Source organism: Plantibacter sp. ME-Dv--P-122b (genome assembly GCF_030209375.1).
Classification (GTDB): domain Bacteria; phylum Actinomycetota; class Actinomycetes; order Actinomycetales; family Microbacteriaceae; genus Plantibacter.
In genome coordinates, this window is the sequence record NZ_JARVSC010000004.1 from 1 (window position 1) to 57,671 (window position 57,671).

The following is a 57,671-nucleotide window of genomic DNA, read 5'->3' on the forward strand; positions in this document are numbered from 1 at the left end:
GGTCAGGCGGTCGCGGGGGCCTCGGCGGGCGCCGGCGGTACGTAGCCGAGTTCGGCGGAGATCGCGGTCGTGGTGGCGAGGAGCTGCGGCAGGAGGGCGCGGACGCCGCTGTGGGGGAGGACCATCGTCGGGACCGAGATCGACACCGCCGCGGCGACCCGGCCGTCGGGACCGAAGACCGGCGCAGCCACGCAGTTCATGAAGCTCTCGTGCTCCTCGTGGTCCTCGGCCCACCCGCGTTCGGTCGACCACTCGATCTCGGCGAGCAGGGCGTCGGCGTCGGTGATGGTCTTGTCGGTGTACCGCTCGAAGACGATGCCCGTGACGACGCGTCGACGCTCCGCCTCGTCGAGTCCGCCGAGGAGTACCTTCGCGACGCCGGTCGCGTAGAGGGAGGCGGGCAGGCCGACGCGCGAGTACATGCGCAGGGGCTGACGGGACTCGACCTTGTCGATGTAGAAGACGGAGCCGCCCTCGTAGGCGGCGAGGTGCACCGTCTGGCCCGTGGCCGCCCCGAGCGACCGGATGTGCGGAGCGGCGACGCCGCGGACGTCCTGCTCGTCGAGCGCGGTCTGGGTCAGCTCGAACATCGCCCGCCCGAGGTGGTACCGGAACGACGCGTCGCGCGTGACGAAGCCGTGCTCCTCGAGCGTGTTGAGCAGGCGCAGCACCGTGGTCTTGTGCACGCCGGCCGTCGCCGCGAGCGCGTCGAGGGAGTTGGTGCCCGCGACGATCTCGCGGAGGAGGTCGAGGGCCCGGGACAGTGACTGGCTCATGCGCCGGCCGTCCCGTGCGCGCCGACGGTGCTCCACGGCAGCGGGCGGTCGGCGGTGATGCGCCATGACGCCCACTGCTCGTCCGTCGCGTCGACGATGGTGCTGACGCCCTGGGCGTCGGGCACGAGCTCAGGCCGGTCGCCGTGGCAGATGAGCGTCGACGCCGCGACGGCGTGGCCGAGCCGCGTGCAGGCGGTGTCGGAGCGTGCCGCGGCCAGCCCAGCCAGGTAGCCGGCGGCGAACGCGTCGCCGGCGCCGACCGTCTCGACGACCTCGACGGACAACGACCGCACCTCGGTGCCTGCCGCTGGGTCACGGTGGAGGGTGGTCGCGGCGTTCTCCTCGTCCTTCAGCACGATGCGCTGCAGGGTCGGCAGCTCGGCGAAGAGGCGGGCGGCGTCCGTGTGGCCGAAGAACAGCTCTGCTTCGTCGACGCCGAGGAACAGGACGGACGCCTGGTCGAGCAGGCGGTGCAGCGGGGCGGTCGAGCGACGCTCCCAGAGTCGCGGCCGGAAGTTGAGGTCGACGCTCAGGACGGTGTCTCGGGGGAGCGCCTCGCCCAGCTCGCCCACGAGCAGCGCGGTCGAGTCGGAGAGGGCCGGGGTGATGCCGGAGGTGTGCACGATGGCCGAGGCGGTGATGGCCGCCCGGGTCGCCTCGTGCTGCAGGGTGTCGACGCCGAGCTGCGACGCTGCGGATTCGCTGCGGTAGTAGTGCATCCGCGGCCGACGATCACCGTCGGCGCTCACGACCGTCTCCTTGACGTAGAGGCCGGTGGGCCGGTGGTCGTCGCGTTCGACGGCGTCGGTGAGGACACCGTCGTGCCGGGCCGTCTCGAGGATGTAGTCGCCGAAGCCGTCGTCGCCGAGGCGCGAGATCCAGTGAGTGGGAACGCCCAGGCGCGCGAGGCTGGAGGCGACGTTGAACTCGGCACCGCCGACGGCCGTCTGGTATGCGCGCGCCTCGGCGACGGGGAGCTGGCCCTCGGGCAGGAGGACGACCATCGCTTCGCCGATCGTGCTCACGGTGGACGGTGACGTCGTCATCACGGTTCCCCTCGTGTCTCGGCCGGGTCCGGTTGACGGCCTGTGGACGCAATGCTAGAACAGACGTAGCGCCGGATGCAATGTATGTTGCAATATGCGCAACGCTTGATGTTCACGATGTCGGCGGGTGCAGCGCTCGATCGCGAAACGAGGGACCATGACGGACGAGTTCGATGCCGGCGCGCTGGGCGTGCTCGACGGCAGCCTCAAGGGCTTCCCACCGGCGTCCGTCGGGACCGACGCCGCCAGGTTCCTCGCCGGTCGGCCGGCGCTCGCCGATTTCACGACGCCGCTCGTCACGCTCGACCGCTCGGCGGTCACCGACAACGTCGAGACCATGCGGCAGTGGTGCGACCGCTCAGGAGTCGGTCTCGCGCCGCACGGCAAGACCACGATGAACCGAGCCCTGTGGCAGCGTCAGCTCGACGCGGGTGCCTGGGGTATCACCGTCGCGACCCCCTGGCAGCTCTCCGTCGCGCTCGGCTGGTCGATCCCGCGCGTGATGCTCGCCAACGCCCTCGTGCAACTCGAACACCTGCGCGCCGTCGCGCGGGCCCTCGACACCGGCGACGCCGAGATCGTCGTGTGGGCCGACTCCGTCCGCGCGGTGCAGATCATGTCGCGGGTGCTGGCCGAGCAGCCGCCCCGCCGCCCACTCCACGTGCTCGTCGAGCTCGGGGCCCCTGGTGGTCGCACCGGAGCCCGCGACCACGCCACGGCGCTCGAGATCGCCGAGGCGATCATCGCATCGCCCGAACTCGCACTCGCCGGCGTCAGCGGCTACGAGGGGGCGCTCGCGCACCACGGCGACGAGGGTTCACTGCAGATCGTGCGCGACTACCTGACGTCGCTCGCCGAGCTGCACACCGGGCTCCTCGCCGACGGCCGCTACGACGATCGTGTCCGGACCCTCATCGTGACCGCCGGGGGCAGCGCCTACTTCGACGTGGTCGCCGAGGTGCTCGCCGGACTGCGCGACCTCGACGGTGCTCACGGACGCGCCGTCGACGTCCTGCTGCGCTCCGGCGCGTACGTGACCCACGACGACGGCTTCTACCGCGGGATCACCCCGCTCGGCCGCCACGAGGGCACCGGCGACTTCCGATCCGCGATCCACGGCTGGGCGACGATCGTCTCCCGCCCCGAGCCCGGCCTCGCGCTCGTCGACGGCGGCAAGCGCGACTTCCCGTTCGACGAGGGGCTTCCCGAGGTGCAGGGCGTCCGCCGCGCCGGGTCCGCCACCGTCGAACCGCTCCCGGGCGCGACGACCACGGCCATGAACGACCAGCACACCTTCGTCTCCCTGCCGCCGGGTAGCGACGTCGAGGTCGGCGACGTCATCCGCCTGGGCCTCTCCCACCCGTGCACCACCTTCGACAAGTGGCGCGCCCTCGTGGTCATCGACGACGTCCGTCTCGCCGAACCGAGCGCCGTCGACGCCGTCACCACCACCTTCGGCTGAGCCGAACCGAACAGGAGCCCCCATGACGCTCGAGACCCCACCCAGCACGCCACACGCCCTCGACGCCCTGTACGCCGACCGCGCCATCGCCGTCGTCCGCGTGCCCGTCATCCCCGACCCGGTCGAACTCTGCCGGGCGCTCGCCGCGGGCGGGATCCGTAGTGTCGAGTTCACCTTCACCACGCCGGGCGTCGAAGCGCTCATCCGCGCTGCGGCCGACGCGATCGGCGACCACGGGGCCGTGATCGGCGCGGGGACGGTCGTGGACCGCGACACCGCGCAGCGCGCCGTCGACAGTGGCGCGCAGTTCCTCGTCACCCCCGGTCTGAGCGAGGAGGTCGCGGAGGTCGCCACCGCCGCCGGCATCCCGTTCCTGCTCGGTGCGATGACGCCCAGCGAGGTCATGCGCGCCGCGTCGCTCGGTTCCCACGCAGTGAAGATCTTCCCAGCCGCCGCCATGGGGTCCGGCTTCCTCAAGGACCTCAAGGGCCCGTTCCCGGGTCTCCGGCTCGTGCCGTCGGGCGGACTGCACGCCGGGAACGCACGGGAGTACATCCAGGCCGGTGCAGCAGCCGTGACCGCGGGGTCGAGTGTGGTCGGTGCGGCCGACGTCGCCGCGGCCGACTGGGCCGGGGTCACCGAGCGTGCGACCGCCTTCACCACGGCGGCCCTCCTGCCGTGACGCCGCGACCGACGGACGGAGCGAGCGCGGTGGTCATCCGCGGCGCTCGCATCGTCGACGGCACCGGCGGACCGAGCATGCACGGGTCGCTGCTCATCGACGGGGGCCGCATCATCGCGATCGGGGCGTCCGCCGAGGCCGACGCACCCGCCGACGCGCTGATCATCGACGCCGACGGACTCGTCGCATCGCCCGGCTTCATCGACATGCACGCCCACTCCGACCTGGCCGTCCTGCGCGACCGCGACCACCTCGCGAAGGTGTCGCAGGGGGTCACCACCGAGGTCCTCGGACAGGACGGGCTCTCCTACGCCCCGACCGACGACCGCACCATGGCGATCGTCCGACAGCAGATCGCCGGCTGGAACGGGCAGCCCGACGACGTCGACTTCGCTTGGCGGACCGTCAGCGAGTACCTCGACCGGGTCGACCGCGGCGCGGCGCTGAACGTCGCCTACCTCGTGCCGCAGGGCTCCGTCCGGATGCTCGTGGTCGGCACCGAGAACCGCCCGGCGACCCCTGACGAGATCACCCGCATGCAGGAGCTGGTCGCCGCCGGTATGCGGGACGGGGCGGTCGGGATGTCCTCCGGCCTCACCTACGTGCCCGGCATGTTCGCCGACACCGAGGAACTCGTCGCGCTGTGCCGCACCGTCGCCGAGCACGGCGGCTTCTACGCACCGCACCAGCGCTCGTACGGCAAGGGCGCGCTCGAGGCCTACGCGGAGATGATCGACGTCAGTCGTCGTTCCGGCTGCGCGCTGCACCTCACGCACGCGACGATGAACTTCGGCGTCAACGCCGGCCGGGCCGCCGAACTCGTCGCCCTCATCGACGACGCCATCGCGGACGGCGTCGACATCACGCTCGACACGTACCCCTACCTGCCGGGATCGACGACCCTGTCTGCGCTGCTGCCGAGCTGGGCGGCGGTCGGCGGGCCGGACGCGACGATCGAGCGCCTCGGCGACGACGACGTCCGAGCGCGGATCCGGTACGAGCTCGAAGTCGTCGGCACGGACGGCTGCCACGGCGTCGTCACCGACTGGGCCACGATCGAGATCTCCGGTGTCGCGAACCCCGAGCTCGCCGGCTTTGTCGGCCGGACCGTCGCCGACATCGCCGCGGAGGATGCGGGACACGCGTGGTCGGGCGACCCGACGGCCCTGTTCTTCGCGCTGCTCGAAGCCGATCGGCTCGCGACCGGCATCCTCCAGCACGTCGGCGACGAGGCCAACGTGCGCACGATGATGGTGCATCCCGCCCACACCAGTGGGAGCGACGGGATCCTCATCGGTGCGAAGCCCCACCCGCGCGCGTGGGGCACCTTCCCGCGCTACCTCGGCCACTACGTCCGCGAGGAGGGGGTGCTCGAGCTGGAAGACGCCGTCGCGCACCTCACCTCGCGTCCGGCTGCCCGGCTCGGTCTCACCGACCGCGGTGTGCTCCGCGTCGGAGCCGTCGCCGACGTCGTCCTCTTCGACCCGGCGACCATCGCCGACCGCGCGACGTTCGCCGAGCCCCGGCAGCAGGCCGCCGGCATCCCGTGGGTGTTCGTGAACGGCGCCGCCGTCATCGCCGACGGTCGCCGCACCGACGCCGTCCCCGGTCGCTCGATCCGCCGCCGCCCGGCCTGATCGCTCCCTCGTTCCTCCCCACCTCCGCGCCTACAGACACAGAAGGTCCTCCCATGCCCATCACCGCCCTCGCGCGCAGCGTCGTCGCCGCCGCACCAGCCCCGAGCGATCCCATCGGATGGCTGCAGCAGACCACCCCCGGCCTGCTCATCCTCTGCGCCGTCGCCATCGCGGTGCTGCTGTTCCTCATCATCCGGGTGAAGCTCGAACCGTTCATCTCGCTCTTCATCGTCGGCATCGGCCTGGCGCTCGCGACCGGGACGAGCATCTACCAGATCGTCGGCGTGGCCGTGCCGGACCCCTTCGACGACGAGCAGATCAAGCCGGGGGCGTCGCTCCTCGAGACCGGCTTCGGCGGCATCCTCGGGCACATCACGATCATCATCGGTCTCGGCACCGTGCTCGGCGCGATCCTCGAACGTTCCGGTGGTGCCGATGTCCTCATCCGGAAGCTCCTCGGTCGCTTCGGCGAACGCGGCGCTCCGATCGCGATGGGGCTTACCGGCCTCATCTTCGGCATCCCCGTGTTCTTCGACGTCGGCATCTTCGTCCTCGCGCCCCTCGTCTACATCACCGCGCGTCGCGGCGGGAAGTCGCTCGTGCTCTACGCGCTCCCGATGCTCGCCGGCCTCTCGATGACGCACGCGTTCCTGCCGCCGCACCCGGGACCGACGGCGCTCGCCGGCACCTTCGAGGTCGGCCTCGGCTGGCTCATCCTCATGGGCTTCCTGTGTGGCATCCCCGCCTTCATCGCATCGGGCATCGCCTGGCCGCTCTGGATCGGGAAGCGCGTCATGGTCTCCGTTCCCGAGGAGTACGTGCTGGAGCCCGAGGACGACGCCCCCGAGCGCAAGGACGTCTCGCTCTGGAGCGTCGGTCTCATCATCATCACGCCGATCCTGTTGATCCTCGCCGCGACCTTCGGCGCCCTCGCCCTCCCGAACGGACCCGTCCTCGAAGCGTTGACGCTCATCGGCAACCCGGCGGTCGCACTCACGATCGCCGTCTGCCTCGCGTACTACGTGCTCGGGGTGCGGCGTGGCATGACGCTCGCCGAGCTGGGCGAGCTCTCCGGTCAGTCGCTCCGGCCGATCGGCATGATCCTGCTCGTCGTCGGTGCGGGTGCGTTCTTCGGAGCCGTCATCTCGGCGACGGGTGTGGGCGCGGCACTGGCCGAGGTGCTCGGTTCGCTCGGCCTGCCGATCATCGTGTCGGCGTACCTCATCAGCTCGGGCCTCCGCATCGCGCAGGGCTCGGCGACCGCGGCCATCGTCATCACGGCGGGGATCCTGCAGCCGGTCGTACTCGCCGGCGACTACTCGCAGCCGCAGCTGGCGCTCATCGGCATCGCGATCGCCGCGGGGTCGATCACGCTCTCGCACGTCAACGACGGTGGGTTCTGGATCATCGCGAAGTACTTCAACATGTCGGTGAAGCAGACGCTCGCGACCTGGACCGTCCTCGAGACGATCCTCTCGGTCGTCGGCTTCGGGATGGTCGCCCTCATCTGGCTGTTCGTCTAGTTCGCGTCCGCAATTCAGGACGGCTGCCGCGTGTCCGGGTCGGGCGCCGGCGTGTCGTGTCCGACGCGCCGGGGCCGTCCTGAGTTGTGGACGATCAGAAGAGGCGGGAGTCGCTGTCGTCGAGGCCGCGCATCGCGTCGTAGTCGAGGACGACGCAGCGGATCCCGCGGTCCTGGGCGAGGGTGCGCGCCTGCGGCTTGATCTCCTGGGCGGCGAACACGCCCTGCACAGGGGCGAGGAGCGGGTCGCGGTTCATGAGTTCGAGGTAGCGGGTGAGCTGCTCGACGCCGTCGATGTCGCCGCGGCGCTTCAGCTCGACCGCCACGGACGCGCCGGTCGCGTCGGTGGCGAGGATGTCGACCGGGCCGATCGCGGTCATGTACTCGCGGCGGATGAGTCGGTAGCCGTCGCCGAGGAGCTCGATCTGCTCGGCGAGGAGCTTCTGCAGGTGTGCCTCGACGCCGTCCTTCTGGAGGCCGGGATCGACGCCGAGTTCGTGCGCGCTGTCGTGGTGGACCTCGTGGATCGACACGATGAGGGCGTCACCGGTCTTCTTGTGCGTGACCTTCCACAGCTCGGTGATCCCGGCCGCGGCCTGCGTCTCGTCGGGCTCGACCGTCGTGAGCACGCAGGGCGGGCTCATCCAGTTGAGCGGCTTGTAAGAGCCGCCGTCGGAGTGGACGAGCAGGCTGCCGTCGTTCTTCACCATGAGCAGCCGCTTGGCGAGCGGCAAGTGAGCCGACAACCGTCCGGCATAGTCGACCGAGCACTCCGCAATCACCAAACGCACGACGACGAGCCTACCGCGACACCACAGCACGTCCATTCGCCCATCGTCGGGCGACGGAACCCTGAATCGCCCGAACGTGGGCGGACGAACGGGGCTCAGCGCTTGCGGCGGCTGCTCTCGCGGGCTGCCGGAGAGGCCAGACCGGCGAACACGATGAGCACGAGCACGACGAACAGGGCGTTGAGGAGACCGATCGCGTCGCCGAGGATGCCGATGAGCGGCGGCCCGACGAGGAACGCGCAGTAGCCGATCATCGCGACGGCGCTCACCCGAGCCGCGGCGCGCTTGGAGTCGTCGGCCGCGGCGGACATGCCCACCGGGAACCCGAGTGAGGCTCCGAGTCCCCAGAGCACGGTCCCGAGGATCATGAGTGCCGTCACCGGCGTCAGGATGAACAGGACAAGCCCCGCGATCGCGGCTCCAGCCGACACCCGAAGCACCGGCACGCGCCCGAAGCGGTCGATGAGCGGCCCGCCGACGATGCGACCGACGGTCATCGCGGTGACGAACACGCCGTAGACGAGCGCGCCGGTCGTGTTGCTCTGCCCGTGACCGTCGACGACGGCCAGTGCGAGCCAGTCGTTGGCACTGCCTTCGGCGAACGCCATGCCGAGGATGATGACGCCGATGAGGATGAGGCGGCCGTCCGCCCAGACCGAGAGGCTCTCGCGGAGTCGGTCCTGCCACGGTGTCTTCGGTGCGTCGTCGAACTCGTCGGCGACCACCTGCTCGGCCGGGACGAAGCGGACGGCGACGACGGCGACGATCGCGATGACGACCGCCATGACGAGCGCGTGCCAGAAGACCTCGAGGCCGGCGGCGGACGCGAGCGCGCCGAGCCCCGCTCCGGCGACCGTGCCGAAGCTGAAGCACGCGTGCATCAGCGGCATCACCGTCTTGCCGAGCTCCCGCTCGGCCGCGGCCCCCTCGACGTTCATCATGACGTCGAGGGCTCCGTTGCCGAAGCCGAAGACGATGAGCCCGACGAGGACGATACCGGCGAGCGGCACGAGGCTCGCGCCGACCCCGATGAGGAGCAGCCCTACTGCGACGAGCCCGAGCACCAGCTGCATGCCTCGCCGCGGTCCGAGCCGGGCGAGCAGGTGTTGGGAGGCGACGAGGCCGACGACCGATCCGATCGACATCCCGAGGATGAGCAACCCGATGGTGCCGGTAGTGAGTCCGAGGTTGTCGCGGATGGCGGGGATGCGCGCCACCCACGTGGCGATGCTGAGGCCGCTCAGGGCGAAGATCACGAAGATCGCGTTGCGCCAGGCGAGGAGTTCGCGGCGTGGCCGAACGGTGACGGGGGCGGTGTGCGGGTTGGTCGGCTCTGACACGGGGTCCTCGGGATCGGTGCTGGTGCGCCTGGGCGCTCGGTGGAGCGGGTGGTGAAGCCCGTGCATCGTGGTGGATCTGTCAAGAATCGAATCGATTCGATTCCGTCGACTAAGCTAGCAGATCGTGGACCAGGAATCACGCCCCGCGCGACCGACGCTCGCCGATGTCGCCGAGCGCGCGGGGGTGTCACCATCGACCGCCTCGCTCGCCTTCAGCGGTGCCGGGCCCGTGTCCGAAGCGACCAAGCAGCGGGTGCTGCAGGCGGCGGCCGACCTCGATTACGCCGGCCCCGACCCCCGGGCCCGCTCCCTCCGCCAGGGACGCAGCGGCATCGTGGGAGCCGTCGTCGCCGGTCGGATCGGGCACTCCTTCCGCGACCCGGTGATGGTGCAGACCCTCGACGGACTCGCCGACGAGCTCGGCGCGGTCGGCGCTGGTCTGCTGCTGCTGAACGATGCGCAGGAGGGCACGCTGCAGTTGAGCAACGCGCCGATGGACGGCGTCGTCCTCATCGGCTGCAGCCCGAACCTCGACAGCTCGGTCGCCGTCCTCAGCCGACGGGGCATGCCGATCGTCTCGATCGAGGGACTCGCAGCCCTCGGCGTCCCCGACATCGCCGTCGACAACCGCGGCGGCGTCCGTGAGGAGGCGCGACACCTCGCCGACCTCGGTCACGAGCGGGTCGCGGTCGTCACCCTCAACCTCGACCCGACCGAACGTCGCGGGCCGCTCACGCCGGAGTGGGAGCGGGCCGCGACGACGGTCCCGGCGATCGAACGCCTGCAGGGCCTCCGCGACGTCTTCCCCGACGCACAGGGGTTCGTCACCACGGGATCCTCCTTGGAGGAGGGTCGCGTCGCCGGACACGCGATCCTCGACGTGCCGGCGGGTCAGCGGCCGACGGCGATCGCCGCGCAGAGCGACCTCCTCGCGGCCGGCGTCATCCGGGCGGCCGAGGAGCTCGGCATCGCCGTCCCAGCGGAGCTCAGCGTCGTCGGCTTCGACGGCATCCGGGTCGAAGGGCTCGACTACGACCTCACGACGGTGTGGCAGCCCTCCCGGGAGAAGGGGTCGGCCGCCGGCCGGGCGATCGTCGCCATGCTCGACGGCCGCGATCCGGAGTGCGAGCAGTTCAGCGTCCGGTTCCACCCTGGAGCGACGACGGCACGCGTCCCCGCTCCACAGGGCTGAGGTCCCGCCGGGGTTTCGACAGCCCCTGCCGTGCGGCGGACCCGCGCCGTAGGGTGGAGGCGACGCTCGAAGGAGACCCATGACCGACCAGCCCATCGCCACCGCCGCACTCGTCCAGCAGGAGGCGGCGTCGCTCGCCGTGTCGCTCGCACCGGTGTACCAGGACCTGCACGCCAATCCGGAGCTCTCCTTCGCGGAGCACCGGACGGCCGCCCTGGTCGCGGATCGCATCACCGGCCTCGGGTACGGGGTCGCGACGGGGATCGGCGGCACCGGCGTCGTCGGCGTCCTGGAGAACGGCGAAGGACCGACGGTTCTCCTGCGGGCCGACATGGACGGCCTGCCCGTCCTGGAGGAGACGGGCCTCGACTACGCGAGCGTCGCGCGCGGGGTCGACCCGGAGGGCAACGACGTCCCGGTCATGCACGCCTGCGGACACGACGTCCACGTCACCTGTCTGCTGGGTGCCGCCGAATTGCTCGCCGCACGGCGCGACACCTGGTCCGGGACGCTCGTCGTCCTGTTCCAGCCGGCCGAGGAGGCCGGTGGCGGCGCGCAGGCGATGGTCGACGACGACCTCTACGCACGCGTCCCGAAGCCCGACATCGTGTTCGGCCAGCACGTCGGTCCACTGCCGGCCGGTGTCGTCGGCACGCATGCCGGGCCGTCGTTCGCCGCGACCGACGCCTACCGCGTCACCTTCCACGGCCGCGGCGGGCACGGATCCCGCCCGCAGTCGACGATCGACCCGGTCGTGATGGCGGCGTCGGCGGTCGTGCGCCTCCAGAGCATCGTGTCCCGCGAGGTCGCCGGAACCGACACCGCGGTACTCACCGTCGGCACGATGCACGCCGGCACGAAGAACAACATCATCCCCGACACCGCGCAGATCGGCGTCAACATCCGCAGCTACGAACCGCACGTGCGCGACCGCGTCGTCGGCTCCATGGAGCGCATCATCCGGGCCGAGGCCGCCGCGTCGGGCGCCGAGCGGGAACCGGTGATCGAACACACGGAGGCCTTCCCGGTGCTCGTGAACGATCCCGAGGCCACCGGTGCGGTGACGGCGGTGTTCGCCGACGCGTTCGGTGCCAATCGCGTCGTCGACCCCGGTCTCGTCACGGGCAGTGAAGACGTCGGCATGCTCGCGACTGCGGCCGACGCCCCCATCGTCTACTGGATCCTCGGTGGTGCCGACCCACAGGCCTTCGCCGCCGCCTACGCCTCGGGGCGCATGGAGCAAGACCTCCCCGGCAACCACTCCGCGAAGTTCGCTCCGCTCATCCACCCCACCCTCGACACCGGCATCGCAGCGCTCTCGCTCGCCGCCCTGTCGCGTCTGGGCGGGACGACGGCAACCGCATGATCGTCGTCACGACGGACACCGTCGCCGGACACCGCATCGACGCCGTCCTCGGCGAGGTCGTCGGACTCACTGTGCGGGCTCGCGACTGGGGCTCCTCGATGTCGATCGGCTTCTCGGCGCTCGGCGGCGGCGAGGTCCCGGGGATGACCCAGCTGCTGTTCGAGTCCCGCCAGGAGGTCATGCGACGCCTGGTGGCCGACGCGGAACAGCGCGGCGCGAACGCGGTCCTCGCGATGCGGCTCGAGACCACCGACATCGGCGGTGCGTGGACGCAGCTGACCGCGTACGGCACCGCCGCGTACCTCGTCCCGATCCCCGCCGGGGAGCCCGGGGCGACCGGTCAGTCCGCGTACGCGGCGGCACAGCCCGACGCCCCGAAGCCCCGCGGCGAGGCCTGACCGTCGGTCGGACGCGGGGCGGGCCCGACGGACTCGTGTCCATGCCGGACGGCCGGCCGTTCCAAGCCGCCCCCGCGCGGACCCCGGCGACTCAGAGCAGCCGCAACTCCTGGGCGCGGGTGACGGCCCGGGTGCGATCGGCCACCTCGAGCTTCTCGAAGACGTGCAGCAGGTGCGTCTTCACCGTCGACTCCGAGATGAAGAGCGCCGCCGCGATCGCCCGGTTGCTGTTGCCGGCGGCGACGAGCGCGAGGACCTCGAGCTCGCGGGCGCTGAGCTGCGGGCGAGCGGACGTCCCGCCCTGCATGCGGCCGACGAGCGTCGCCGCGATGGTGGGCGCGAGCACCGTCTGACCGGCGACCACGGAACGGATGCCGGCCAGGATCTCCTGCTCGGGCGCCGCCTTCAACAGGTAACCGCCGGCACCGGCCTCGATCGCGCCGAGGATGTCGTCGTCGGTCTCGTAGGTCGTGAGCACGAGTACTCGGACGCCTGGCACTCGCTGCACGATGCGCGCCGTCGCCTCGGCACCGCCGAGGACCGGCATGCGCAGGTCCATGAGCACGAGGTCCGGCCGATGCTCCTCGGCCGCCGCGACCGCCGCCGCGCCATCCGCCACTTCGGACACGACCTCCATGTCCTCCGCGCGCCCGAGCAGCGCGACGATGCCCGACCGGACGATGGGGTGGTCGTCCGCGACGACGATCCTGATCCGCGTCATCGTGTCTCCTCCTCGTTCCCCGAGCGCGTCGCAGGGCCGCCGACCGGGACGCCGTCCGCGCTCCCCGAGCCTGCCGCAGGGCCCGCTTCGATCGTCACCGGCACTCGCACCCGCACGGTCGTCCCCGCTCCGGCGGCACTCGTGAGTTCCACCGTCCCACCGAGGAGTGCGACCCGGTCGTGCATGCCGTGCAAGCCGAAGCCCGCGCCTGGGCTGGTCCCGAGCAGCGCGCCGTCCGGGTCCGCGATCCCGACGCCGTCGTCGGAGATCCGCAGCTCGGCCCAGCCGTCCTCGACGGTGAGCGCCAGTTCGACGCGGTCGGCGGCGGCGTGCTTCCGGATGTTCGCGAGGCCCTCCTGGGCACTCCGGAGCAGCACGACCTCCGGTGCCCGCTCGAATCGTTCGGACGGGGCGTCGATGTCGACGGACACGCCGGTCTCGCGAGCGAACCGCTCGCCCAAGCGGCGGAGACTGTCGCCGAGCGTCGTGTCGGCAGCCGGCATCGCCGCCGTCGTCGCCACGAGGGACCTCGCCTCGCGGAGGGCGTCGCGCGCCGTGCTCTCGATGAGCTCGATGCTGTCGAGGGCGGCGATCGGGCGACCGTCCAGCGGGGAGGCGTCCGGCGTGCCCGCGACGGTCTCGCCGACCTCGGAACGGGCGCGTTGCGCGAGCAGCACCACGCTCGTGAGGCTCTGCGCGATCGTGTCGTGGATGTCGCGTGCCATGCGTTCGCGTTCGGCGGCAGCCCCGGCCTCCCGGCTCGCTCGTTCCGTTTCGGCTTGGGCCGCCTGCAGACTCACCAGGAGTCGGGCCTTCTCGTCACCGAGTTCCGCGATGCGAGTGATCCACAGGCCGAGGGACAGGGCGAAGACGAGCGAGACGCTCTGGATCCCGACGCCTTGCAGGATCACGTCGGGGGTGGCGCCGAGTCCGACGATGAACCCGACGGTGAGGGTCGCGGCGCTCGCGATGTTGAGGACGATCGCGGTTCGGGTGTTCGGCGTCAGCACCCACAGCAGCGGGAACACGAGGCACTGCAGCGTCAGGACGTTCGGTGAGAACGCCGTCCCGACGGCGGTGAGGGCGATGAGGGTGATCGCGAACCAGAGCCCGCCCTGGGGGCGTTCGAGGGTGCGTCGCCCGGCCGTGTAGTAGACGAGGCAGAGCGCCGCCAGCACGATCCAGACGCCGATGACCCGTTCCGGTGTCCCGGACGCGCTGACGCTCACGAGCGCGCCGACGATCACGCACCCCGCGCCGAACGCGACATCCCACCATCGTCGTCCGTCCATGTCCCAACCCTCCCATCCCTGCTCGCGAACTGTCACTTCCTGATAGTTCCGGCGGCCTACACCCACCGGAATTGACAGTTCGCGAGCTAGGAGCGGCGGACCCAGCGGAAGGTGAGGCGGGTCAGGACGAGGCCGACGACCGCCCAGGCGACGAGGACGAGCGCGACCATCGGGAGGTCCCAGCCACCGGACGGCTCCTGTGAGGCGAACCCCTCCGGCAGGAAGACGGAGCGCATGCCCTGCGCGATCCACTTGAGCGGGAAGACACTCGCGACGTTCTGCAGCCACTCGGGGAGCATCGTGAACGAGAGGTAGACACCGGAGATGAACTGCAGCACGAGCACGATCGGGATGACGACGGCCGTCGCGCTCTTGCCCGTGCGGGGGAGTGCCGACAGGGCGATGCCGAGGAGGGCCGACGTCGCGATGCCGAGCAGGTAGATCCAGGCGAAGGTGAGCCACCGCTCGGGCTCGGTCGGCAGCGTGACGTCGAACAGGAACCGCGCGACGAGGAACAGCAACGCGATCTGAAGGACCGAGGTGACGAGGACCTGCCCCATCTTCCCGAGGAAGTAGGAGATGACCGGGAGCGGGCTGCCGCCGAGGCGCTTGAGCGTGCCGTCGCTCCTCTCCGTCGCGATGTCTGTCGCGAGGTTCTGGACGCCCGAGAGGAGGATGCCTGCGGCGATCATGCCGGGCAGGTAGAACGCCGCCTGGCTGACCCCGCCGGTGCCGTCGGGTGCCTCGCCCACGTTCCCCATCGCACTGAAGGCGGTCGAGAAGATCGCGAGCATCACGACCGGGAAGAGGAAGGTGAAGAACACCTGGTCGCCCGAGCGGAAGTAGATACGGGTCTCGTAGCCGATCCGGCTCGCTCCGAGCCGCAGGGTGCGCCCGCGGGGGAGCGCCGGGACGAGGGGGGTCGTGGTGCGGTCGATGGCGGTCATGCGCCGACTCCTGTCGTGGTGACGTGCGTGGCTGAGGTCGGTGCCGCCGATGGGGCGGTCGACGCCGCAGCCGCGTCTGCCGCGTGGACGAGCCCGAGGTAGATGTCCTCGAGGCTCGGGCGGATGACCTCCAGGTCGCGGAGTTCTCCACCTGCGGCGGCGGTGAGGGCGGCGACGCGGGCAGCCGGAGTCTCGGTCCGTTCCTCGCGGAGGCCGTGCTCGTCGCGCCAGCGCACCACGGGGATCCGGGCGTCGGCGCCGCCGATCTCGTCGACCGCGCCGATCTCCACGAGTCGACCCGCCGCGATGACGGCGACCCGGTCGGCGAGCTGGGCGGCTTCGTCGAGGTAGTGGGTGGTGAGGAGGATGGTCGTACCGTCGCGTTTGAGCGAGCGGATGAGGTCCCAGAACTGCCGGCGTGCTTCGGGGTCGAACCCAGTCGTCGGCTCGTCGAGGAAGAGGAGGGTCGGCCGGCCGATCACGCCGAGGGCGACGTCCACCCGTCGGCGCTGCCCGCCCGAGAGCTTGCCGATGCGCGTGCCCGCCTTGCTCGTGAGCCCGACCGCCTCGATGACCTCGTCCACGTCGCGCGGGTCCGCGTAGTAGCGGGCGAACTGCGTGAGCTGCTCCCGGACCGTGACGTTCGCGGCCTCGGCGCTCGACTGGAGGACGATGCCGAGGCGGGCCTTCCAGTCCAGGCCGCCCTTCGCCGGGTCGACGCCGAGGACGCTCGCGTCACCGCCGGTGCGGTGACGGTAGCCCTCGAGGATCTCGATCGTGGTGCTCTTCCCGGCACCGTTCGGGCCGAGGAGGGCGAAGGTCTCGCCCTGGTGGATGTCGAAGGAGACCCCGTCGACGGCGGTGACATCGCCGTACTGCTTGCGCAGCTCGCGGACCTCGATGATCGGTCGTGTGCTCATGGTGTCCATGCTCGTCCGCGGTGACGCGCACCGGTAGCGGTGGAGGGGCTGATCCTCGTATCCACCGATCGGTTGATGTGGGCACGGGCGGCCCCTGCGTGGCTGCACCCCGGTGACCGGGCTCGAGCCCTGTGCTTCCTGGCCGAGCTGAGGCGCGCACACGGGAACGCCCGCTCATCCGGCTCGGATGGGCGGGCGTTCCGTTCGGACGGCGCGGAGGATTACCCGAGCGCGGCGGTCGCGGCGATGACGACGAGGTCCTCGACGTTCTCGAACCCGGCGGTCTCCTTCGTGAGCGTGGTGAACGGCACGCCGACCACGGTCAGGCCGTCGATGGACGTCGTGAAGGTACCGCCGGCCTCGGAGACCTCGCCGCCCGCAGCCGTGGCGTTCGCAGCGGCTGCCGTGAGCGAGGCGGTGCCGCCGGAGAGGACGGCGTAGCTGCCGGAAGCCGCTCCGGCCTCGAAGCTCAACATGCACACGACCGGCAGGTCGCCCACGACGGTGGCGGGCGAGAAGGAGGCCTTCGCCGCGGCGATCCCCGCTGCCGGGACGGACATGCCGCTCGCGGCGCCGAGGGTGTTGACCTGCTCCTCCGTGCACTTCGCGCCGCTCGCAGCAGGCGCCTCTTCGGTGGTCTCGGTCTCCGGCTCGCTGCTCGACGAGGAGGTCGATGCGGGCTTGGAGTCGGCCGGCGCGCCACCGCTGCAGGCGCCGAGTCCCAACAGGCCGACGATGGCGACGGCGGTCACCGCGGAGACGCGGAGACGGTGGTGAGCGGAGTGCAGTGACATGGTGGTTCCCCCTGGAAAGCTGTGGACTGGTGGTCCTCCCCAGGATGGCTGGTTCGAGCGGGAGGCCTCAATGGGGACAACTCCCCAATCGTCGGTCAGACGCCGGTGCGCATCCAGGCGGTCGTGCGGGCGCGGAGCCCGAGCGTGGTGGCGCGTGCTCCGAGGTAGCCGACGAAGAAGGTGAGCGCCAGCCAGGTGAGTCCGGTCTGCCCGCCGGGTGCCCAGGCGAGGACCGCGAGCGCGAACGGCAGGAAGACGAGCGTGTTGAGCAACCCGGTGATGGCCAGGTACTTCGCGTCGCCGGCACCGATGAGGACGCCGTCGAGCACGAAGACGACACCGCCGAGCGGGGTGGTGACGGCGAGCACGATGATCGCCGGCACGATGAGCGCTGCGAGGTCGGGGTCACTCGTGAAGAGCAGGCCGATGACCGGGCTCGCGAGGGCGATGACGAGGCCGAGGACGATCCCCGAGCCGACGCCCCACTGCAGGCATCGGACGAGGACGGCACGCACACCGCTCACGTCGCCGGCGCCGAGCCCCTTGCCGACGAGGGCCTGCGCGGCGATCGCGAGGGCGTCGAGCGCGAAAGCGAGGGTGGCGAAGAGGGTCATGACGAGCTGGAACCCGGCGAGTTCGTCGGTGCCGAGGTCGGTCGCGACGAACACGGCGATGAGCATCGCGGCGCGGAGGCTGACCGTGCGGAGGAACAACCATCCGCCGGAACGGGCCGCGCCACCGAGGCCGGCGCGGTGCGGGCGGAGACTCGCCCCCGTCCGACGCACGTGGCGCAGGACGACGACGAGATAGGCGACGACCATGCCCCACTGTGCGATGACGGTGCCGATGGCGGATCCCGCGATGCCGAGTCCGAGGCCGTAGATGAAGAGGAAGTTGAGGCCGATGTTCGCGGCGAACCCGGCGCCGGCGACGACGAGGGGCGTGGTGGTGTCCTGCAGGCCGCGGAGGAGCCCGGTCGCACCGAACACGAGCAGCATGGCGGGGATGCCGAGCATCGAGATGGCGAGGTAGGTGTCGGCCTGCTGGGCGACGGCGTCCGTCGCACCGAACAGCCCGACGAGCGTGGGGGAGAGGAACCATCCGGCAGCACCGATCACGACACCGAGCCCGAGCGACAGCCAGAGGCCGTCCACCCCGAGCGACACCGCGCCGCGCTCGTCGCCGTGTCCGAGGCGCCGGGCGACCGCGGGCGTCGTCGCGTAGGCGAGGAACACCATGAGCCCGATGACCGTCTGCAGGACCGCGCTCGCGACGCCGAGGCCGGCGAGTGGCACGACGCCGAGGTGGCCGATCATCGCTGAGTCGGCGAGCAGGAACAGCGGCTCCGCCATCAGCGCCCCGAGCGCCGGGACCGCGAGCCGGAGGATGTCGCGGTCGACGGGCCGCAGCCGTCGCCTGTCCTGTCCCGTGGTCACCCGCCGAGCCTAGCCGCGGGTGGTGACACGTCGCGTCGCCGTCCGAGGCGGGATGAGCCGGCGGCCTATCGGACGAGCAGTGAGCCGCTCAGGCCCGGGAGGTCGCGGAGGCGGATGCCGGTGAGGAAGCCGGCCGCGGCGGCGTAGGCGACCCGCGGTTGGTCGGCGTCCTCGCGGCAGGCGAGGAACAGCGGCACGGCGGTGGCACCCAGGCGCTCGGTGACGTCGGCGATCTCCGCGAAGCCGACGAGCGCGTCGACCCGGTGGGCGATGCCGGCCATCGTGCGTACAGCGACGCCGTCGGGCTCGGTGCCGTCCTGTGCCAGCCCGGAAGCAGCGAACGAGACCACGGCAGCGCCTTCGGACGCGAATCGTCGGCAGGCGTCGGCCAGGGCTCGCTCGACGGCTCGAATGGTGTGTTCCCCCGACGCTGCACCCGCACCCGCACCCGCACCCGCAGCCGTGTCGACGTCGTCGTTCGGCAGCGCGCGCCGGACCGCATCCAGCGCCCACCCGTGCACGGTGCCACCGGCCCCGGGGATCGGCACCCAGGACACCGCCGCGAGCACGGTGCCCGCGGCGTCCGTCACGACGGAGACCCGGATCGCGGCAGTCTGGTCCTGGTCGTCGCCTTCGGGGGCGTCGATGCTCGAACCCACCGTGAGACCGAGCTCGGGCACGTGCCGGTCGGACACCCATACCGAGGACAGCGCGCGGATCTGGCTGCGGAGTTCCCACGGCAGTTCGCGAGCGGGCAGCAGGATCGAGGTCGTCGAATCCGCACCGGTCGCTCCCGCTGGACCCGCCGGATCAGCGGGTGCTGATGCATCCGCCCCGCTGAGGTCGAGCACGAGGTCCCGTCCGAGCGGCGACACCCGCCACCCCTCGGGCACGATGCGCACGTCGCGAGTGGCGAAGACCGCCGGGGTGAGGCCCTCTTGCTCGGCCGCGGTCGCGAAGGCCGACACCGCTGCCGCTGCACCGGCCGGGTCGCCGATCGGCTCGCCGAGGGCCAGCGCGACACCGGCATGCTGCTGGTAGGCGACCGCGTGTCCACCATCCGCCGTGACGAACACCCGGTTCTCGGGTCGGAGTGCCGAGGCCGCCAGCGGTCCGCCGCCGTGTTCGCGCAGGAGTTGCGCCGCCCTGGCGCGTGCTCGCCGCGCACCCGGACCGATCGCCCCGGGCAGGCGTCGTCTGGTCTGGTTCGCCGCGACCCGGAACGCGTGGCGCGACAGCACGAGGACCACCGCCTGTCCCGCCCACAGGACGCTCGCGGAGATCCAGATGGTCGACGCCACGAGCGGCACCTTCGCCAGCCAGGCGAGGGCGATGAGGGCGATCGTGACCAGCAGGTTGCCGACGGTGAGCGCCATCGCCGCCCACCAGGCCCAGCGATGACCCCGGCGGAGCCAGTTGGCGATCACCAGGATCGCGACGGTGTCGACCCCGACGTCGAGGATGGAGCCCTGCGTCAGGGTGGTCGAACCGAGCGGCCCGTCGAGCGGTACGAGCGTGACGAGCAGCTGCACCGCGCCGATGACGAGCAGCCCGGTGACGGCGAACAGTCGCCAGTCCCGCATGGTCGGTCGCGGGGTCGACCGGTGCTCGCCGAGCAGCAGCCTGGCCACGACGACGAAGGCGACCGTCGTGATGAAGTGCTCGAGGTCGTCGATCTTCCCGACGTAGAGGAGCGCGATCGACACACACGACAGGAGCAGCAGCCGCCAGCGCAGCCGGTAGGGGGAACGCATGAACGCGGTCGCGGTCGCGACGCAGGCGAGGATGCCGCAGCTCGGACCGACGTCGAGCGTCGTCACGAGGGACTGCGCCCACGGCCAGTCGAGCCGGGCCAGCGCCAGAGCCGCGCCGAGGGCCCCGAGGATGCCGACGAGATGGCCGGTCACGAAGATCGCCGACGCTCGCAGCGTGCCGAAGCGGACCTCGACCCACCCGCCGAACACGGCCGCGCCGACGATCGCGATGAGGTACGCGAGCGGATCGGCGGTGATGAACATACCTGTCAGGACCGTCCACCAGCGCCCGGCTTCAAGGCTCGGCACCCCGTACGCGAACGCCGGGTACCAGGCGGCCTGGTCCATCGGGCGCCACAGACCGCCGGTCACGACGCCGAGTGCGACGAAGGCGGTGACGAAGGCGGTGGTCGCGGGGGTCGTCCGCAGGGCCCAGCGCAGCGGCGTCAGGACGACGGAGATCGCGGCGCGCAGATCGGTGCGGACGGGGGCCGAGCTGGCGGCCCGGGTGGTCGGCGTGTCCATTCGGGCGTCGGCGTCGGTCGTGGCCGGGACCGACCCGGATGGCGACAGCAGTTCGTCGAGCTCCGCCTCGGTCATCGACACGGGCGCGCGATCGGCGGCCGGCTGGGCAGCCCGACGACGGATCCGGAACACGATGACCACCGCGATCACGACGGCCGCGGCACCGGCCAACGCGAGCGCCGCCCAGGAGAAGCGGTGCAGGAACTCGGTCGCGGCACTCCCCAGGACGGTGACGACCGTCACCACGAGCGAGGCCCAGGCGATGCCACCCGCCGCGTTGGCGACGAGGAAGTGCGGGTACGTCATGCGGAACATACCCGCGAGCGGTCCGGAGAAGATGCGGAGGACGGCGATGAACCGTCCGACGAACACCGCCCAAGGCCCCCACCGCCGCATGAGGTGCACCGCGGCGCCCAGCCGCTTCGGCCCCACGTGCTTCGGGAACCGGCGGTTCAGCACCGACAGGAGCCGCCGGCCGTAGCGCTTGCCGATCCAGTACCCGATCGAGTCGCCGAGGATCGCACCACCGGCGGCCGCTGCGGCGACGAACACGGGGTTCAGGCCGCTCGACGCGGCGAGGAGGGTCGCCCCGATGAGCACGGTCTCGCCCGGCAGCGGCACGCCGAGGCTCTCGACCGCGACGACCAGGAAGACGACGAGGAGCAGGACGCCGGGCGGGAAGTCGGCCAACCAGTCCACGCGGGCTCCTTCCGGCCGAGTGGGTCAACGGTAGTCCCTCGTTCCCGGAAGTGCTCGCGACGCTCCTCCACAGGACTCGGTCCAGAGCGGCACGCCCGCTCTGAGAGAACACCCGCGCCGTGGTCAGGTGCCGTCGCTAGGCTGATCGGCATGACTGACGCGCAGCTCGCCTCCGGCATCGACCGCTCCGAACTCGACCCGGCCGTGCGGCCGCAGGACGACCTCTTCCGCCATGTGAACGGCAAGTGGATGGACCGCACCGAGATCCCCGACGACAAGGCCCGCTGGGGATCGTTCCACCAGCTGGCGGAAGACGCCGAGAACGCCGTCCGCGACATCATCGAGGAGTCGCAGACGAACCCCGACGGCGAGGAGGGCGTGAAGATCGGCGCCCTGTACGCGAGCTTCATGGACGTCGACCGGGCCAACGCCCTCGGCGCGACGCCGCTCGCCGACCAGCTCGCCCGCGTTGCAGCGGTCGACTCCGTCGAGGCCTTCCTCCGCCTGTCCGGCGAGTTCGAGGCGGAGGGCGTCGGCGGCTTCCTGCAGCTCTTCGTCGACAACGACCCGGGCAACCCCGAGCGCTACCTCGTCTTCGCCGAACAGGGCGGCATCACGCTGCCCGACGAGTCCTACTTCCGAGAAGACACCTTCGCCGAGATCCGCGAGGCCTACCGCGCTCACCTCCAGACGATGTTCGAGCTCGCCGGCATCGACGACGCTGCCGCACGCGCCGACCGCGTGTTCGCCCTCGAGACGGCGATCGCGTCCAAGCACTGGGACAACGTCGCCACCCGCGACAGCGAGAAGACGTACAACCTGTACTCGTGGGACGAAGCGGCGGCGCTCGCCGCGGGCGCCGACCTGGACGGCCCGGACCTCGCCGTCTGGCGCGACGCGATCGGCGCCGCCGACGCCGTGTTCGCCGAGATCGTCGTCCGCGAGCCGAGCTTCCTCGAGGGCCTCGGGGAGCTCCTCGTCGACGAGCAGCTCGAGTCGTGGAAGGACTGGCTGGCCTGGAAGGTCGTCCACGGTGCCGCTCCGTACCTCTCCGAGGAGTTCGGTCGTGCCAACTTCGACTTCTACGGTAAGACCCTCACCGGCACGCCGCAGCAGCGCGAGCGCTGGAAGCGCGGCGTCTCGCTCGTCGAGGGCATGCTCGGCGAGGCCGTCGGGCGCATCTACGTCGACCGGCACTTCGGCGCCACGTCGAAGGACGAGATGGACGTTCTCGTGGGCTTCCTCGTCGAGGCGTACCGCGACAGCATCGAGCACCTCGAGTGGATGAGCCCCGAGACCCGCACGCGCGCGCTGGAGAAGCTCGACAAGTTCACGCCGAAGATCGGCTTCCCCGTCAAGTGGCGCGACTACTCGGCGCTGGAGCTCGAGGCCGACGACCTCCTCGGCAATGTCCGTCGGGCCAGCCGGTTCGAGATGGACCGCGAGCTCGGCAAGATCGGCAAGCCGCTCGACCGCGACGAGTGGTTCATGACGCCGCAGACGATCAACGCCTACTACAACCCCGGCTTCAACGAGATCGTGTTCCCCGCCGCCATCCTCCAGTACCCGTTCTTCGACGCCGGCCGCGACGCCGCCGCCAACTACGGGGCGATCGGCGCGGTCATCGGTCACGAGATCGGGCACGGCTTCGACGACCAGGGGTCGAAGTTCGACGGCGACGGCCGACTCACCGACTGGTGGACCGAGGCCGACCGCGCGGCGTTCGAGGAGCGCACCGCGTCGCTCATCGAGCAGTACAACGCGCTGGCTCCCGCTCAGGTGCCCGACCACCACGTGAACGGCGCCCTGACGATCGGCGAGAACATCGGCGACCTCGGCGGGCTCGGCATCGCCTGGAAGGCGTACCTGCTGTCGCTCGAGGGCGCGGAGCCGCCGGTGATCGACGGCCTCACCGGTGCGGAGCGGTTCTTCCTCTCCTGGGCGCAGGCCTGGCAGCAGAAGGGACGCGACGCGGAGGTCATCCGACTGCTGTCGATCGACCCGCACTCGCCGAACGAGTTCCGTTGCAACCAGATCGTGCGGAACATCGACGCCTTCTACGAGGCGTTCGGCGTGACCGAGTCCGACGCAGCGTGGCTCGCCCCCGAGGAGCGCGTCACCATCTGGTAGCGCCGCCTCTCGCGGAGCCTGTCGCCCCCTGCCGATGACCCCAGTAGTGGGACATGCGGAGGGCCAGTGGGCGCTGCGAGAATCACTCTGGAGTCGACGAATCGTCATCCCGATGCACTCGTGAAGCTCATGGCGCGAGACCCGAACAGCGCCTGAGTGGACCTGGTCCGATCCGTCCGGTTCACAGCAGCGTCGCCGTCGATATCGCCACAGCCCCCGCCGTCCCCCGGCCTGGGCGAGGCGGTACCGGCGGCGACGTGCTCCACTCCCCGCGAACCCGTAGAATCGCAGGCGTGTCTAAAGTCTTGAGCAGCCTCCCCGTCGGCGAGCGCGTCGGCATCGCCTTCTCCGGAGGTCTCGACACCTCCGTCGCCGTCGCCTGGATGCGCGAGAAGGGTGCCGTCCCGTGCACCTACACCGCCGACATCGGCCAGGCCGACGAACCGAACATCGGCGCAGTCCCCGACCGCGCCAAGGAGTACGGCGCCGAGATCGCGCGCCTCGTCGACGCGAAGTCGGCGCTCGTCGAGGAGGGCCTCGTCGCGCTCCAGTGCGGTGCGTTCCACATCCGCAACGCCGGCAAGACCTACTTCAACACGACGCCCCTCGGTCGCGCCGTGACGGGCACCATGCTCGTCCGCGCGATGAAGGAGGACGGCGTCGACATCTGGGGCGACGGCTCCACCTACAAGGGCAACGACATCGAGCGGTTCTACCGCTACGGCCTGCTCGCCAACCCGCGCCTGCGCATCTACAAGCCGTGGCTCGACGTCGACTTCGTCAACGAGCTCGGTGGCCGCAAGGAGATGAGCGAGTGGCTCGTCGCCCGCGACTTCCCGTACCGCGACTCGACCGAGAAGGCGTACAGCACCGACGCCAACATCTGGGGCGCCACCCACGAGGCCAAGCGCCTCGAGGAGCTCAGCTCCGGCATGGAACTCGTCGAGCCGATCATGGGCGTGCCGTTCTGGCGTGAAGACGTCGCGATCGCCTCCGAGGTCGTCACCGTCACCTTCGAGGCCGGTCGCCCGGTCGCGCTCAACGGCGTCGAGTACGCCGACGCGGTCGCGCTGGTCCTCGAGGCCAATGCCATCGGCGGTCGTCACGGCCTCGGCATGAGCGACCAGATCGAGAACCGCATCATCGAGGCGAAGAGCCGCGGCATCTACGAGGCCCCCGGCATGGCGCTCCTCCACATCGCGTACGAGCGGCTGCTCAACGCGATCCACAACGAGGACACGGTCGCCAACTACCACAATGAGGGTCGCCGACTCGGCCGCCTCATGTACGAGGGCCGCTGGCTCGACCCCCAGTCGCTCATGCTGCGCGAGTCCATCCAGCGCTGGGTCGGCTCCGCCGTCTCCGGCGAGGTCTCCATCCGTCTGCGCCGCGGCGACGACTACACGATCCTCGACACCTCGGGCCCGGGCCTCAGCTACCACCCCGACAAGCTCTCGATGGAGCGCGTCGGCGACGCGGCGTTCGGTCCCGACGACCGCATCGGTCAGCTCACCATGCGCAACCTCGACATCGCGGACTCGCGCTCGCGGCTCGAGCAGTACGCAGCGGCCGGCATCGTCGGTGGCGCGACCGCCGACCTCGTCGGCAAGCTCGAGCAGGGTGAGGCGCAGGAGATCCTCGGCGGCGAGCTCCTCGACCCGACCGCCGATGCCCTCGAGCGCGCGACCGACCTCGCTTCCGAGGGCGCCGCGTTCGACTCCGGCACCGACTAGTCGCACCCCGCAACGCAGAACGCCCGCCGCATTCCAGGAGTGCGGCGGGCGTTCTGTCGTGGTCCTCCCCGTTCCGTTCTCAGGAGTGCCGCGGTGCGTCGAGCAGGAGTGCTTGCGACACGCCGGACGACTCCTGAGTTGGGGACGGCAGGGGTTCACAACTCAGGACGGGTGCGGCGTGTCCCGCGGGACACGCCGGCCGGTCGATGTGACCCGCCGGGGCCGTCCTGAGTTGTGAACCGACCGGACCTCCGCAGGGACGGGTGACTCCGCGTGTCGACCGGGTGTTGCGTTGTCCCGAACTCAGGACTGCTGCGGCGTGTCGGGTGAGACACGCCGGGCGGACGGCGCGACGCGCCGAGACACTCCTGAGTCAGGGACGGCGGCGGAGGACGAGGACGCTGTCGTCGAGCTCGGCGGGCTCGCCGTCGGGTCCGATCGCGGCGCGCGCGACGAGGCCGGCGGTGACGACGTCCCAGTCGGACGCCTCCAGTTCCAGGGAGGCGTGGACCTCGTCGGGCGTCGGGAAGTGCGCGTGCGCGATGTGGTCGGTCGCCCAGGGTGGCGGGCCGGCGTGGCCGACGATGAGGAGGATGCCACCCGGGGCGACCGCCGATGCGGCACGGCGCAGGACCTCCTCCCGGGGGAATTCGACGGGTGAGTGCAGGAAGGTCGCGGTCACGAGGTCGAACGACGCCGACGGTTCCCACTCGACGAGGTCGGCCTGCACCCAGGTGATGCGATCGGCGACCCCGGCCTCGCTCGCGGTCGACGCTCCGAGGGCGAGCGCGCTCGGGGAGATGTCGACGGCGGTCACGGACCAGCCCTGCCGGGCGAGCCAGACGGCGTCGGCGCCCTCCCCGCTGCCGAGCTCGAGCGCGGTGCCGGGTGCAGTTCCGCCCACCTCGCGTTCGAGTGCGGCGTTCGGCTCGCCGCTCCACACCTGGCCGCGGCTGCTGTAGCGGTGCTCCCAGAAGGCGGCGGGATCGGTGATGGCGGGCTCGTGCTCGGAGGTCATGGCATCAGCCTGCCGTGACACCGGCTGCGAACGCCCGTTTCTTGCCGGAACGGCAACGGGAGGTTGTCACCTGGCGGCCTTCGACACTTCGACAGGCTCAGTGACCGGGTTGCGGCTCAGGGACCGGGTTGCGGCTCAGTGACCGGGTTGCGGATGGGCTGATCCGGTCACTGAGCCTGCGAAGTGCACGCGGGGAACGACGGTCCGGTCGCCGCCCGTCGACAGGCCCAGGGGACCGGGCATCGACGCCGCGTCCTGCGTCAGGCGCGGAAGTTGAGCGCCAGGTCGATCAGGAGGCGCGTGCCGTACCCGGTCGCGCCCTTCGACCGCCAGGACTCGTCCGACTCCACGAGCATGGTGCCGGCGATGTCGAGGTGCGCCCACGGGATGTCGCCGACGAACTCCGCGAGGAACAGCGCGGCGAGCGTCGAACCGGCGAACCGGCCGCCGATGTTGGCGAGGTCCGCGACGTCCGAGTCGAGCTGCTTGCGGTAGCTGCGTTCGAGCGGCAGCTGCCACAGCTGCTCGTCGGTGGCTTTCGACGACGCGAGCGTCTGGTCGACGATGCCCTGGTCGGTGCCGTGCACGGCCGCCGTCTTCGTGCCGAGCGCCATGATCGCGGCACCGGTCAGGGTCGCGATGTCGACGATCGCGTCGGGCTCCTCCTCGACGGCGAGGCTCAGGCCGTCGGCGAGGACGAGACGACCCTCGGCGTCGGTGTTCTTGATCTCCACGGTGGTGCCGTTGCGGAACGTCAGCACGTCGCCGAGCATCGTGGCCGAGCCCGAGGGCATGTTGTCCGTGCACATGAGGAACGCCGTGACGCTGCTCGTGCAGTGCAACTCCTCCAGCGCCGTCATGGCGGACAGGATCGCTCCGGCGCCCGCCATGTCCATCTTCATCGCCGCGTGGGACGGGTCGGACGGCTTGAGCGAGATGCCGCCCGAGTCGTACATGATGCCCTTGCCGACGAGCGCGAGGTGTCCTGCGGCCTCGATCGGCGAGCCGTCGTCGTCCTTCGGGGTGTACCGGAGCTTGATCATGCGCGGTTCCTCGACGCTGCCGGCGTTGACCCCGAGCAGGCCGCCGAGACCGAGCTCGATGAGCGCGTCCTTGTCGAAGACCTCGACGTCGAGCCCGTTGGCGGCACCGAGCGTCTCGGCCACGTCGGCGAGGTCGGTCGCCGTGAGGTGTCCGGGAGGCGTGTTCGCGAGGTCGCGCGCGAGGTTCGCCGAACGGGCGAGGACCTCGCCACGGTGCGCGCCGGTCGCGGTCTCCGGCAGGTCTTCAGCGCCGGCGACGAGGTGGAGCGCGACGAGCGGGGTGCGCTTCGTCTCCCGCTTCAGCTCGGTGTAGCGGTACCGGGCGAGGAGCGCGCCCTCGACGACGAGCTGGCCGGCGGAGGCCGGGTCGAGGTCGAACGAGCGCGCCACGTCGAGGCCGATGCTCGCGAACGAGGATGCCGCACGGGCGAAGGCCGCAGCGATGTCGCGGAGGGCTGCCGGGGTGCGCTTCTCTGGGGCACCGACGCCGACCGCGATGTACGTCGGGGCGTCCTGGCTGGGGATGACGAGCGTCTGGCCGACCTCACCGGTGAACCCGGCGCGGGTCAGGGCCGCACGGTCGAGTCCGAGCGCGGCGGGGATGTCGTCGCCGGCGCCGTCGGCTGCGGGGGCGACGGCCAGGCCGATCGCCTCGACGCCCTCGGGGAGTTCGATCGCGACGCTCAGCTCGACCGCCTCGGCGTCGAGCGAGGGTGTGCGGGAGAAGGTCGGCGGGATCAGCTTGGTGGGGCGGGATGGCATGCAGCGTCCTTCGTCTCGGAGTCGGGCTGGATCCATCGTATGGGCCTCACCTGGCCGCTGACGCGAGGGGTCTGGCAGGATGCCGGGATGGGTGCATGGGGAACGGCGATCTTCTCGAACGACACGGCGTCGGACATCCGCACCGAGTACCGCGAATACGTGCAGGACCGGGTGCCGGACGACGAGGCGACGCGACGGACCATCGCGTCCTTCGCCCACCTGGTGGAGCGGGAGGACGGCGAGCTGTGGATCCCGCTCGCGGCCGCGCAGAGCGAGGTCGGCCGGCTCGACGCCGACGTGCGGACGCGGGCGCTCGCGGCGATCGATCGCGGTGCCGACCTCGAGTTGTGGGCCGAAGCGGGCCCGGGGGAGGTCGCCAGGCGGACCGCGGCCCTCGATCGTCTCCGCGAGAAGCTCCTCGGCCCGCAGCCCGCACCGAGGCGCCTCCGTCGATCGTGGCGCCACGTGGAGGACGACCTGACGCCGGGCGACGTCCTCGCGTTCACGGCCCCCAACGGACGGACGGCGCTGTTCCGAGTGGCCGGCATCCATCGGTCCCGATACGGCGACTCACCCGAGCTCGACGTGCTCGACTGGGTGGGCGAGCAGGTCCCCGGGCCGGAGACCCTGGCGACGCTGCGAGCGAAGCGCGAGCCGGCGTCATTCAGTCTGCCGGAGCGGCCGGTCGTCTGGCGGCCGGATCGGTTCCGCAAGACGGACCCGGTGTGGCACGAGGTCGGCTTCGTCCGTGTCGCACGCCTCGAGGGGTGGCCGAATCGAGCGGGTCAGACGCCGGGCCACTCCGGCCTCTGGCGGGTGCTCAACCTGGTCGTGACCCGCGACCTCCTCGACGGGACCTGGTGAGGTGAGGCGGATCGCGTGCACCTCGCCACCGCGTGTGTCGGAAGCACACCGTTTGTGCCATGCGCGACCATTCCTTTGAGTGCATCATATATACCCATTTGGGGTATACTCGGTGCAGTGAAGACGCATCGAGGTGGAGGGGCCGGCGCAGCAGCTCTCGCGCGACGTCCTCTGAGGGTGGCGCGTCCGGTGGATCTCGCTGACGTCTATCGCAATCCGTCGAAGGAGCTGTCGCGGCTCGAGCAGTCCGGCAAGGTGGTTCGGCTTGCGTATGGGTTCTACATCGCTGTGCCCGATGACCGCATCGGCACGGACTGGAGGCCCACGCTCGAGAGTGCCGGTCTGGCGATCGCCACGGCCATGCAGGGCGATCGGGTGCCGGTCCTCATGGGCCTCGGCGCTGCTCGCTTTCATCGAGCCATCCCTCGTGCGGTCGCGGTGACCACGATCGCGGTGCCGTCGAAGCGGAATTCCATCCGGTTGTCCGCTGGTGGCGAGGTCGTGTTCGTCACGCGTGACGTGGACCGATTGGAGGCCCGCCTCGAACGGTTGGATCTCGGGAGCGGGCTCGTCACGACGGTGGAGCAGACCGCGTTCGACCTCCTCATGCGGCCTGGGCTTGGAGGCATGCCCGCAGAAGCTGCAGAGGCGGTGACCAACCTCACCCCTCGAGTCGATGCGGGTGAACTCCAACGGATCGCCTCACGCCACGGGCGGATGAACGATGCCGTGCGAGCGCTCATCTCGAGGCGGGAGGAGGCCGAGGATGGCAGCTGAGCGGACTCCGACCCCCGGCGTCCTCAGTGCAGCCGAGCGCAGACGAATCGAGGACCAGTTCGGCGTCGAGACCGCGCAGGTGGTTCGAGACCATCTGATCTCCCATGTGCTGGCAGTGCTTTCGGAGACCGTCGCCGACGAGGTGATCTTCTTCGGTGGCACGGCTCTCGCTCGAACCCATCTCCCGTTCCTCCGGCTGAGTGAAGACATCGACCTCATCGCCGTCGGGTCGCGGGCGCAGGTCGGCCGCCGAATCGAACAAGCGGTCCGAGGCTCACTGCAGCGGACCTTCGGTGAGGTGCTGTTCCTTCCAGGATTCGACGCGACTCGCGGATCAGAGCCGGTCGTCCTCAGCGTCGATGCCAGCAGCATCCAGCTGCAGCTGCTCGACCGTGTCGGCTACCCGAAGTGGCCGACGGAACGCCTCGAACTGGTGCAGCGGTACAGCGACGCGCCGCCCGCGTGGCTCACGGTGCCGACCCGTTCGGCGTTCGTGGCGGCGAAGGTCTCCGCCTGGGCCGATCGCAGGGCGCCGCGTGATCTGTACGACCTGTGGGCGCTCCAAGCGCACGGCGCGTTCGACGTCGAGGCGGCACGCCTGTTCGCAACCATTGGGCCGGGTGGGCGACCCAACGCACGGACCTTTGACACAGCACCGGACGGCGTCGAGTGGCAGCGCGCGCTGGCTCACCAGGGCCGTATCGACGTGGACCCGGAAACTGCGCTCACGATCGTCCGAGACGCTTGGTCGCGTCTGAGCTGACCGTACGCCAGTCTCGACCGGCATGTGAGGTGGGGCGGATCGTCGCTCGCGGGGTGCGCGGGCGACGATCCGGCTCACCTCAGCGGGAGGCGACGAGCGCGGCCCGGACGTCGTCGCGCGGTTCCGCCTCGACGGCGTGCGCGTGCGCCTGGGCGAGCACGTCCGCGATGACCACGCGCTCGCCGGACTCGGCGGACCGCACGGCGGCCTCCACCATCGCGAGGCTCAGCACGTTGGCGTGCACCTCACCCGACGGGACACGGCCCGTGCGCAGGGCATCGACGAACTCCACGAGCGAACCGGCGATCTCCTCCGGCACGTCCGGCTCGAGCTCGGCGGTCTCGACCTCCGACGGTGACCCGCCCTGCGGTGCGAGCTGCCGCTGCGGAGCGGTGTCGCCGTCCCAGACGGCCGTGCCGTGCTCGCCGTTCACCCGCCAGCTGCCGTTCCAGGAGGTCTCGACGCCGTCCGCACACCAGCTGCCGCTGTAGGTGTAGCGGACTCCGCCGGCGAACTCGAAGATCGCGGTCGCGGCGGCGTCGGCGGAGAACCAGCTCCACCCCGGGTTGTACTCCTCGCAGTACACGGCGATCGGGTCGCTGCCGAGGACGTAGCGGGCGGCGTCGAAGGCGTGGATCGCCATGTCGACGAGCAGCACGTGCGCCATCTCCTCGCGGAAGCCGCCGAAGTGCGGAGCCTTGAAGAACTCCGTGGTCGCGGACCCGAGCCGACCGAGCGTGGCGACCTGCTCCCGGAAGGCGGCGATCGACGCGTAGTAACGCCGCGACTGACTCGTCATGAGCAGCTGCCCGCTGGCCTCCGCCGTCGCCGCCAGTGAGAGCGCCTGTGCGACCGTCGGAGCGATCGGCTTCTCGCAGAGCACCGGCAGCTCGGCGAAGAGCGCCTCGGTGTTGACGGGGTGGTGCGCGGCGGGCACGGTGACGTTGACGACCGCGTCCGCCCCCGTCGCCTCGGCGACGACCGACACGCTGGTGCCGACGACGACACCCTCGGGGCCCACCGGGAGCCCGGCGTCGGTCACCGCCGACTCCGCGAGGGCCGTGTCGAGGTCGACGACGCCGACGAGTTCCGTGTCCGGGTTCGCGAGGATCGTCCGCAACCACGCCCGCCCCATCCCGCCCGCACCGACGAGCACGAGCCGGACGGGCCCGGTGGCGTCCGCGAGGGTCGCGAACCCACCGTCGACAGGAGCGCTCATCGCGCGAGCGCCCCTTCGTACCCGCGGCCGTTGTAGAAGTCCTCGGTCTCGTACCGCAGCAGGACCGGCACCGCGCGTTCCGGACGCAGCGTCTGCGCCCAGCGCACACCGTTCGCGAGGACGCGTCGGACGTGCTCGTGGTGGTAGACGGGGTAGTCCTGGTCGCCGGGGGAGAAGAAGAAGATCTTGCCGAAGCCGCGCTTGTAGGTCATGCCGGAACGGAAGACCTCGCCACCGGTGAACGTCGACAGGAAGACGAGCTCGTCGGGTGCGGGGACGTCGAAGAACTCGCCGTACATCTCCTGTGCCGGGATGATGAACGGGTGTGGGATCCCCTGGGCGATCGGGTGGGTGGGGTCGACCGTCCAGACGATCTCGCGGTCCTCCTCCGACCGCCAGCGGAGCGTGCACGAGGTGCCCATGAGCTTGCCGAAGATCTTCGACCAGTGGCCCGAGTGCAGCACGAGCAGGCCCATGCCGGCGAGTACGTGCTGGTGCACGCGCTCGACGACCTCGTCGGCGACCTCGCCGTGAGCCGCGTGGCCCCACCAGACGAGCACGTCGGTCGCGGCGAGCACCTCCTCGGTGAGTCCGTGCTCCGGCTCGTCGAGCGTGGTCGTGGTGACCACGGCATCGGCGCCGAGGTGCTCCTCGATGCCCTCCTTGATGGTCGTGTGCATGCCGTCCGGGTAGATGGCGCGGACCTTCTCCTCGATCTGCTCGTGGCGGTTCTCGCCCCAGACGAGGACGCGGATGGGGGTGCTGCTGTCGGACATGGTGGTGCTCCTTCGAGGATGCGTTGCGTGGTCGGAGAGGGGGTCGGAGTGGTCGTCGGTCATTTCACGGCACCGCCCGTGGCGCCGGCGGCGATGAACCGCTGGGCGATGACGAGCAGCAGGATCGCGGGCAGGGACGAGAGGACGGCGGTCGCCATCACCGCGCTCCAGTTCGAGACCTGCGAGCCGAGGTACTGGTAGATGCCGAGCGTCACGGGCCGGACGTCCTCCGTCGTCGTCAGCGTCAGGGCGAACAGGAAGTCGCTCCAGGAGAAGAGGAAGGCGAACAAACCGGCGGTGATGAGCACGTTGCGACTCACCGGGAGGACGATCGAGACGAAGGCACGCACGTGCCCTGCGCCGTCGACGCGTGCCGCCTCCACGATCGACGGCGGGATGGTCTGCATCGACGCCCGCAGGATGAGGATCGCGAACGGGATGGCGTGCGAGGCGTCGGCGAGGATCAGCCCGGGGATCGAGTTGAGCAGGCCGAGGTCGTTGTACGCGGAGTAGAGGGCGTTCGCGATCACGATGCCCGGGATCATCTGGGCGATCAGGATCACGAGGAGGGCGATGCTGATCCACCGGAACCGGAACTGCGCGAGGGCGTAGGCCGCTGGGGCCGCGATCGCGAGGGTCAGGACGACGGTGCCGAGTGAGATGACGAGGCTCGTGACGAGGTGCCCGCCCTGGTCAGCGATCGCCTTCTCGTACCCGGCGAAGCTCGGGTTGACCGGGAAGAAGTCCCCCGTGAGCGTGTTGCCCGACGGTTGCAAGGACGCGTTCACCATCCAGTAGACGGGGAAGAGCATGATCGCGAGGATGAGGATGCCGAGGACGGTGTAACCGAGGTGGCGTCGGTCGCCGCGGTGTCGACGCGGGCCGACCGGGGCGAAGCGGCGCGTCTGCCGGCCGCCGGTCACGATGCTGGTCGTGGTCATGAGGGTCCGTGTCCTTACTCGTCGACCGCGCGTCGGTTCACGCGCAGGTAGACGATGGCGAAGAGGAGCGAGATGACGATGAGGATGTTGCTGAAGGCCGCACCGACACCGAACTCGAAGCCCACGAACGACTCCTGATACGACCGCACCGCGAGGGTCTGGGTGGCGTTCGCCGGCCCGCCGTTCGTGAGGCCGAGGATGATGTCGAGCACCTTGATCGTGTAGACGACGCCGAGCACGAGCACGACGCTGACCACGGGGCGGAGGTTCGGCCAGGTGATGTGGCGGAACGCCTTCCAGCCGGTCGCGCCGTCGAGCGCTCCCGCCTCGTAGAGCTCGTCGGGGATGTCCTGGAGGCCGCCGTAGAGGATCGTGACGTTGAACGGGATGCCGATCCAGATGTTGACGAGAACGACCGCGAACAGGGCCACCGACGGGCTCGTCAGCCAGGGGACGCCCGACAGGCCGATGGATCCGAGGGCGGCGTTCAGGACGCCACTGTCCTGGTCGAGGATCGACCGCCAGGTGGCGCTCGACACGATCAGGGGGAGGAGCCAGGGGAGCAGCAGCATCGCGCGGAGGAACGAGCTCAAGGGGAAGCGTCGCTTGAAGAAGACGGCGAGCGCGAGCCCGATTACGAACTGCCCGGCGATCGACCCCACCGTGAACAGCGCCGTGTTGAGCAGTGCCGGTGTGAACAGCTGGGAGCTGAACACGGTCACGTAGTTCGCGAACCCGACCCACGGTGCCTCGCCCGTGAAGAACGTCTTCGTCGTGTACTCCTGGAAGCTCATCGTGACGTTCTTGACGACGGGGTAGCCGAAGAACAGGACGATGTAGAGCGCTGCGGGGAGGACGAAGCCGAGCTTGATCAGGTCTTCCCGGCGGAACCGTCGGCCCCGGCGGCCGGCCCCGGCGGGGGTGCGCTTGGTCGGCGCGCCCCCGTCGGTGCTGCTGGACCGCTGGTCGGTCTTCCGGTCCTGGAGCGATGCTCCGGCGATGCCACTGCTCATCGGGATCAGCCCGCGGCCGCCTGCTTGAACGCCTCTTCAGGCGTCGCCTGCCCGGTCAGGGCGAGCTGGATGGCGGTGTAGATCTCGGTCGCGGCCTCGGGCCACTCCTCGCCGAGTTCGCCGGTGCGCGAGCGGGCGTTGGCGACCTGCTCCGTGAACGCGGCCATCTCGGGGACCTTCGCGACGTACTGCTCGGCCAGGGCCGTCTTCGTCGGGACGGTGAAGCGGGCCTCGGCGAGGGCGAGCTGGTTCTCGTCGCTCGAGATGCACTCGACGAACTTCGCCGCCTTCGCCTGCTTGTCCTTGTCGCCGGTCACAGGGACGGTCCAGACCTCGCCGCCGAGCGGGGCGACAGGTGTCTGGCCGGCTTTGTTGACCGGAACCTGCACGCTGCCGTACTTGAGGTCGGTGTCGGCGCTGAGGGCCGGGATCTGCCACGGGCCGTTGATCATCATCGCGGCCTTACCGGCCATGAACTGGTCGTTCACGTCGGCCTGTGACCAGTTGATGACGCTCTTCGACGCCGAACCCGAGTTCACGAGGTCGACCTGCAGCTGGAGGGCCTCGGCGACGGCAGGCGTCGTGAGGTCGGCCTCGTCGCCGCCGTTGGTCCACATGAACGGCAGGAACTGCCAGCTGCCTTCGTAGGTGGCGATGGAGCTGAATGCCAGCCCGTAGGTGTCGCCCTCGGTCAGTGCAGCCGCGGCCGTCTTCAGTTCATCCCACGTGGTCGGCGGGGTGATGCCCTTCGCCGCGAGGAGGTCCTCGTTGTAGAAGAGGCCGAGGGTGTTGACCGTCGGCGCCAGGCCGTAGACCTCTCCCTCGTAGCTCGCGGCGTCGAGGATGCCCTTCGCGAAGCCCGAGGTGTCGACGTCGTAGTCGCTGAGCGGCGAGAGGCCCCCGGTCGCGGCGATCTCCTGGACGTCCGGGTTGTCGAGCATGAGGACGTCGGGCAGCGTCTTGGACGACGACTGCTGGAGCACCTTCTGGATGAGGTCCTTGCCGGGGACGGTCTCGCGCTTGATCTTCACGCCGACGTCGTCCGCGCACCGGTCGAGGGCGTCGCCCACGAGGGTCTTGTCGGGTTCGTTGTTGTAGTAGTCGAGGATCGTGAGGGTGCCGGCGTCGCCTCCAGCCGCCGCGCCATCGCCACCGCTGCACGCGGTGAGGGCGAACGGGGTGATCGCGAGGATCGCGAGCGATCCGAGCACGTGCGGCCGACGGATGATGCGTGGCCGGGTGTCGCGGGTGGTCGTGGATCTCATGTCATGGCTCCTTTGCCTGGTGAGTGGTGTTCGTGATGCGGTGGTGATCGTGGTGCGGTGGGTGGTTCGGTCAGCGGTCGAGCGGGATCCAGGCGGCACCGGCGTCGGCGCTCGCCGAGACAGCGGTGAGCACGCGCTGCACCCGGAGGCCGTCGGCGAAGCCCGGTTCGGGCGCCCGGTCGGCGGCGAGGTCACGGGCGAGGTCGGCGACCTCGTGGATGAAGGTGTGCTCGTAGCCGAGGCCGTGCCCTGCCGGCCACCAGGCGTCCGCATACGGGTGGCCGGGTTCGGTCACGAGGATGCGCCGGAAGCCCGCCTCCTCGGCCGGAAGGGTGTGGTCGTGGAACTGCAGCTCGTTCATACGCTCGAAGTCGAAGACGAGCGATCCGTCGGAGCCGTCGACCTCGAGCCGCATCGCGTTCTTGCGGCCGGTGGCGAAGCGGGTGGCCTCGAAGGTCGCGAGGGCGCCGCCGTCGGTGCGGGCGATGAACACGACCGCGTCGTCGACGGTCACCCGTCCGGTGAGGGATTCCGCCGCGTCTCCATCCTCAGGATCGTCGCCCGCGGTGGCGCTGAGGCCGCTCGACGAGGTGGGCAGCGGCCGCTCGGTGACGAAGGTCGAGGTCAGGGCACTCACGCCGGTCAGCTCCTGCCCGGTGACGAACTGTGCGAGATCGATGATGTGGGCGCCGAGGTCGCCGAGCGCACCGGAGCCGGCCTGGTCGGCGTCGAGTCGCCAGACGAGCGGGAACGTGGGATCCGCGATCCAGTCCTGCAGGTACTGGGCCCGGATGTGACGGACCGTCCCGAGACGCCCGTCGGCGACGAGCCGTCGCGCATAGGCGAGCGCGGGGGTGCGTCGGTAGCTGAAGCCGACCATCGCGCGCACGCCGCGCGCCGCCGCCCGTTCGGCCGCGGCGTTCATCCGCTCGGCCTCCTCCAGCGTGTTCGCGAGCGGCTTCTCGCACAGGACGTGGATACCGGCGTCGAGAGCGGCGATCGCGATCTCGGCGTGGAGGTGGCCAGGGGTGCAGATGTCGATCACGTCGATGTCGCCGCGGGTGAGGAGCGCGCGCCAATCCGTCTCGACGTCGGCGATCCCGAACCGGTCGGCGAACCCGCGGGCGGCATCGGCGTCGCGACCGCTGACGGCGACGAGGTCGACCCCGCGGCCGAGGTCGAAGAAGCGGGGAGCGGTGGTCCAGGCCTGCGCGTGGATGGTGCCCATGAAGCTGTACCCGACGATCGCGACGCGCAGCGGCTGCTCGGACCGGTTGTCGTCGATGGTCGGTACAGGCATCAGCACGGCTCCTTCGCCGGTCGAGGTCGGATCGCGCAGACCGGAAAGTTAACCGGTTTACTGCGCGCTTCGGGAACCAGCATGCACCGCGTCGTCGGTGCCGTCAAGGAGTAATTTAACCGGTTTACCGAATCGTGATCCGTGAGAGACTGACCGGACACACCGCACCTGAACGGGGATCCATGGCAACGATGCGTGACGTCGCGCGACTCGCAGGGGTCTCGGTCGCCACGGTGTCGTTCGTCGTCAACGACTCGAAGCCGGTGTCCCCGGCCACCCGCCTGCGGGTGGAGTCGGCCATGGTCGAACTGGACTTCCGCCGGAACGCGGTCGCCCGCGCGCTCGCGAGCCGACGAACGCGCATCATCGCGCTGCTGTTCCCGGTGCTCCAGCATCGACTGTCCGACAACGCGGCCCGCTTCTTCACCGGTGCTGCGGAGGCTGCCGCGGAGCTCGGGTACACCGTCGTCCTCTGGCCGGAGCCGAGCGACCCCGACGCGCTGCGCGAGTTCACCTCCGATGGCCTCATCGACGGCGTCATCCTCATGGAGGTGCGGCTCGACGACCATCGGGTCGACCGTCTCCTCGCGGCCGGGACGCCCCTGACCCTCATCGGTCGGACGCGCGACCCCTCCGGTCTCGACTACGTCGACGTCGACTTCGAGGGGATGGTCGAGTTGTCCATCGACCGCTTGCAGGCCCTCGGTCATCGGGAGTTCGCCCTGCTCGAGGAGGTCGAGCGGGCCGACCTCGACGGTTACGGCCCCGTGGTCCGCGTGCAGGAGACCTTCCACGCCGTGTGCGCAGCCCGTGGGCTCCGCGCTCGGACGCTCCAGTGCACCCCCGATCCGGCCGGTGGTCGCGCGATCGCGGCGACCCTCCAGGAGGAGGCTCCCGAGGTCACCGCCGTCCTCGTGCTCAACGATCGGGCGGCCCTCGGTTTCGTGAGCGAGCTCGGCAGGCGCGGCGTCTCGGTCCCCGACGACCTGTCCGTCGTCCTCGTCGCCTCCACCCGAGAGGTGTCGGAAGCGGCCGACCCGGCGCTCGCCGTCACGTTGCTTCCCGCAGCCCAGCTCGGACGGATGGGCGTCGAGACCCTCGTCGGCCGGCTCGACGGCACCCTCGGTGAACTGCGTCACGAACTCGTCATGGGCGCCTTCCTCGAGGGCGCGTCCCTCGCGCCGCCGCCCGAATGAGTCATCTCGTCGCGTGAGCGGCCCTCGACCGACCGGTCACCGCACCTCAGGGTGCCGGGAGGACTCCGCCGCTCGGTTCGCGATCGCCCGGTGCCGTGCCTGTCCGATCAGTGATTGGGTGTAGCCGACGCGGTTCATGGTGTCGTGTCGGGCGAAGTCGGTCGAGATCGGGACCTGCTCGGTGTAGGTGTACGGGCCGGCCTGGACGTTCACGGAGACGAACCCCGAGACACGCCTCTCCTTCGCGAAGAGGAACAGCAGGCTGAGGAAGAAGAACCAGATCAACACGATGACCAGCACGATGGCCCACGCCGGGGTGTGGGTGGTCGTCGAGGTCTGATCGCTCGACGTCACGTTGACGTCCGCGAGTGGCCACGTGCCGGCGGGTGTCATGATCACGTCCTCAGTGACCCTGATGTTGCCGATCTGGACGAGGAGGGGCTGTGGCATCGGCGGGAGCTGGGTGGTCATGGGCATCGACCATAACCAATCGGTCCAGACCGCCGCCGAAGTTCTCCACAGCCCATGATGGAGTGGAAGCCGGGGTGGCAGAGCCCCGTCACGGTCGTTGGAGGCCGATCCGCGGGTAGAGCGCGCGGAGCGTCTGGTCCAGCCCGCCCGTGAGCGAGCTGACCCCGTGGTCGCCGCCCGGTATCGCGAAGGTCTGGACCTTCCAGCCGGCGGACGTCGCGGTGGCTGCGGCACGCCGCATCATGTCGGTGTAGACCGCGTCAGCCGTCCCAGCGGAGAAGAACGCCTCCGTGTCGGCGTAGTGCGTCTTCGCCATGATGGTCGCCGGTTTGATCGCGTCGTACGCGTTCTGGTCGCCGGCGAACATCGTGCGCAGACTGTCCGCAGGGACGCTGGCGCCGGGATACTCCTCACCCGAGACGCTGACGACGTTGCCGAAGGTCTGCGGGTACTTGGCTCCGTAGTAGATCGCACAGCTGCCGCCGGCCGAGTACCCGGCGACCGTCCAGTCCTTCGGCGACTGGAGGATGTGCAGGTTCGCCTTCGCCCACGGGAGGACGTCCTGCGTGACGTAGGTCTCCACCTTCCCGTACCGCCCGTCGATGCACAGCGGGTCGACCGAAGGGTCGCCGAGCTGGTCCACGACGAGCGCGATGGGGGCGAGCCCCTGGTGATCGGCGGCGATCGCGTCGAGCGCCTCGCCGATCCACTTCGCGTCGGGGTCACCCGGTTGTCCCATCATCATGAGCACGAAGGGGAGTGCCGGGGGATCCTTCACGAGCGCCGCGGGTGGGTAGTAGACCTGCGCCGGGCGGGCGTTGAACCCGGAGTTCGTGTTCGGGATCCGGTCGCCCGCGGGGAGCGGGCCGAACCTGCCTGTCTTCGGTAGATCGGCCGGCGGCTTCCACGTCTCGTACAGCGGCCGGGACGGGTCACCGGTGGGCGTGCTCGTCGGCGTCACGAGGGTGATCGGCTTGCGGTTCTGGACGTGGAACATCGACCCGAGGGTGGTCTGGACGCCGTACGCGCCGTTGACGCCCAGCGCCGCAGTCGCGCCGAAGACGATGATGCACGCGGCGGCGATGACGCGCCGCTTCCACGCGACACGCCAGCAGATCGTCAGGATGGCGAGCGCGATCCCGGCGAAGGCGCCGATGAACCAGGGCTCCGCGGAGCGGATCAACGGCCCGCCGAACAGGTTGAGCACGTCGAAGACCAGCCACACCGTCCCCAGGGCGAGGAGCGCGCCGGCCAGGAGGGCGATGACGGCGCTCAGGTACCACAGCAGCCCGGAACGACGGATGACGAGGTACAGCAGGCCGGCGATGCTGAGCCCGTCGAGCACCCAGACGAGCGGACCGTCGATGACGTCGAGGTTCCACAGCCAGTCCATCGATGCTCCATCCTGCGTACCGCGATGGTTGTCAGGCTAAGCGGCCGCCCTGAGCGGGACAAGGGCCGTTGGGCGTCCTCACGGGCTCGCCCATAGGATTGAGGGGTTCCGGGAGCGGGCGCCAGCCAGGCGTCAGCACCGGAAGGTACCGCCGCGTGGCAAGCGGCACGGAGGATCCACACCCATGGCAGAGCAGTCCCATCTCGAGTCCGTCATCACCCTGGCACAGCACCGCGGCTTCGTCTTCCCCTCGGGAGACATCTACGGCGGTACGCGGTCCGCGTGGGATTACGGGCCCTTGGGTGTCGAGCTCAAGGAGAACATCAAGCGCCAGTGGTGGAACGCGTTCGTCCGAGGCCGCGGCGACATGGTCGGTCTCGACTCCGCCGTCATCCTGCCCACCCCGGTCTGGGAGGCGTCCGGTCACGTCAAGGTCTTCAGTGACCCGCTGACCGAATCGCTCATCACCCACAAGCGGTACCGGGCCGACCACCTCTTCGAGGCGTACGAGGCCGAGCACGGCCACCCGCCGGAGAACGGCCTCGCCGACATCCCCGACCCAGAGCACCCCTCGAAGATCGGCCAGTGGACCGAGATCCGCCAGATGTCCGGCCTCCTGAAGACCTTCCTCGGCGTCGTCGACGATGAGTCGGGTCTCCACTACCTGCGTCCCGAGACGGCGCAAGGCATCTTCACGAACTTCGCGAACGTGCTGCAGACGGCCCGCAAGAAGCCGCCGTTCGGCATCGGCCAGATCGGCAAGGCGTTCCGCAACGAGATCACGCCCGGCAACTTCATCTTCCGCACCCGTGAGTTCGAGCAGATGGAGATCGAGTTCTTCGTCGAGCCCGGCACGGACGACGAGTGGCAGCAGACCTGGATGGACCTCTGCTGGGCCTGGTTCATCGACCTCGGCATGACGCCCGACAACATCCGTTGGTTCGAGCACCCGCAGGAGAAGCTGGCGCACTACTCGAAGCGCACCGTCGACATCGAGTACAAGTTCGGCTTCGCCGGCAGCGAGTGGGGCGAGCTCATGGGCGTCGCGAACCGCACCGACTACGACCTCAAGGTGCACGCCGAGCAGTCCGGCAAGGACCTCAGCTACTTCGACCAGGCCAAGAACGAGCGGTACATGCCGTACGTCATCGAGCCGTCGTTCGGTCTGACCCGTGCGCTCATGGCCTTCCTCGTCGACGCGTACGAGGAGCAGGAGCTGCCGCCGAACGCCAAGGGCAAGATCGAGAAGCGCACCGTGCTGCACCTCGACCCGCGTCTCGCGCCCGTCAAGGTCGCTGTGCTGCCGCTGTCCCGCAACGAGGCGCTGTCGCCGCTCGCCCGCCAGATCGGCGACGAGCTGCGCGGCTCGTGGAACATCGACTTCGACGACTCGGGCGCGATCGGCCGCCGCTACCGTCGTCAGGACGAGATCGGCACCCCGTACTGCGTGACCGTCGACTTCGACTCGCTCGAGGACAACGCCGTGACCGTCCGCGACCGCGACAGCATGCAGCAGGAGCGCGTCGCCATCGACGAGCTGTACGCCTACCTCGCCACCCGCCTCAAGGGCGCGTAGGCCTCCGCCGCTGCACCCGAACGCCCGCTCGCCCATACTCGGGCGAGCGGGCGTTTCTTCGCCCAGAAATGGGCGAACGGATGCGGGTCGCTCAGGCTAGGCGTTGCCGAGTGAGGTGTCGAGGAACGCGAGCGTCTTCACCCAGGCGTCGGCGGCAGCGTCCTCGCGGTAGGTGATCGTGTTGGTGTCGTTGAAGAAGGCGTGCCCGGCGTCGGGGTAGACGGTCGCGGTGAACTCGACCCGCGCGTCCTCCATCGTCGTGGTCAGCTCGGGCAGGCTCTGCATGAGGCCCTCGTCCTGGTCGCCGTAGAACGCGAGGACGGGGCAGGCGATGCTCGTCACGGCATCGGGCTCGGGCGGGTAGCCGTAGAACGGGACGGCGGCGCGGATGCGGCGGTCGGCCGCGGCGAGCGCGAAGCTGTAGCCGCCACCGAAGCAGAAGCCGACGACGGCGACGCGGCCGTCGATCCCCTCCTCGTCGAACAGGGCGTCGACGGCCTTCCCCAGGTACCCGAGCGCCTCCTCGGCGTACTCGGGCGACTTCGAGACCGAGAGCTTCTCGCGAAGCTTCGGTTGTGCCGCGGTCCGCGTCGCCTCGTCGCTGTTGAAGACGAGGCTCTCCAACTCCGCACCGATCTCGGGCGTGACGCCGGCACCGCTCAGGATGTCGGGCGCGATGACGAGGTAGCCCTCCGCGGCGAACCGGTCGGCGACGTCGGTGATGTGCGGTACGAGGCCCCAGATCTCGTGGATGAGCACGAGCCCGCCGCGGAGCTCGACGCCCTTCGGCGGGTCGGCGCGGTAGGCGGTGAGGCCCTTGGTCAGCGTGATGGTCGTCATATCGCCAGTGTCCCAGCCGACGCTCCGCACCGGCTGGGGGTTGCGTCGGCCTCGGGAGTTATCCACAGATTCTGAATCAGCATCCACACTGATGTTTCAGATGACTACAGTCGAGTTGTGGCGTGCCCACGGGCCGGCTCTCCTCACCGCGAGGCGGCCCGAAGACCTCGACACACTCCGCCAGGAGTCGTCGACATGCCGACCTGTCCCCCTCGTTCCGTCCGCGATCAACACCCTCGGAGGTTCTCTCGTCGTGCCCGTTCGACCCCTCGCCATCGTCGGCCTGTCCGCCCGCTTCGGCGGCGCAGCAGACGCACACCAGTACTGGCGCAACATCCTGGCAGCCCGTCGAAACGGCTCGACCATCCCCCGGTCGAGATGGGATCATTCGACCTTCTTCGCCCCGAACGACCCGCGGGCGGTGCATCACGCCTACTCCGATCAGGGCTCCTTCCTGGAGGGCGTCGACCGGTTCCCCGCCCGGTACTTCCGCATCCCGCCCAGTCGCGCACACGCGATGGATCCGCAGCATCGCCTGCTCCTCGAAGCCGCGCGGGCCGCCTGGATCGACGCCGGATTCGAACGTCGTCGCGTCGACCGGTCGTCCATCGGCGTGTTCGTCGGGATGGCCGCGAACGACTACCGCGAACTCACCTCCCTCCGCATCCGGGCGCAGCTCCTCGGCGACGACTCCGTCCATCCCGAGCCTGCCGAAGCGGACCTCAGGGCGGCGATGGGAGCGCGTGTCGCCGGCGTCCGTCCGTTCCACGCGTTCTCGATGCCCGGATGCCTGCCGAACATGGGGCCGGCGCTGGTGAGCAGCACGCTCGACCTCGGCGGCCCGAGCTTGGCGGTCGACGCCGCATGCTCCAGCAGCCTCGTCGCGTTGCACCAGGCGATCGCCGCGATCCGATCCGGACAGTGCTCGGCGGCGCTCGTCGGCGGTGTCAACCTGAGCCTCGTGCCCGACGCGATGGTCGCCTTCTCGCGGATCGGCGCGCTGTCGCGGAGCGGGGTGTGTCGGCCGTTCGACGGCGATGCCGACGGGTTCCTCCTCGGCGAGGGCGTCGGCATGATCGTCGTCAAACCGCTCGAGGCGGCCATCGACGACCACGACGACGTCTACGCGGTCCTCCGCGGGTCCGGGCTGTCCAACGACGGCAAAGCCGAAGGACCCATGACGCCGACCGCGGACGGACAGCTGGCGGCGCTCCGCCGGGCATACGAGGACGCCGCGGCCGACCCCGCCGACCTGGGGGTCGTCGAGGCGCACGGCACGGCCACCCCGGTGGGTGACCGCACCGAGCTGGAATCGCTGGCGGCGTTGCGGCGTCTCGGGGCGTCACCGCACCGCACCACCACGGTCACGGCGGTCAAGGCGCTCGTCGGACACACGATGGCGGCGGCCGGGATCGCCAGCATCGTCAAGGCGGCGCTCATGGCGAGGCATCGGGTCGTCCCCGGTCAACCACGCCTCCGTTCGACGGCCCACGCCGACGCCCTCCGCGACGGCCGCCTGGAGCTCGCCTCCCGCACCGCCGAACCGGGTGAGGACGGTCTGGGCCTCATCGGCGTCAGCTCGTTCGGGTTCGGCGGCACCAACGCGCACGTGGTGCTCGAATCCCCGCCGACGCGAGCAGGTCGCGCCAGTCGGCGTGCCGCCGAGGGGCCAGCCGACGAAACGCCCCCACACCTGCTCGTGTTCTCGGCGGACGACCCCACGCTGCTCGCCGAGCACCTCCGAGCGGTGCTCGCCGTCCTCGAGGCCGCCGACGCACCGTCCATCGCCGGCCTCGCACGGACCTTGAGTTCTCGAGCGCTCGCGAGCACCCGTCTGGCGATCGTGTGCCGCACCCCTGCCGAGCTGATCTCGGGGCTGTCGGCCGCTCTGGAGCAGCTCGGCGGGGGAGACACCGGGGTGATCTCCGCGGACGTCTGCACCGGTGTCCGCGTCGTCGAGGCCGCTCGGCGGATCGCGTTCGTCTTCCCCGGGCAGGGCAGCCAGACGCCACGGATGCAGTCGGACCTCCTCGACCGGTTCCCCGCCTTCCGTGCAGCGGCCGAGACCCTGAACGACCAGGTGATCGACGAGACCGGAGTCGATGTGCTCGCAGCGCTCCGCGCGACTGATGCCGACACCCCCTCCGGGATCGACCGTCTGGCGTCCACGGAGGTCTGCCAACCCGCGCTCGCGGTGACGGCGCTCGCCGCAGTCGCGCTCTTGCGCGAGATCGGTGTCGAGCCCGACCTCGTCATCGGGCACAGCGTCGGCGAGCTTCCCGCCATGGCGACGGCGGGCGCGCTCGATGCGCCGGACGCCGTACGGCTCGCCGCCGTCCGGGGACGCCACATGCGATCGGCCGAGACGCGACCCGGCGATGGCATGACGGCACTGGGCTGTGACGCCGAACGGGCGGACGCGCTCCTCACCGGGATCGACGACGTGTGGATCGCGGCGTGCAACGATCCCCGCCAGACCGTGATCAGCGGGACCGCTGAGGCCCTGCACGCCGTCTCGGAACGCTGTGCCGAAGACGGGGTGGCCGCGCAACCGCTCCGTGTCGCGACCGCGTTCCACTCGCCGCTGCTCGAGCCGATCCGGCCGGCTCTCGTCGCGGACCTGTCGCGGTTCCGCCCCGGTGCACCGCGGGTGCAGCTCGTGTCCACGGTGACGGGACGCACGGTCGAGACGAGCGAGGAGCTGGGTCGTCAGCTCGAGGAGAACGTCTTCTCCACCGTGCGTTTCCGCGAGGCGATCGAGTCGGCGTCCGCATCCGATGTCGGCGTCTACGTCCAGATCGGTGGAGGTTCGGCGCTGCTCGGGTCCATCCGACGCTCCCTGGGCGATGCGCCCGACGTCCACGTCATCCCGAGCAGCGCGTCGTCGCCGGACGATGCGGCGACCTTCCTCCGACTCCTCGGTCGGCTGACGGTGCTGGGTGCCGACCTCGACCTGGCATCGCTCGTGTCGCCCGACACCGCGGGTGTGGCGCTGCCGATCGCGCCGCTGCCGACCGAACCCTACTGGGTCATCAGACCCGACGGCCCCGAGCCGACCACCGGCCCCCGAGAACCGACCTCCGAACCACACCGATCACCCTCCCTCGTCGAACAGGAACCACGCTCCATGCATCACCACCCCGATGACCGGCCCGCCTCTCCGCTCGCCGAAGCGCCGTCGGCACGACCGTCGGCCAGCCCGCGAGCGACCAGCGCCTCGGCCGACCACCTCCCCGGACTGCTCGCCCTCATGAACCGCCAGCTGAGCCTCATCGAGGGGTCCGCCCAGGCCACCCGATCCGCCCAGACCGGTCAGGCCGATCACGCGATCTCGACCACCGACGACTTCCGGTGGTCCACGGAGCCCGGCTCACCGCAGGCCGAGGTGGTCGCGCGGATGGGCGTCGCCGACGCGCGATCGCATCGCTCCGAGTCCGACGCGGTGATCCTCGGCATGGTCTCGCGGATCAGCGGCTTCCCGCTGGATCTGATCCGTCCCAACATGGACCTCATCGAGCAGCTCGGCTTCGACTCGTTGATGCTTCGTGAGCTGATCACGCAGCTGCACACGGAGTGGCCCGTCTTGCCGGCCCCGGCCCAACTCGGCGAGCGCTTCGCTGGACGGCCGACCGTGGAACAGATACTGGACACCGTGGGCTCCCTGTTGCACCCGTTCGCCGAGGAGCACCAGGTCAGGCTCCCGAAGCACATGACGCCACCGGCGGCTGCCGGTCTCCCCGCCGCGGTCGAGCGCCCGGCCCGCTGGACCGCGGCGGACGCCCGCATCGAGTCCTTCCCCGAGGCGGTCGCCATGCGGGAACGCCGGCAGCAGACGGACCGGAACCCCTACTTCCTGCTCCATGAGGGGATCATCGACGCGACGACGACGATCGGCGACGCCCAGCTCGTGAGCTTCTCGAGCTACAACTACCTCGGTGTCACCGGCCACCCCGTGGTCGCCGAGACGATCGCCGACGCCGTGGCCCGATACGGCAGCTCGGTGTCCGCCAGTCGGTTCCTGTCCGGTGAGCGTCCGATCCACGCCGAGCTCGAGCAGGAGCTCGCCGACCTCCTCCAGGTGGAGTCCGCGCTCACCCTGGTGAGCGGTCACGCGACGAACGTGAGCGTCATCGGCCACCTGGTGGAACCGGGCGACCTCATCGTCCACGACAGCCTCGCGCACGACAGCATCATCCAGGGGGCGAAACTCTCCGGAGCCACCCGGCGGTCCTTCCCCCATAACGACCTGAGCGCACTCGACGACCTCCTCGGCGCGATCCGCGGCGGGTTCCGCCGGGTCCTCATCGTCGTGGAGGGCGTCTACAGCATGGACGGCGACCTCGTACCGCTCCCGGAGCTCATCGAGCTGAAGCGGCGGCACGGCGCACTGGTGCTCGTCGACGAAGCGCACAGCATCGGGACGGTCGGCGCGAACGGGGGTGGGGTCGGCGAACACTTCGGCGTCGACCGCTCGGACATCGACCTCTGGTGCGGCACGATGTCGAAGTCGCTCGCCGGGTGCGGCGGCTACGTCGGTGGCACCGCCGCCGCGATCGACTACCTCAAGTACTCCGTGCCCGGGTTCGTGTACAGCGTCGGCATCACCCCGGCGAACGCGGCCGCGTCGCTCGCCGCCCTCCGGCTCATGCGCGACGAGCCCGAGCGCCTCAGTCGCCTGCGGCAGAACGCCGACCTTTTCCGCGAAGCGGCCCGGGCCGCCGGCATCGACATCGGCGACAGTGCCGACTCGCCCGTCGTGCCGTGCATCGTCGGCGGCTCGGAACGGGCGCTCGCCCTGGCAACGGCGCTCTTCGACCACGGCTTCAGCGTCAACCCGATCCTGTATCCGGCCGTGCCGGACGACCAGGCGCGGCTCCGCTTCTTCATCACCGCTGAGCACACCGCCGAGCAGATCCAGCGGGTCGTGGACATCACGGCATCCGAACTCAACCGCATCACCCACGACATCGAGGTATCCGCATGACGAACCACTCCAGAACGACACCCAGACGACGGGCGGTGATCACGCTCCTGATCGGTCTGGTGTTCGCGATCGTGGCGGGCATCGCGGGGGCCGACGTCCTCGACAACCTCAAGACGGGCGGGTTCGACGACCCCCAGTCCGACTCCGTGGCCGCGGCTGATGTCCTCGCCGACCGGTTCCCCGGCAGCGACCCCAAGCTCGTCCTCGTCGTGGACGTCCCCGACGGACTCGACAGCACCGCCGGCAGGGAGGCGCTCGCCGACATCGTGGGCGCCGTGGACGAGGTGGACGGCGCCAGCGTCACCGGCTCCTACGCCGACTCGGAGCAGCTGCGGAGCGGCACCGACCGCGGGGTCGTGCTCGTGGCGCTCGCCGGAGACGAGGACACCGTGCAGCGCGCGACCACCGCGCTCCGCGGGACGATCACCGAGGAGGTGACGTCGGCAACGGTCCGGTTCGGCGGCATCGCGGGGATCAACGACGACCTGAACGCGCAGGTCAAGACGGACATCATCCTCGCGGAGACGATCGCCATCCCGATCACGCTCGTGCTGCTGTTCTTCGCGTTCCGCGGTGTGGTGGCCGCACTGCTGCCGGTCGGTGTCGCGGGCGTCACGATCCTCGGTTCCCTCGGCCTGCTGAACGTGGTCGCGCAGCTCACCTCGGTCTCCCTGTTCGCGGTCAACCTGGTCACCGCGTTGGGCCTCGGACTCGCCATCGACTACTGCCTGCTGTTCCTCACCCGCTATCGGGACGAACGCTCGGGCGGAGCCACCGACGAGGAGGCGTTGCGGATCGCTCGGCGGACGACCGGCCGGACCATCGTGTTCAGCGGCGTCGTCGTCGCCGCGGCGCTCGCCACGCTGATGCTGTTCGACCAGTACTTCCTGCGCTCGTTCGCCATCGCGGGACTCGTCATCGTGGCCTGCTCCGTGGTGGGCGCGGTCGTCCTGCTGCCCGCAGCCCTCACCCTCCTGGGTCGCCGGATCGACTGGGGCCGACTGCGCTCCCGCCGCCCGGCCGGGGCCGAGGGCCGGTTCTGGTACCGGGTGGGCGACCACGCGTATCGCCGTCCGTGGTTGGCGGTGCCCGTGATCGCACTGCTCATCGCCATGGCCGCGCCGTTCGCGCACGCGGAGTTCGGGGTGCCCGACGAACGGGTGCTCCCCGCCGACGCCGAGAGTCGTGTCGTGGCGGACATCATGCGGTCCGACTTCGACGTCGCCGAGGCGGACGCCGTCTCCGTCGTCACCGAGGACTGGGCGGGGACGGACCGAGAGCTCGACGAGTACGCCACCGAACTCTCCTCGATCACAGGCGTCGAGGCCGTCACGACGCCCCTCGGCAGCTTTGTCGACGGACGCCTCGTCGTCCCGGCCGATGCGCGGACGGAGCAGCACTTCCGCGACGGTTCGGCGCTCTGGCTGCAGGTCGCGACCGACGTCGTCCCGTACTCGCCCGAGGGCTCGGAGCTCGTCCGCGACGTCCGCGCGGTGGACCCTGGAGCCGGCTCGACCGTCCTGGTCGGTGGCCTCGCGGCGCAGATGATCGACATCGGTGACTCCATCGCGGCGCGGCTGCCGTTCGCCGCCGCGGCCATCGCGCTCATGACGCTGATCATCCTCTTCCTGTTCACGGGGAGCGTGCTGCTGCCGATCAAGGCGCTGGTGCTGAACGTGGTCGGGCTGGTCGGCATCCTGGGCGTCATCGTGTTCCTCTTCCAGGACGGCAACCTCTCGGACGTGCTCGGCTTCACCCCGTCGCCCATCGCCATCTCGATCCCGATCCTCCTGTTCTGCATCGCCTTCGGGCTCTCGATGGACTACGAGGTGTTCCTCCTCGCTCGCATCCAGGAGCGGTTCCGGGCCACGGGCGATCTCGCGGAGGCGGTGCGGAGCGGGCTCGGAGCGAGCGGCCCGATCATCACGGCCGCTGCAGCGATCCTCGCGGTGTCGTTCTTCGCCATGGCGACGTCAGGGGTGTCGATCATCAAGATGCTCGGCATCGGTACCGGCATCGCGATCCTCATCGACGCCATCCTGATCCGCGGCGTGCTCGTCCCCGTCTTCATGCGCGTCGCCGGACGATACAACTGGTGGGCGCCGCGGTGGCTCGCGGCGATCCACCGCCGCATCGGGATCACGGAGGGCTGAGTGGACGCGCGATTCAGCGGCTCATCGGCCGATGACGAGCTCTCGGAGCTCGTGTCCGAGGCGGCTCGTGCGGCGAACGCCCACAACACACAGCCGTGGGTCGTGGACCGCCAGGGCGACGAACTCGTCCTCCGACGGGACCGCACTCGCACCCTCGGCGCGAGCGATCCGCGAGGACGCGACACGATGCTGTCGTTCGGGGCGTTCGTCGAGTCGCTCCTCATCTGCGCGGCGTCGGCCGGTGTCGGACTGCGGTTCGAGAGCGCTCACGATGGCGCTGAGGCGGTCGATGAGATCGGTCGGTTCTCGCGTCGTCCGGAGTGCCACAAGACGACGTTCTCCTCGGCGGACGTCCGTGGTCGACGCGTCTGGCGAGGGAAGTGGAAGGACGGCGCCCCCGCGCCTGAGCTCCTCGCGGAGGCTGCGGCGGAGGCGGAGCACTCCGGCTTCCGGCTCGTCTCGATGCCGACGCGGGACGCCCGCTCGCTCCTCGTGCGAGCCAACCGGTGGTTCTTCGGCGACCCGCCGATCGTCGCCGAGCTCCACCGGTGGACCCGACTCTCACCGCGACATCCGGCGTACGAGGAGGACGGCCTCAACGATGCGATGCTCGTGCTGTCGAAGATCGAGCGCGTGGGCCTGCGGACGCTGATCAGCCCGTCCGTGTTCCGCGCGCTTCGCGGGCTGGGGCTGCCCGGGGTGTTGGCGAGGATGTCGGCCACCGCGACCCAAGGGTCCGGTACCGTCCTCGGGGTCATCGGGCCCACCGGAGCCCAGCAGGAACTCGCCGCGGGGAGACTGCTCACCCGGCTCTGGCTCGGATTCCAGCGTCATGGCCTGTACGTGCATCCGCAGAGCGCACCGCTCGACTGCCCCGAGACCCGGCAGGCACTCGACGAGCGCTGGCAGGTCGCGCCGGATGAGCAGCTCGTCGCCTGGTTCCGCGTCGGCATCCCCGCCGCAGAACCGGACACCCGTCCGGATTCCCCACGTCGTACGTTCCGGTGAATCCGCCGCGGATCGACCGATCGACAGGCGTCCGGCCGGTCCGACCGTGACCGGAGTCGCAGCCGCGCTGGTCGGTGCGTTGCAGCATCGGGTGCCCTCGGGCGTCGTCGTCTCGGCGGCCGACGGCGCAGTGCCCGGGCCGTTCCGAGGCCGTCCGGCCCCGTCCGGCCGCAGCCCAGAGTCCCGCTCGGCCCGCGACTGCGCCCGGGCGGCCCTTGCGGTGCTCGGGCGCGGTCACGCGGACATCCCGACGGGGGAGGGCGGGCAACCCGTCTGGCCGACCGGTTTCGTCGGGAGTCTCTCGCACTGCCCCGGACTCCGGGTCGCGGCCGTCGGTCGCATCGGTGTCGCGAGCGCCATCGGGATCGACGTCGAGGTGCACCGCCCCATCCGTCCCGCCGTCGCGGCGACGATCGTCTGCGGGAGCGAGGTGTCCATGCTCGCGCGGCTCGCTTCGAGCCATCCGGCCGTCGCGTGGAGCGCCGTGTTGTGGAGCGTCAAGGAGAGCGTCTTCAAGGCGTGGTACCCGCTCACCGGGCGATGGGTCGACTACGCGGCATGTGAGGTGGTGATGCACCCGGATCGGGGCTCGTTCGACGCGAGGGTCGTCGCGCCGGCCGACCTGAGAGCGCAGCCGACGACGCCGCGCACCTTCGCCGGCCGATGGGTGGTGGTCGGGGCCCACGTCTGCACCGTCGTCATCGTCCCGGCCTGGCGGAGACGGAAGGCATGATCTGCCGATTCCGCTGACGCGGGTACCGTTGACGACGATGGCGCAGACCGCAGGAGGAGGGGCCATGCCGGACGAGGAACGGACGACGACGGACTGGCGCGTGCTGGTGGCAGCCCTCGCGAACGACGACGCACGGACGGTGTACGCGCAACTCGTCCTCGGTCAGGAGCCCGACCTCGGCGGTACGCAACGCGCAGCGCGAAGCGTCGAGCGGAGTGTCCGGACGCTGTCCCGGGCGGGCCTGCTGGACGACGACGGGCGCGTCTCGGGCGTGGTGTTCCGCGATCTGCTCGCAGCCGCCGCACCACCGAGGCGCGACGGGATCGACCGCTTCCTGGTCGACGGTCGGATCGTGCAGTACCCGTCGAATCCCGCCGAGCGGCAGGCGCTGATGCAGCGCGTCGCGGCGTCGGCGCTCCAGCCGGGTGAGGTGGTCGACGAAGCCGAGATCAACGAGCGACTGGCTGCTTTCCACGACGACGTCGCGGCACTCCGGCGATACCTCGTCGACGCGCAGCTCGTCGAACGGACGCGCTCGGGGACCGAGTACGCGCTCGTCACCTGAGTCGGCTGCCCGTCGACCGGCTCAGGGACCGGGGTTGGGGCTCAGGGACCGGGTTGGGGGCTCAGGGACCGGCTCGGGGCTGAGGGGCCGGCTCTGGGGCTCAGGGGACGAGATGGGGCTCCGGACCGGGAGACAAGCTCCGGGGCGGCCGGCGTCAGGCGCGGATGTCCTTCGTGAGTTCGGCGACGAGGGCGGCCCGCTGCTCGCGGGTGGACGGTCGACCTTCGGCGTCGGGACGCTCCTGCCACGGGAACGGACCCGCGGCGCGGCGGTACTCGACCCCGAGGGCGTCGAGGCGGGCGAGGTGCTGCTGCAGCCGCGCCTCGAAGCCCGCGAGGTCGCGCTCGCGGCCGACCCAGGCGACCTCGGCGAGGGCGCACAGCCGCGGGTACGCCTGGTAGTCGATCACGCGGGCGGAGTCCATGTGCTCGGTCCAGATGTTCGCCTGCACCCCGATGACGTGCTCGGCCTGCGCCTCGGTCAGCTCCGCCGGCACCGGGTCGAAGGTGTACACCTCCGCGACCGTCAGCGGCGGCCCGACCGGGATCGGCTCACCCGGCAGCTCCGACTCGCGGTAGTCGAGGTAGACGCGGTCGTCCGGGCAGGCGATGACGTCGTAGCCCTGTCGTGCGGCGGCGACCGCACCGAACTCGCCGCGCCACGAGGCGACGGTCGCGTCCTTCGGGAGTCCACCGCCCTCGAGGATCTCGTCCCAGCCGTACAGGCGTCGGCCGGCTGCGGACAGGTGCGCCTCGAGCTGACGGATGAACCACGCCTGCAGTTCTTCGACGGTGCCGAGTCCGCGCTCGGCCATGAGCGCCTGCGTCCGAGCACTCGCCGCCCATCGGGTCTTCTTCGCCTCGTCGCCACCGACCCCGATGAACGTCGACGGGAACAGCTCCATGACCTCGTCGAACACGGTGCGGAAGAACACGACCGTCTCCTCGCCCATGTCGAGGATCGCCTCGTTGATGCCCCACCGCGTCCACACCGACGGCTCGTCCGCGTCCTGCGCGACGTCCGGCACGCCCAGCTCGGGGTACGCGGCGATGATCGCTCGCGCATGACCCGGCAGGTCGATCTCGGGGACGACCGTGATGGACCGCTCAGCGGCGTACGCGACGATCTCGCGCAGATCGTCCTTCGTGTAGTAGCCGCCGTGTGGGCGGCCGTCGCCGGGGGCCTGCCGCGCTGCGCCGTGCTGGCTCTCGGTCCGCCACCCGCCGACCTCGGTGAGCTTCGGGAAGGCGTCGATCTGGATGCGCCAGCCTTGGTCATCGGTGAGGTGGAAGTGCAGGACGTTGAGCTTGTGACGTGCGGCGAGGTCGATGAACCGCAGCACGTCGGACACGGGGAGGAAGTGCCGGGCCACGTCGAGCATGACGCCGCGCCAGCCGAAGCGCGGGGCGTCGTCGATGGTGGTCGCCGGGACGGTCCAATCGACGCCCGGGACGAGCGCGCGGCGGTTGACCGAGGGCGGGAGGAGCTGGGTGAGCGTCACCGCGCCCGAGAAGGCCCCGGAGGCGTCGGCCGCGATGATGCGCACGCCGTCCGCGTCCACCACGAGCCGGTAGCCGCCGGCCGCGACGGTGTCGTCGTGGATGAAGGCGATGCTGTCGGTCCGCAGGTCGATCCGGGCGTCGAGGTCGAACCCGGTCGACGTCTGCAGCACCCCGCGCAACCAGCGGGTCGCGGCCGTGAAGCGGCGGTCACCGCCGAGCCCGGTCGTCTCGCTCAGCGTGAAGGCGCCGTCGTGCTGCTGGATGGACGCGGGCAGTGGAAGCATCGGTGGTTCTCTCCTCGGGTGCTGATGGGCCGTTCTCAGGACATCTGCGGCGCGGCTGGCCGGCAACCCGGTGACACACCGGAGGACTCCTGAGAACGGTCCCGGACGGTGCGGGGTCAGTGCGGGTGGTCGACGAGGGTGGTGAGGCGGTCGGCGATCAGCGTATCCGAGACGACGGCGAGCGGCGACTGACCGGCCTCGGCGGCGAGCTCGGCGATGCTCCGGCCGACGAGCTCGCGGAGGTCGGGGTGCGACACCTGCGCGATGCGGACGGCCGACCAGTCGACGCGCTCGTCGACCGGCGGCTCGGCGAAGGCGCGTTCGAGTTCGTCGACGATGGCGTCGTCACGGAGGCGGTCGATGACGGCCTCGCCGCCACCGCCGGTCACCCAGGTGGGCAGCAGGGCGGTGAGGGCGGTTCCGCGGAGGACGCCGCCCGGAAGGATGGTGCCGGTGCCGTGATCCATGGGCCGCTCTCCAGTCGTCGCGCGATTGCGCATGTTGCAACGGGGGTTGCGTCGATGCCCGACAACTGTAAAGGGTCCGAACAAACGTGTCAACGGTGTGGAGACGGGGTGGCGGGGAGGGTCGCTCCGCACTTCGACAGGCTCAGTGACCGGTGGAGGTGGCTCGGTGACCGGGGAGGGTTGCTCGGCACTTCGACAGGCTCAGTGACCGGGGTTGCGGCCCAGGGACCGGGGTTGCGGCTCAGCGACCGGGGTTGCAGCTCAGTGACCGGGGTTGCGGCTCGGTGACCGGGCGCGGCTACTCCACCAGGCGGAGGCGGACCGCCATGAACTGGCGGCCGGGCAGGTCGACCCGGACGGTACCGGTGTGGGTGCCCGGCAGGGTCTCGACCGTCATGTTCCAGGTGTCGAGCACGTCGACGTGGAACTCGCCCTCGGGGAGGAAGACGTTGCGGAACCGCGGCCGGTTGAAGCCGAAGTAGCCGATGACGTAGCGGCCGGCGAGCCCGCCCCACGGCACGTCCCAGTCGCCGGGGAGCGGGTCGAGGACGCCCGTCGGGGACTCGGCCGAGATGCGTTCCAGGAACGCGATGCGGTCGGGACTCGAACCGATGAGCGGCCCGCCCTTCGACCAGAACAGCTCCTCCCGGTCGTTGAGGTAGGTCTCCCCGTGACCGACGTAGCCGCCGCGGATCGCGCCCTCCCAGAACCGTCGCACCATCTCCTCGCCGGTGATGTTGCCCCAGCCCTGGTCGATGTCGCCCTCATAGGCGCACTCGTCGATGACGATCGGCTTGCCCCACTGCTCGCGCCAGGCGTCGGTGTTCTCCGCGGTCCGGTAGACGTCGACGCGCTGCACGCTGCAGTGCGTGATCCAGGGCTTCGTGTAGTCGTAGAACCCCTGGCAGTTGTGGATGGAGTTGAGGTGGCCGTGCGGGTCCTCCGCGCCGACGACCGCTGCAAGCCGCTCCCAGTCGTCGTTCGTCTTCGCCCAGAGCAGGTCGTACTCGTTCGCCATCGACCACCACACGTTCGCGAACGCGGCGAGCCGACGGACGGCGTAGCGGAGGTACCGTTCGTCGACGGCCGGACCGAGGTCAGCGAAGCCCCAGCGGTCGTAGGCGTGGAAGAGGATCAGGTCCGCCTCGATGCCGAGCGCGCCGAGCTGGGTGATGCGCCGCTCGAGGTTCGCCCAGTACGCCGGGTCGAAGCGCTCGTGGTCGAACCCATCGGCGAGCGAGCCGACGAAGGGGAACGTCTCCGGCTCGTTCGCGTTGTAGAGGTACGACTTCGGGAACACGCACATGCGGATCTTCGTGAACGGCGCGGTCTCCAGGGCGCGCAGCGTCTGCTCCTGCAGCTCCTCGGGCTGGTGCGTCCAGGCGTAGGCGGTCGTGCCGAGCGGGCGGTGGCGGGTGCCGTCCGCATGGGCGAAGTGGAAGCCGTCGACGCGCACCGGTCCGTGGCTGCCCGTCGCCGCGGCCGACACGGTGAACGCGCCTGCGACGCCGTCGAGTGATCGGGCGGTCGAGCTCGTGGTGAACGACCACTCGCCCTGCTCCTCGGCGAGCAGCCGCACCAGGTACCGGCCGTCGCCGTCGTAGAACCCGCCGACGGTGAGCTCGCGTGCGCCGTTCGTGAACGTCGCGCCGAGTTCCACATTGACGAACGGGTTGCCGTGCGACGGCCCGTCCAGCCGGATCTCCACGACGCCGTACTGCGGGACGTCGGCGGGGACCGTCAGGGTCGCCGAGCCGCGCGGGACGTCATCGCCCTCGTAGTCAGAAGCGGGCTCGATCGCAGCGCCGTAGGGTGCGCGGGCGTCAGGGCCGTCGTCGACCTGCGCGAGTGCCGCCCACAGTCGATCCTTCGCCGCGTCGTCCTGCAGTTCCGGCACGATCGCCGACAGCTGCCCGAGCCGGATGCTGCGGAACTGCTTGGCCATCGGCGAGGCGGCGATACCGGGCAGGAACTGCTCGAGGACGGTGCGACCCGCCGGGCTCTCGATGACGTCTCCGAAGGCGGAACTGCGGTCGAACATGGATCTCCTGTGATCAGCCGAGCAAGTCGGCGGCGGGTGCTACTGGTGCAGGCGGTGCGAGTGTTGCACGTGGAACGGTCGAGTGGGGGTTATCGCGCAACTCCTGGTGCCGGAGTGGCTGCAGCCAGCGCCGCGTCCACGTCGTCGAGCATCGACGGCGGCGTGAACATGAGGAGCTGACGGACGGTCCGACCACGGCTCCACTGGGTGCCGCGGCGGATGCCGTCGGCCTTGGCTTGATCGTGAGCACCCACCGAGCTGAGGAGCGCGTCGTACGCGGCCGGTCGGTCGATGATCTCGGAGAGCGGCGAGTCGAGGCCGAGTGTGACGTCGTCGTCGGGATTCGAGCCGGCGTCGGGGACCTCGACCGTCCAGTCGTGGCGACCGGACCCGACCGTCTCCTCCGCGGCACCCGGCAACGCGACCGTCGCCGTCGTGTTCGGCGGCACGACCGCCGACACCCGGAGTGCCGACCCGTCGCGACGCCACGCCACCGACGCCTCGCCGTAGGGCGTGACATGTCGGGCCTCGGCGTGGTCGAGCCCGTCGATCGGCCGCGGTGCGATCCGGAGTTCGCGATAGCCGGGTGCCGCGGGGGCGAGGCCGGCCACGGTGCGGTGCAGCCAGTCGGCGACGGCGCCGAGCGCGTAGTGGTTGAACGAGGTCATCTCGCCCGGGTTGACCGAGCCGTCCTCGAGCAGGCTGTCCCAACGCTCCCAGATCGTGGTCGCGCCCTTGGTGACGGGCGAGAGCCAGGAGGGGTTCTCGGTCTGGAGCATGAGGCGGCCGGCCGCGCGGAGGTGTCCGCCGTCGGCGAGTGCGTCGGTGATGAGCGGCGTCCCCACGAAGCCGGTGCCGATGCGGTACCCGTCGGCACGGACGAGGTCGGCGAGGCGGTCCGCGAGGCGCTGCCGAACGGTGGGGTCGTCGACGAGGTCGAACCGGAGGGCGAGGGCGTACGCGGTCGGTGCGTCGGACATCATCCGGCCGGCGGGCGTCACGTACTCGGCGGTGAAGGCCGCCCGACTCCGCTCGGCCAGTCCGCCGTACCGCTCGGCGTCCGCCGTCTCACCGAGGAGTTCGGCGGTGTCGGCGAGGATCCGGAGGGATCGGGCGTGATAGGCGCTCGCTACGATGTCCGAGTCGACCCGGGCCTTGGCCGGCTGGTCCGGCGGCGCGCTCGGGTCGAGCCAGTCGCCGAGCTGGAAGGTGTTCGACCAGAGGCCGTCGGTGCTCACCCGGAGGACGGCCTCCACCCAGGAGCGCATCGACGGGTATTGCTCGCGCAGGATCCCGAGGTCGCCGTAGCGCTCGTGGAGCACCCACGGCACCACGGTCGCGGCGTCGCCCCAGGCCGCGGTCGGCCCGCCGCCGGCGAATCCGGACAGCGCGGCCGGGACCACCATGGGGACGACACCGTCCTGGTGTCCCTGCTCGAGCGCGAGGTCGCGCAGCCAGGAGTCGAGGAATGCGGAGCTGTCGTAGAGGAAGCTCGCGGTCGGGGCGAAGACCTGCAGGTCGCCCGTCCAGCCGAGTCGTTCGTCGCGCTGCGGG

General features: G+C 70.5%; 45 protein-coding genes (1 of these 45 running past the window's edge). 19 read left to right on the plus strand and 26 right to left on the minus strand.

All coding sequences use genetic code 11. The features are described 5' to 3' along the window. Positions 1-2: 2 nt before the first annotated feature. Complete coding sequence (locus QRN19_RS10205) at positions 3-776, minus strand: IclR family transcriptional regulator (protein WP_285026764.1); 774 nt, start codon at positions 774-776, stop codon at positions 3-5. Continuing rightward, positions 773-1,822: a sugar kinase gene (locus QRN19_RS10210; protein WP_285026765.1), complete on the minus strand. Its 1,050-nt coding sequence runs from the start codon at positions 1,820-1,822 to the stop codon at positions 773-775. The genes QRN19_RS10205 and QRN19_RS10210 overlap by 4 nt, the downstream gene beginning before the upstream one ends. Positions 1,823-1,979: 157 nt before the next feature. On the opposite strand from QRN19_RS10210, the gene QRN19_RS10215 reads away from it, so the two are divergent. From QRN19_RS10215 to QRN19_RS10230, 4 genes are all read left to right on the plus strand, one after another. Continuing rightward, entirely contained in the window at positions 1,980-3,284 is a 1,305-nt protein-coding gene (locus QRN19_RS10215) for a type III PLP-dependent enzyme domain-containing protein (protein ID WP_285026766.1), read from the plus strand. 22 nt (positions 3,285-3,306) lie between these two features. Then, entirely contained in the window at positions 3,307-3,966 is a 660-nt protein-coding gene (locus tag QRN19_RS10220; RefSeq protein WP_194643038.1) for a bifunctional 4-hydroxy-2-oxoglutarate aldolase/2-dehydro-3-deoxy-phosphogluconate aldolase, read from the plus strand. Between the two features lie 77 nt (positions 3,967-4,043). Beyond that, positions 4,044-5,603 carry an N-acyl-D-amino-acid deacylase family protein gene (locus tag QRN19_RS10225; RefSeq protein WP_285027066.1) on the plus strand — a complete coding sequence of 520 codons (1,560 nt, stop codon included), beginning with the start codon at positions 4,044-4,046 and terminating at the stop codon, positions 5,601-5,603. A gap of 53 nt (positions 5,604-5,656) precedes the next feature. Beyond that, a complete protein-coding gene (locus QRN19_RS10230) occupies positions 5,657-7,126 on the plus strand; it encodes a GntP family permease (protein WP_285026767.1) in 1,470 nt (489 codons plus the stop codon). A 94-nt stretch (positions 7,127-7,220) separates the two neighbouring features. On the opposite strand, the gene nucS is transcribed toward QRN19_RS10230, so the two are convergent. After that, entirely contained in the window at positions 7,221-7,916 is a 696-nt protein-coding gene (gene nucS / locus QRN19_RS10235; RefSeq protein ID WP_064294112.1) for an endonuclease NucS, read from the minus strand. Between the two features lie 95 nt (positions 7,917-8,011). After that, the gene (locus QRN19_RS10240; protein ID WP_285026768.1) at positions 8,012-9,256 is read right to left on the minus strand and encodes an MFS transporter; all 1,245 of its coding nucleotides are present in this window, start codon (positions 9,254-9,256) and stop codon (positions 8,012-8,014) included. A gap of 121 nt (positions 9,257-9,377) precedes the next feature. On the opposite strand from QRN19_RS10240, the gene QRN19_RS10245 reads away from it, so the two are divergent. The 3 genes from QRN19_RS10245 to QRN19_RS10255 all read left to right on the plus strand — a co-directional run bounded on the left by QRN19_RS10245 (position 9,378) and on the right by QRN19_RS10255 (position 12,212). Further along, the gene (locus tag QRN19_RS10245; RefSeq protein ID WP_502928166.1) at positions 9,378-10,448 is read left to right on the plus strand and encodes a LacI family DNA-binding transcriptional regulator; all 1,071 of its coding nucleotides are present in this window, start codon (positions 9,378-9,380) and stop codon (positions 10,446-10,448) included. A gap of 79 nt (positions 10,449-10,527) precedes the next feature. Continuing rightward, positions 10,528-11,814, plus strand: a complete 1,287-nt coding sequence (locus tag QRN19_RS10250; RefSeq protein ID WP_285026770.1) for an amidohydrolase — start codon at positions 10,528-10,530, stop codon at positions 11,812-11,814. Then, positions 11,811-12,212, plus strand: a complete 402-nt coding sequence (locus QRN19_RS10255) for a YbjQ family protein (protein ID WP_285026771.1) — start codon at positions 11,811-11,813, stop codon at positions 12,210-12,212. The genes QRN19_RS10250 and QRN19_RS10255 overlap by 4 nt, the downstream gene beginning before the upstream one ends. Before the next feature lie 91 nt (positions 12,213-12,303). Here the strand turns inward: QRN19_RS10255 and QRN19_RS10260 are convergent, their stop codons facing one another. The 7 genes from QRN19_RS10260 to QRN19_RS10290 all read right to left on the minus strand — a co-directional run bounded on the left by QRN19_RS10260 (position 12,304) and on the right by QRN19_RS10290 (position 21,300). Next, a complete protein-coding gene (locus QRN19_RS10260; RefSeq protein WP_285026772.1) occupies positions 12,304-12,933 on the minus strand; it encodes a response regulator in 630 nt (209 codons plus the stop codon). Further along, the gene (locus tag QRN19_RS10265; RefSeq protein ID WP_285026773.1) at positions 12,930-14,225 is read right to left on the minus strand and encodes a sensor histidine kinase; all 1,296 of its coding nucleotides are present in this window, start codon (positions 14,223-14,225) and stop codon (positions 12,930-12,932) included. Before QRN19_RS10265 ends, QRN19_RS10260 begins: the two co-directional genes overlap by 4 nt. An 86-nt stretch (positions 14,226-14,311) precedes the next feature. Then, positions 14,312-15,172, minus strand: a complete 861-nt coding sequence (locus QRN19_RS10270) for an ABC transporter permease (RefSeq protein WP_285026774.1) — start codon at positions 15,170-15,172, stop codon at positions 14,312-14,314. Then, a complete protein-coding gene (locus QRN19_RS10275; protein ID WP_285026775.1) occupies positions 15,169-16,092 on the minus strand; it encodes an ABC transporter ATP-binding protein in 924 nt (307 codons plus the stop codon). The genes QRN19_RS10270 and QRN19_RS10275 overlap by 4 nt, the downstream gene beginning before the upstream one ends. Positions 16,093-16,313: 221 nt before the next feature. Then, complete coding sequence (locus QRN19_RS10280; protein WP_285026776.1) at positions 16,314-16,886, minus strand: hypothetical protein; 573 nt, start codon at positions 16,884-16,886, stop codon at positions 16,314-16,316. Between the two features lie 95 nt (positions 16,887-16,981). Next, entirely contained in the window at positions 16,982-18,322 is a 1,341-nt protein-coding gene (locus tag QRN19_RS10285) for an MATE family efflux transporter (RefSeq protein WP_285026777.1), read from the minus strand. 65 nt (positions 18,323-18,387) lie between these two features. Further along, a complete protein-coding gene (locus QRN19_RS10290; RefSeq protein ID WP_285026778.1) occupies positions 18,388-21,300 on the minus strand; it encodes a VTT domain-containing protein in 2,913 nt (970 codons plus the stop codon). 150 nt (positions 21,301-21,450) lie between these two features. Between QRN19_RS10290 and QRN19_RS10295 the strand changes: the two genes are divergently transcribed. Both QRN19_RS10295 and argG read left to right on the plus strand, forming a co-directional pair. Then, complete coding sequence (locus QRN19_RS10295) at positions 21,451-23,430, plus strand: M13 family metallopeptidase (RefSeq protein WP_285026779.1); 1,980 nt, start codon at positions 21,451-21,453, stop codon at positions 23,428-23,430. A 293-nt stretch (positions 23,431-23,723) separates the two neighbouring features. Beyond that, entirely contained in the window at positions 23,724-25,163 is a 1,440-nt protein-coding gene (argG, locus tag QRN19_RS10300) for an argininosuccinate synthase (protein WP_071261487.1), read from the plus strand. A gap of 373 nt (positions 25,164-25,536) precedes the next feature. Here the strand turns inward: argG and QRN19_RS10305 are convergent, their stop codons facing one another. Next, on the minus strand, positions 25,537-26,181 hold the full coding sequence (locus tag QRN19_RS10305; protein WP_285026780.1) for an SAM-dependent methyltransferase: 645 nt from the start codon (positions 26,179-26,181) through the stop codon (positions 25,537-25,539). Between the two features lie 260 nt (positions 26,182-26,441). After that, entirely contained in the window at positions 26,442-27,986 is a 1,545-nt protein-coding gene (locus QRN19_RS10310) for a leucyl aminopeptidase (protein ID WP_285026781.1), read from the minus strand. Between the two features lie 87 nt (positions 27,987-28,073). Here QRN19_RS10310 and QRN19_RS10315 point away from each other — a divergent pair, with 87 nt between their 5' ends. The 3 genes from QRN19_RS10315 (at position 28,074) to QRN19_RS10325 (ending at position 30,390) form a co-directional block, all read left to right on the plus strand. After that, on the plus strand, positions 28,074-28,850 hold the full coding sequence (locus QRN19_RS10315) for a hypothetical protein (protein WP_285026782.1): 777 nt from the start codon (positions 28,074-28,076) through the stop codon (positions 28,848-28,850). Between the two features lie 189 nt (positions 28,851-29,039). Next, positions 29,040-29,627 (plus strand): type IV toxin-antitoxin system AbiEi family antitoxin domain-containing protein, encoded by a 588-nt coding sequence (locus tag QRN19_RS10320; RefSeq protein WP_285026783.1) that lies wholly within the window; start codon positions 29,040-29,042, stop codon positions 29,625-29,627. Further along, on the plus strand, positions 29,617-30,390 hold the full coding sequence (locus tag QRN19_RS10325) for a nucleotidyl transferase AbiEii/AbiGii toxin family protein (RefSeq protein WP_285026784.1): 774 nt from the start codon (positions 29,617-29,619) through the stop codon (positions 30,388-30,390). The genes QRN19_RS10320 and QRN19_RS10325 overlap by 11 nt, the downstream gene beginning before the upstream one ends. Before the next feature lie 79 nt (positions 30,391-30,469). Here QRN19_RS10325 and QRN19_RS10330 read toward each other — a convergent pair whose 3' ends face one another. The 6 genes from QRN19_RS10330 to QRN19_RS10355 all read right to left on the minus strand — a co-directional run bounded on the left by QRN19_RS10330 (position 30,470) and on the right by QRN19_RS10355 (position 36,904). Beyond that, positions 30,470-31,609, minus strand: a complete 1,140-nt coding sequence (locus tag QRN19_RS10330; RefSeq protein ID WP_285026785.1) for a Gfo/Idh/MocA family protein — start codon at positions 31,607-31,609, stop codon at positions 30,470-30,472. Next, complete coding sequence (locus tag QRN19_RS10335) at positions 31,606-32,385, minus strand: ThuA domain-containing protein (RefSeq protein ID WP_064295429.1); 780 nt, start codon at positions 32,383-32,385, stop codon at positions 31,606-31,608. The genes QRN19_RS10330 and QRN19_RS10335 overlap by 4 nt, the downstream gene beginning before the upstream one ends. A gap of 59 nt (positions 32,386-32,444) precedes the next feature. Then, positions 32,445-33,326, minus strand: a complete 882-nt coding sequence (locus QRN19_RS10340) for a carbohydrate ABC transporter permease (protein WP_502928145.1) — start codon at positions 33,324-33,326, stop codon at positions 32,445-32,447. Positions 33,327-33,340: 14 nt separating this feature from the next. Further along, complete coding sequence (locus tag QRN19_RS10345) at positions 33,341-34,339, minus strand: carbohydrate ABC transporter permease (protein WP_285026786.1); 999 nt, start codon at positions 34,337-34,339, stop codon at positions 33,341-33,343. A gap of 5 nt (positions 34,340-34,344) precedes the next feature. Continuing rightward, on the minus strand, positions 34,345-35,604 hold the full coding sequence (locus QRN19_RS10350; RefSeq protein WP_285026787.1) for a sugar ABC transporter substrate-binding protein: 1,260 nt from the start codon (positions 35,602-35,604) through the stop codon (positions 34,345-34,347). Between the two features lie 70 nt (positions 35,605-35,674). Continuing rightward, entirely contained in the window at positions 35,675-36,904 is a 1,230-nt protein-coding gene (locus QRN19_RS10355) for a Gfo/Idh/MocA family protein (RefSeq protein WP_285026788.1), read from the minus strand. 182 nt (positions 36,905-37,086) lie between these two features. Between QRN19_RS10355 and QRN19_RS10360 the strand changes: the two genes are divergently transcribed. Then, a complete protein-coding gene (locus QRN19_RS10360; RefSeq protein WP_285026789.1) occupies positions 37,087-38,100 on the plus strand; it encodes a LacI family DNA-binding transcriptional regulator in 1,014 nt (337 codons plus the stop codon). Positions 38,101-38,136: 36 nt separating this feature from the next. Here the strand turns inward: QRN19_RS10360 and QRN19_RS10365 are convergent, their stop codons facing one another. After that, positions 38,137-38,571, minus strand: a complete 435-nt coding sequence (locus tag QRN19_RS10365) for a hypothetical protein (RefSeq protein ID WP_274498980.1) — start codon at positions 38,569-38,571, stop codon at positions 38,137-38,139. An 88-nt stretch (positions 38,572-38,659) separates the two neighbouring features. Beyond that, a complete protein-coding gene (locus QRN19_RS10370) occupies positions 38,660-39,964 on the minus strand; it encodes an alpha/beta hydrolase (RefSeq protein WP_285026790.1) in 1,305 nt (434 codons plus the stop codon). Positions 39,965-40,148: 184 nt separating this feature from the next. Here QRN19_RS10370 and QRN19_RS10375 point away from each other — a divergent pair, with 184 nt between their 5' ends. Continuing rightward, entirely contained in the window at positions 40,149-41,540 is a 1,392-nt protein-coding gene (locus tag QRN19_RS10375; protein ID WP_137242790.1) for a glycine--tRNA ligase, read from the plus strand. A gap of 96 nt (positions 41,541-41,636) precedes the next feature. Here the strand turns inward: QRN19_RS10375 and QRN19_RS10380 are convergent, their stop codons facing one another. Further along, complete coding sequence (locus tag QRN19_RS10380; protein ID WP_285026791.1) at positions 41,637-42,380, minus strand: dienelactone hydrolase family protein; 744 nt, start codon at positions 42,378-42,380, stop codon at positions 41,637-41,639. Positions 42,381-42,633: 253 nt separating this feature from the next. Here QRN19_RS10380 and QRN19_RS10385 point away from each other — a divergent pair, with 253 nt between their 5' ends. The 5 genes from QRN19_RS10385 (at position 42,634) to QRN19_RS10405 (ending at position 51,823) form a co-directional block, all read left to right on the plus strand. Beyond that, positions 42,634-47,364 carry a type I polyketide synthase gene (locus QRN19_RS10385; protein ID WP_285026792.1) on the plus strand — a complete coding sequence of 1,577 codons (4,731 nt, stop codon included), beginning with the start codon at positions 42,634-42,636 and terminating at the stop codon, positions 47,362-47,364. Continuing rightward, complete coding sequence (locus QRN19_RS10390; protein ID WP_285026793.1) at positions 47,361-49,517, plus strand: MMPL family transporter; 2,157 nt, start codon at positions 47,361-47,363, stop codon at positions 49,515-49,517. The genes QRN19_RS10385 and QRN19_RS10390 overlap by 4 nt, the downstream gene beginning before the upstream one ends. After that, entirely contained in the window at positions 49,518-50,525 is a 1,008-nt protein-coding gene (locus QRN19_RS10395) for a nitroreductase family protein (RefSeq protein ID WP_285026794.1), read from the plus strand. 46 nt (positions 50,526-50,571) lie between these two features. Further along, entirely contained in the window at positions 50,572-51,258 is a 687-nt protein-coding gene (locus tag QRN19_RS10400) for a 4'-phosphopantetheinyl transferase family protein (RefSeq protein WP_285026795.1), read from the plus strand. Positions 51,259-51,322: 64 nt separating this feature from the next. Then, the gene (locus QRN19_RS10405) at positions 51,323-51,823 is read left to right on the plus strand and encodes a DUF2087 domain-containing protein (protein ID WP_285026796.1); all 501 of its coding nucleotides are present in this window, start codon (positions 51,323-51,325) and stop codon (positions 51,821-51,823) included. A 154-nt stretch (positions 51,824-51,977) separates the two neighbouring features. On the opposite strand, the gene QRN19_RS10410 is transcribed toward QRN19_RS10405, so the two are convergent. The 4 genes from QRN19_RS10410 to QRN19_RS10425 form a co-directional block, all read right to left on the minus strand. After that, the gene (locus QRN19_RS10410; RefSeq protein ID WP_285026797.1) at positions 51,978-53,609 is read right to left on the minus strand and encodes a beta-N-acetylhexosaminidase; all 1,632 of its coding nucleotides are present in this window, start codon (positions 53,607-53,609) and stop codon (positions 51,978-51,980) included. Between the two features lie 116 nt (positions 53,610-53,725). Then, on the minus strand, positions 53,726-54,076 hold the full coding sequence (locus QRN19_RS10415; protein WP_285026798.1) for a hypothetical protein: 351 nt from the start codon (positions 54,074-54,076) through the stop codon (positions 53,726-53,728). Between the two features lie 298 nt (positions 54,077-54,374). Further along, complete coding sequence (locus QRN19_RS10420) at positions 54,375-56,117, minus strand: DUF5605 domain-containing protein (protein ID WP_285026799.1); 1,743 nt, start codon at positions 56,115-56,117, stop codon at positions 54,375-54,377. Positions 56,118-56,206: 89 nt separating this feature from the next. Next, a protein-coding gene (locus QRN19_RS10425; protein ID WP_285026800.1) for a family 78 glycoside hydrolase catalytic domain crosses the window boundary here: on the minus strand, positions 56,207-57,671 show its 3' portion. It continues 1,364 nt past the right edge of the window; the window shows 1,465 of its 2,829 coding nt (coding positions 1,365-2,829); its start codon lies beyond the right edge, outside the window; it ends in the stop codon at positions 56,207-56,209.

Excerpts from the sequence above, each read along its gene's own strand:
- QRN19_RS10205 (WP_285026764.1), bottom strand. The coding sequence starts at position 776 with ATGAGCCAGTCACTGTCCCGGGCCCTCGACCTCCTCCGCGAGATCGTC.
- QRN19_RS10210 (WP_285026765.1), bottom strand. The coding sequence starts at position 1,822 with ATGACGACGTCACCGTCCACCGTGAGCACGATCGGCGAAGCGATGGTC.
- QRN19_RS10215 (WP_285026766.1), top strand. The coding sequence starts at position 1,980 with ATGACGGACGAGTTCGATGCCGGCGCGCTGGGCGTGCTCGACGGCAGC.
- QRN19_RS10220 (WP_194643038.1), top strand. The coding sequence starts at position 3,307 with ATGACGCTCGAGACCCCACCCAGCACGCCACACGCCCTCGACGCCCTG.
- QRN19_RS10225 (WP_285027066.1), top strand. The coding sequence starts at position 4,044 with ATGCACGGGTCGCTGCTCATCGACGGGGGCCGCATCATCGCGATCGGG.
- QRN19_RS10230 (WP_285026767.1), top strand. The coding sequence starts at position 5,657 with ATGCCCATCACCGCCCTCGCGCGCAGCGTCGTCGCCGCCGCACCAGCC.
- QRN19_RS10250 (WP_285026770.1), top strand. The coding sequence starts at position 10,528 with ATGACCGACCAGCCCATCGCCACCGCCGCACTCGTCCAGCAGGAGGCG.
- QRN19_RS10255 (WP_285026771.1), top strand. The coding sequence starts at position 11,811 with ATGATCGTCGTCACGACGGACACCGTCGCCGGACACCGCATCGACGCC.
- QRN19_RS10260 (WP_285026772.1), bottom strand. The coding sequence starts at position 12,933 with ATGACGCGGATCAGGATCGTCGTCGCGGACGACCACCCCATCGTCCGG.
- QRN19_RS10265 (WP_285026773.1), bottom strand. The coding sequence starts at position 14,225 with ATGGACGGACGACGATGGTGGGATGTCGCGTTCGGCGCGGGGTGCGTG.
- QRN19_RS10270 (WP_285026774.1), bottom strand. The coding sequence starts at position 15,172 with ATGACCGCCATCGACCGCACCACGACCCCCCTCGTCCCGGCGCTCCCC.
- QRN19_RS10275 (WP_285026775.1), bottom strand. The coding sequence starts at position 16,092 with ATGAGCACACGACCGATCATCGAGGTCCGCGAGCTGCGCAAGCAGTAC.
- QRN19_RS10280 (WP_285026776.1), bottom strand. The coding sequence starts at position 16,886 with ATGTCACTGCACTCCGCTCACCACCGTCTCCGCGTCTCCGCGGTGACC.
- QRN19_RS10295 (WP_285026779.1), top strand. The coding sequence starts at position 21,451 with ATGACTGACGCGCAGCTCGCCTCCGGCATCGACCGCTCCGAACTCGAC.
- QRN19_RS10305 (WP_285026780.1), bottom strand. The coding sequence starts at position 26,181 with ATGACCTCCGAGCACGAGCCCGCCATCACCGATCCCGCCGCCTTCTGG.
- QRN19_RS10310 (WP_285026781.1), bottom strand. The coding sequence starts at position 27,986 with ATGCCATCCCGCCCCACCAAGCTGATCCCGCCGACCTTCTCCCGCACA.
- QRN19_RS10315 (WP_285026782.1), top strand. The coding sequence starts at position 28,074 with ATGGGTGCATGGGGAACGGCGATCTTCTCGAACGACACGGCGTCGGAC.
- QRN19_RS10325 (WP_285026784.1), top strand. The coding sequence starts at position 29,617 with ATGGCAGCTGAGCGGACTCCGACCCCCGGCGTCCTCAGTGCAGCCGAG.
- QRN19_RS10330 (WP_285026785.1), bottom strand. The coding sequence starts at position 31,609 with ATGAGCGCTCCTGTCGACGGTGGGTTCGCGACCCTCGCGGACGCCACC.
- QRN19_RS10335 (WP_064295429.1), bottom strand. The coding sequence starts at position 32,385 with ATGTCCGACAGCAGCACCCCCATCCGCGTCCTCGTCTGGGGCGAGAAC.
- QRN19_RS10340 (WP_502928145.1), bottom strand. The coding sequence starts at position 33,326 with ATGACCACGACCAGCATCGTGACCGGCGGCCGGCAGACGCGCCGCTTC.
- QRN19_RS10345 (WP_285026786.1), bottom strand. The coding sequence starts at position 34,339 with ATGAGCAGTGGCATCGCCGGAGCATCGCTCCAGGACCGGAAGACCGAC.
- QRN19_RS10350 (WP_285026787.1), bottom strand. The coding sequence starts at position 35,604 with ATGAGATCCACGACCACCCGCGACACCCGGCCACGCATCATCCGTCGG.
- QRN19_RS10355 (WP_285026788.1), bottom strand. The coding sequence starts at position 36,904 with ATGCCTGTACCGACCATCGACGACAACCGGTCCGAGCAGCCGCTGCGC.
- QRN19_RS10360 (WP_285026789.1), top strand. The coding sequence starts at position 37,087 with ATGGCAACGATGCGTGACGTCGCGCGACTCGCAGGGGTCTCGGTCGCC.
- QRN19_RS10365 (WP_274498980.1), bottom strand. The coding sequence starts at position 38,571 with ATGACCACCCAGCTCCCGCCGATGCCACAGCCCCTCCTCGTCCAGATC.
- QRN19_RS10370 (WP_285026790.1), bottom strand. The coding sequence starts at position 39,964 with ATGGACTGGCTGTGGAACCTCGACGTCATCGACGGTCCGCTCGTCTGG.
- QRN19_RS10375 (WP_137242790.1), top strand. The coding sequence starts at position 40,149 with ATGGCAGAGCAGTCCCATCTCGAGTCCGTCATCACCCTGGCACAGCAC.
- QRN19_RS10380 (WP_285026791.1), bottom strand. The coding sequence starts at position 42,380 with ATGACGACCATCACGCTGACCAAGGGCCTCACCGCCTACCGCGCCGAC.
- QRN19_RS10390 (WP_285026793.1), top strand. The coding sequence starts at position 47,361 with ATGACGAACCACTCCAGAACGACACCCAGACGACGGGCGGTGATCACG.
- QRN19_RS10405 (WP_285026796.1), top strand. The coding sequence starts at position 51,323 with ATGCCGGACGAGGAACGGACGACGACGGACTGGCGCGTGCTGGTGGCA.
- QRN19_RS10410 (WP_285026797.1), bottom strand. The coding sequence starts at position 53,609 with ATGCTTCCACTGCCCGCGTCCATCCAGCAGCACGACGGCGCCTTCACG.
- QRN19_RS10415 (WP_285026798.1), bottom strand. The coding sequence starts at position 54,076 with ATGGATCACGGCACCGGCACCATCCTTCCGGGCGGCGTCCTCCGCGGA.
- QRN19_RS10420 (WP_285026799.1), bottom strand. The coding sequence starts at position 56,117 with ATGTTCGACCGCAGTTCCGCCTTCGGAGACGTCATCGAGAGCCCGGCG.